The organism is Aquabacterium sp. (assembly GCF_016234775.1).
Taxonomy (GTDB): domain Bacteria; phylum Pseudomonadota; class Gammaproteobacteria; order Burkholderiales; family Burkholderiaceae_C; genus Aquabacterium.
Genome location: NZ_JACRAH010000008.1, coordinates 57672 through 115342, shown reverse-complemented (window position 1 = coordinate 115342; position 57671 = coordinate 57672). Strand labels below are relative to the sequence as shown.

Sequence of the window (57671 nt, the reverse complement as noted above, 5' to 3'; positions counted from 1 at the left end):
AAATACGCCCCCACACCACCTACATCGGCCCAGACGGCTTGCTGCGCAAGGTCAAGACCGTCACCATGACCATCACTGGTGACCTCAACGTTGAGTGGAAAGCCGTGAAGCTCTCCCGCAAATCCAGTCTACCGACTTGGGGTATAGAGCGAATAGCCTACTTCGCAGATTGGGCGATAGGGGTGCACGACACTCTTTCGGAAGACTTAGAACCATACCTTCGCCCAAGTTCCTGTCCAAGATGAGGCTGCGCACAAGTCAGCTCGCGCGCAACAGTACTCCGATTCGATCAGTCTCAATCGTGCGCGGCTACAGGCTGAACGTGCCGGTATCGAAAGCTATCGGATCACGCGGCATCTCTTCGCGTTGGCGGCGAAACCAGAGTCGAGTGCTTGAGTGATAGAACGCCGGGCAATCACGGTGCAGAGGCTGGTCGCGACAAACTTGCCCCCTGCGAAGGCCCCGAAACGTCCCATCCACACTGCTCCCGCAGCCAATCCTTTTCGCGAACATCCAACCGGCTCACGTCGGTCATACTGACTGGACGAAGCTCGTTTTTACTTGAACTTGACGAAGCGATGTCACGCTGCGATTGAGATTCCAGCGGACTAATCCGTGGCCACGACAGTACCTCAGAGGGAGGCAAAGGTATTGCTTTCGGCAACTCAGGTGTTGGCCACCCTCCAGAGGTCGTGAACGCCGTAACCCCAAAGCGAAATGGGGTCCCGATTTTTGACAGCAATATGGCTGGGCAAACTACCCCCAACTTGTTCACGTCGTCAGCGACACAGATTGGCCCGACAGACGAGGAAGCATTTGCAATTTGACATCCTCTCTTGGTCAAAACAAGTTTGACAGGAACAGCCCCAATGCCCAACTTGCGGATGGAGGCAATCGCTACGCCAGAATAGTTTTGCGTAAGGGTGATCATCAGCATTGCACCAATCAACGTCATCAAGATCAACTTCTTAGCTTGATCTGCCACAGGCGTCGATCTTGCAAAGTCAAGGTTTATGGCCGTTGAGATCACAAGCCAAGACATCAATGCCGGCACTGTTTGAGCAAGGCTTGCGCCAAACGGGATCATCGCGATGAAGACCATCGTGCCAATCGCCATGAAAAGCGCCCAAGCGTAACTGTAGAACGCGAAGGTACAGATGTCCCTCACACGTGGCATACCTCTTCGTAGGCCATCGGTCACGGCAGGCAACTCCCCTACTCTCACCAATTGCAATGCTCTTAGGTCACCAAGAAGAACACACAAGCCAACAGCAAGGGGCTGAATGGTTGCGGCGTCGATCAACTCAACGCCGATCAACGACTGCACAACCAAGCCAATGTTTATCGTTACCCCCGGTATGGCCGCAAGGACCAAACTATCTTGAGAGCGAAGCCATGCATTCTCACGGCCTGCGTTGAGGTACATAAATCCAGCCACGACAGCGCTACCACCAAACACCAGAAATATGGAGATTCCAAGCAGTGCAACCGCCGTCAAGATTGATGTAGATGAAGCGAGATTTGCGTCAGGCAATTGCCCAATGTGCAAGAAGTAGATAAGCAACTGCAGCCCACCTATGCAAAGCACAGCCAAGCTCAATGTTCTAAAGGGATGCTCTGCAAAGAACTTTTGCCACCAAGGACTCTTTTTTGCTGCCCCCCGGAATACCCGCCTTCCTGCACTTCTCATCGACGTTCCCAATTCATTTGCTAAAGATATTGCCAGCCCAACTTGGTCACTGGCCATGCATATGCGCTTTACACCATGTGACTAACGCTTTGCCACGATGTCGCCTTTGAGGTTCTTGTACCTGAGTTTGATCTGGGCTATCAGTCATTAGAGCCTGGCATTGTCGGCTTCCATGGCTGTCAGACGTCGATCCTCTGCACCCTCCATCTCGACAGACATGCTTGGTCGTCCATGCGCTCGCCTCCGATACCAATGCAAACGGGATCCATTGGACTTAGTACCCCGCTACCACTTATGTGAATTTGACCTGCGCCCTCCCAGCCGTACCAGTTGAATGGAAGTGAAGTCCGTAAAACTGGAGAATGGAGCCAGGATGACGTCTCCAGAGTTTGCACCTGAAGTTCGTTACCGTGACCGGTCAGTTAATTCGCAACGGCCTTATGAGGCGCGGCAAGTAAATCCCGCCAGCCTAGCCAAGCTCGTCGACAGCGTTGAGGTTGCCATCAACGAACGCCCGCGCCCTCAGCCAGCAGGGCTCAGCCCAGTACCTCCGCCAGCCTTGCATCCAAATCCAGATGCAACTCTGAAAGCTTTTCAAGCCGCTCGTCAGCAAGCTTGTCAGTGGCCTTGTGCCGTTTCAAGGCCTCATCGCGATGGGCCATAAGGACAAGGAGCTCGTGCTGATGGAGTTGCACGAGTGAGGTCAGGATCTTATCGATGGCAGCGTGCCCGGTATCGAGTCGCATGTGCGTGAGCAGATCCAGGGTCAACCCAGCATTCAACATGAGGTCCCCGGTCACCCAGCTGTTCACGGCGAACAGCGACGTTGGCAGTCCTTTGGCGTTGAAGCCAATCGTCAACAGGTGCCGCGTGGGCGGATCGATGGCTGGCCGTTTGCCGCTCAGTTCGATGAAAGCCGCTTCAGCACATGACCGCAGTCGGCGCCCCCAAAGCGGACGGCGGGCGAACAAATGGATGTGGCCGTGCTCGACCGCGCCAGGGCGATCCTCAGGGCTGTGCGAGTGATAGAACCACTGGTAGCCCACTGGATCCCTGGCGTCGTCCTCCGGGTAGTGTGCCCATTGCCTGGGGGGCTGCCCATGCAAGAGGTCGCCCAGCAGGTGTGCGCCTCGCTGGGCCAGGTCCTCATAGACCTGTAAGAGGCTCAGTGCGGCCGCCCTGACTGAATCAGGTTGTGCGGGGCGGCGCTGCGCCTGCTTCGCCATCAGTTCTTGGCGCCGCACTTCGGTGCACATTTGGGCGAGCATTTCGGGGCGCACTTGGAGGATTTCTTGGCGTGGTGTGCCTTGGGGTGGCACTTCGCACCACACTTGGCGCCGCACTTGGCCATTTCGCTGGGGGAGCACTTGGTCTGGCGAGCGGCCTCGGCAGCGGCGGCTGGCAAGGCCAGGGTAGCGGCGGTCAGGGCGGCCAGAGAGGCGAGCTTCAAAGACGTCTTCATGTTGATTTCTCCGTGGTAAGCAATGGGTTCGAGGAAGACCCTCCGGCGTAAGAGCGCACCACCTGCGGTTTGGGTTCGCGGGCTGCGAAAAAAATGTGTCTGAATGCTCCGGCAGCGCGACTGGAGCGCCCAGACAGCACGCGCCTCGGCTGGAACTCAAAAAAGTTCTGGCTGCGCGAATCGTTTCGCATCGACACCGCCTCTTAGTGACAAACCACTGAGAAATGAGCGCACATGTCACGCCTGGTCAAAGGCCACCTCATCACCCCGATTGAACTCACCAACCTGCATGGTGAGCCCGTTCATGTTCCCGCTCCCTCAGGACTGATCGTGCACCTGCAATTTCGGCGCTTTGCCGGCTGCCCCATCTGCAACCTGCACCTGCGAGAAATGGCTGCCCGCCATGACGACATACTTCGGGCGGGGATCAGGGAGGTCGTCTTTTTCCATTCCAGTGCCAGCGCCATGCAGCCCTACCAGGGCGATCTGCCCTTCGACTGCATTGCCGATCCGGACAAAACCTTCTACCGCCAGTTTGGCGTGGAGACCTCCTTGATCGGGATGCTCGATCCACGCAACCTGCTGGCCGCCGTGAAAGGCATGTCCGCGCCGTTCCCCTCGCATTTGTCCGCAGGTGGCGAGGCCGGGCACTCGGGCATGCCAGCGGACTTCCTCATTGCCCCCACCGGGCACATCGTGGCCTGCCACTACGGGCGTTACGCCGACGATCAATGGTCGGTGGATACCTTGCTCAACTTCGCTTCTTCCTAACGCTGAAAGGCATCTCCTCATGACACGCTTTCCACGCTTCACTCCGCTGCTCACCTCGTTCCTCGCTCTGTGCGCCAGCGCGGCCATGGCAGCAGACCCCAGGCCCTTCAACCAGCCTTCATTCGATCAACTGACACGCGAAGGCAAGCCTGTCATCGTTGACGTGGCTGCACCGTGGTGCCCGACCTGCCGCGCGCAAAAGCCCATCATCGACAAGTTGTCACAGCAGGCGGCATACAAGGACGTGACCGTCTTGACCGTGGACTTTGACGAGGACAAGTCCACACTGAAGGCCCTCAAGGTGAGCAGCCAAAGTACGCTCATCGCATTCAAGTCCGGCAAGGAAGTGGCTCGCACAGTGGGTGACACCAGCCCGGCCGGCATCGAAGCCTTGTTCAAGACGGTGACGCCGTGATGATGTTCGGGATAGGCACCTACGGCTTCGGCCTGCTGGCAGGCTTGCTGTCCACGCTGTCGCCTTGCGTCTTGCCCATCCTGCCCATCCTGCTGGGCTCGGCCACGGCGGCACACCCCAAGGCGCCTTGGGCACTGGCCGCAGGCCTGGCCTTGTCGTATGCCGTCATTGGCACCACCATCGCTTGGGCTGGCGCCTCGCTGGGCATCGACGCCAGCACATTCAGGGTAGTGGGCGCTGCGTTGCTGGTCATTCTGGGCCTGGTGCTCATGTCCTCAACCTTGCAGCAGCGCTTCGCCTCGGCCACGTCCGGCATCGGCGACGCCGGCAACAACCTGGTGGGGCGTTTGAACCTGGATGGGCTGTGGGGCCAGTTCGTCATTGGCCTGGCGCTGGGCGTGGTCTGGAGCCCCTGCGTTGGCCCGACCTTGGGCGCGGCCATCGTGATGGCCAGCCAGGGCACGCAGTTGCTGCAGGTGGCACTGTTGATGGGGATCTTCGGCCTGGGAGCTGCGCTGCCGGTCATCGCACTGGCCTGGCTGTCGCGGACCACCATGATGAAAGCCCGAGGCAAGCTCATGCAGGCTGGCAAATCCGGCAAAGCCCTCATGGGGCTGGTGATGGTCGCCATCGCCGCGCTCATCCTGACCGGTGCAGACAAGCCACTGGAGGCGTGGCTGTTGAACGCATCCCCCATTTGGCTCACCAACCTGACCACGCGTTTTTGAGGTCCGATCCGTGCCAACACCGACCATTGACAAGAAATGTGGCGCCAGCGCGAACCGTTTGACCTGTGTGGCACCTCTTAGTGGATGAGGGTAGCCCTCGAACCCGCAACCACCAAGGAGCTTGATATGTTTTACGTGAAGAATGTACCCAACTGGGAACGTGCCATCCGCCTGATCATGGGCGTTCTGGCGCTGGTCTATGCCGCATCGCACTGGGGCGGCTCCAGCGGGGCCGTTGGCGCAGGCGTGGTCGGTGCGATGATGGCGATGACCGGGCTGATCGGTTTCTGCCCAATGTGCGCCATGGTGGGACGCAAGCTCGACAAAGGACACTGACATGGCTGTTTCAGCCGATGCAACGCGCTTGATCCTGGATGCCCAAACGGGTGACCCGGCTGCGATCTCGCGACTGCTGGCTGTGTGCCAGGCTGATGCCAGGCGGTACGCACGGCGGCATTGTCACGCCAGCGATGTGGACGACGCCGTGCAGGAATCGCTGCTGACCATCTCGCGCAAGGTCAAGGGGCTGAAGGCTGCTGCGGCATTCTCGTCATGGTTGTTCGTGGTTATCAAGCGCGAGTGCCGCCGGCTGGAGCGCATGATGTTCAAGCATGAGCCACTGGAGGACGAGGTCCTGGAGCAGCAACTGGCTGCGCGCAGTGATGATGCTTTGAGAGTGGATCTGGCCAACGCGCTGGAGTCGCTGCCCGCGCATTACCTGGAGGTGATCCTGCTGCGAGACTTCGAGGAGCTGACCATCGCAGAGATCGCCGAGCGCCTGAATGAGCAGACGGGCGCCGTCAAAAGCAGACTGCACCGTGCGCGTGAGCTGGTGCGCGAGTACTTGACTGATGCCGACCCCGTTTGATTTCATCGCATCCTTGCCATCTGACATGATTAAATGACTGGCACTGATTTGTCAGTTACCGCATCGGAAGCACGCATGTTGAAGCTGTTGTGGCAAGGGCTTTTGAACCCGCAAATACGGTTGAACTCAGCGCGCATCAGCCTGGTGGTGGGCTCGATCCTCAATCTCATCAACCAAGGGCCCGCATTTTGGGCAAGCCAGCGCATTTCCTGGGCCCATCTGGCTTTGAACTACCTGGTGCCATTTTTGGTCGCCACCTACAGTGCGGCCAAGAACGCCGCAAGCCGTTGAAGGATCCGGCTTGCGGCAGAGGCTTACTTCAAGGCGTACGCAGCGAAGCGCTCATCCAGTGACGTGGCGAACGCGTGGTTGGAGAAGTTGCTAAGGGTTTTGACGCCTGCGGCCAGGATGATGTAGAGCGCTTGATGCGCCGAGAATCCCGCGTTCATGAAAGCCTCAACCGTTTTTTCATGCGGACGCCCATGTGTGCTGACCAGTTCGCTGGCCATGGCATACAAGGCAGCCAGGCGCAGATCAGGAATCGGTGCTTGCGCGCGAATGGCCGCCAGCACCTCTGCAGGCACGCCGGACACCTTGTCGGCCATCATGCTGTGCGCAGCCGAGCAGTAGCCGCAACCGTTGGTCTGACTGATGGCCAGGAACACCACCTCTTGCTCGGCAGGCCGAAAACCGGACTCCTTGCGGAACAGACCGTAGCCGTGCAGGTAGGTACTCAACACCGCGGGCACGTTCACCATGTTGGCGTACATATTGGGGATAAAGCCTACTTGCTTGAGGGCTTGTTCCAGCAGGGGCTTTTGCGCATCGTTGGCGGTGTTGACATCAATGGCGTGAAGTGTGGGCAGATAGGAAGAGGTCATGGTGCTCCTGTGATGAGGTGGATGGGTGTTCCGACCTGGGTATGGAAGCGGAACAACACCAATGTAGGCGCCCACGCGATACGATTGGTGATCAAATAAATCGCTTTAATGATCAATCGTCTCAAGATGGAAGACCAGCTTTCACATCTCCTGCAGCGCTTCTCCTTGAGTGCCGGCGTGTTTCATGTCGGGCAGATCTGCGGAATCCATCACTTTGAACAAGACGCCACGCACGGCCATGTGCACCTGATCAGACGTGGGCCTGCGCAACTGATCGAAGCCTCCGGCATCTCAACGACCATTGAAGAGCCCACGCTGATCTTCATGCCGCGACCAGACGTGCACCGCCTGATCACGGACGAGCGGCAGGGTGCCGACGTCGTCTGCGCCAACATCCTGTTTGGCCTGGGCGGATGCAACCCGATCACCACATCACTGCCCAGCGTGGTTCAAATCAAGCTGGTAGAGCTACCGGGTGCCGAGGCTCTGCTGTCCTTGGTGGATGAGGAGGCCTTTACGCCGCAGTCTGGGCGGCAGGCAGCACTCGATCGTCTGTGTGAAGTACTGATGATTCGTCTGCTCCGGCATTGCCTGGCCCACGGCCTGACTCAGCGTGGCGCTTTGGCTGGCCTGGCGGACCCAAAATTGTGCAAGGCGCTGCATGCCATGCATTCGCAACCAGCCCGATCTTGGTTACTCAGCGATCTGGCCGCCGAGGCAGGCATGTCTCGCGCCAGGTTTGCTGCGCGGTTTCGTGAAGTCACGGGGCAGACGCCTGCGGACTACTTGGCCGCATGGCGGGTCCTGGTCGCGCAAGATCTGCTGCGCGGTGGACGGGCCTTGAAGAACGTGGCACTCGACGTGGGGTATGGGAGCGTCAGCGCCTTCTCGCGCGTGTTCGCACGTCATGTGGGGCACACGCCGACGGTTTGGCAACGCCAGGGTAAGACGACATAGCGTGGCGCTTTCTGTGTAACTGCGTGGTAAGAGCTGAGAAACGAACAATACCCACGGCCTCATGATGGCAAATTGACCGTCAGTATGAGTTCGGGTTCGTCCTCCGAGAGCGGTGCAGGTGGCCAACGGACCTATACGACCGCTGAATCGCAACACACTGACGGCTTCGAACGCGGCTGACCACGGTGGCAAGGCGCTGAACTTCTCCCCGTGCCACCGTGGAAGTCGGAAAATTCCAACTTATGCGAACGAAACCACCAAAAGTTCCAACTTATGTGAATCACGCGTTCCAGACATCTTGAATCAAACGCTCGCAAGCCCTTGATTCACGATCGGGGGCGGTTCCAACTTATCTGAACTTCTACACCTGGCAGGCTTGAACGGCGCCCTCATCGCCCCCGCCCATGAATCGAACCATGCTGGCCGACAAATGCCCAGCATGCTCAAGACTCACATAAACGCCCGCGCTGTCAACCCATATGAGTTCGGCGTTGGGCAACTCACAGCGGAGCCGCTCGGCCAAACGCGCCGGAAAGTGCCGGGATTGCTTCGACCACAACAGCAAAGCAGGTTGCCCAAAATGCCGTAGCGCCCGTCCTGCTTGCAGGGTATGGTCGTTTGACAGCGTGCGAAGAAACTTGCACACGTCGCGACGGACGCCGGCGTGTGTGCGGGCCGGCCTGAGCCAGCGCTCGATCAGCTTGCCGTCCAGCGGCTTGTCAGTGAGGTCACCAAACGCGATGGGCAAGCGCCTGAGCGGTGGCACGACATGCATCAACTGCGTCATCAACCATGTCAGCATCGGGCTGTAGCCCAGCCATTTCAAGTAGGAAAATGCGGGCGGCGGAAAGACCTCGTAGGCATCACAGGTCGTCAGCACCAATCGGGCGATGCGCTCAGGGAACTGCGCGCACACCATCTGCGCCAAGGCGCCGCCCGTGTCATTGCCAACCAGAATCACATCGTGCAGATCCAGAGCAACGATGAAATCCGCAATCAGCCGGACCATCCCGGGCACCGACAGATCCGCCTGCGGATGCATGGGCAAGGCATGCGCACCCAAAGGCCAATCGGGCAAGATGCAACGCCATGATGGCCCAAGCTCGGCGACGAGAGGTTGCCAGAGCTGGCCATCAACCATCAGGCCATGAACAAAGACAACAGGCTGGCCCTGACCCTGGTCGAGATAACGCAACGAACCTTGCGGCAGTTGAAGCACTTTTTGTTGAAGCATGGCGTCCGTCCTGTCTGGGGCAATGAATCTGCGCATGATCTGTAGATGCGCCACACCAGACAATTACCTGCGAGGTCATTGAAACGTGCTGCGTCGCGCGGGGATACTGTGCGGCCATGACTTGTGTAGATCGCCCATCCCTTTTGCCGCCTGACCCACCCTCTTTTGGCGCCCTGCTGCGGACCTGGCGCACCCGACGCAAGTGCTCGCAACTGGATGTGGCGCTGGATGCGGGTATTTCACAGCGGCACTTGAGCTTTCTCGAATCCGGACGCGCACGGCCCAGCCGCGACATGGTGCTGCTGCTGGGCACGGCGTTGGACGTGCCGCTGCGCGAGCGCAACCTGTTGTTGCACGCCGCGGGATTCGCGCCCATTTATCAACAGCGCACGCTACAAGACGAAGACATGAAGGCCGTGCGCGAGGTGCTGGCACTCACGCTCCAGCATCATGAGCCGTACCCCGCCATGGTGGTCAACCGACAATGGGACATGTTGATGTGCAATGCCCCTGCCGAGCGCTTTGTGGCCTTGCTGGGCCCCCCGGAGGAGGTCTGGCAACGCGTTGATGGCAGCGGCAGGCGCAACGTCATGCGCATGACGTTCCATCCGCAGGGCATCCAGCCACGAATCAGGAACTGGCCACAGCTCGCCTCCTTGCTGCTGAACAGACTTCATCACGAAGCAGCCGCTGACCCCACGCACCAGGCCTTGCACCAACTGCTGGACGAGATCGTTCAATTTCCAGGCGTGAATGCGCAATGGCGAAAACAAGCGTGGTTGAACGGCATGCCTCCCCCCGTTTTCCCGATGGAATATGCTCTGGGTGAACGCACGCTCAAGGTGTTCTCCATGGTTTCCACATTTGGCACGGCCCTGGATGCCACGGCCGAAGAATTGCGCGTGGAAACCTTCTTTCCGGCCGATGACTTCGCACGAAGCTTCTTCCTGGCGCTGGCCGCCTGAGCAAGCAGGCTGCTTATCGGCGCACCAGGTGCACAGCCAGTTCGTGCCCGCTAGGCAGATTCGGATGCGGGACCTTGGCATACGGCGGCCGCAGCCAGACCCAGCTCGCCTCGGGCAACAGGGCCCGCATGGCATTGATGTCACAGTGGTAAGGCGGGCCTTGGATCAGGCCCTCTTCCGTTGCGCCGGTGCGCACCATCTGCATGAACAGCGCAAACAGGCTGCCGCCAGGCCGCACCCACGAGGCCAGTTGCCGGCCATAGCTCACCCAATGTTCGGGGTGGAGTGCGCACATGCAGGTCTGCTCGTACACCGCATCAAAGGGCTGTGCGGGTGCGTAGCTGAGCACATCGGCCTGCACGATCTCGGCCTTCACGCCTTCCTGCTCACAGCGCGCTCGCGCTTGCTCGACGGCCGCCTGGGTGTAATCCAGCCCGACCACGTCAAAACCGCTGCGGGCCAGCTCTACCACTTCCCAACCACGGCCACAACCGGGCACCACGATGCGACAAGGCTGCAGCACGCCGCTGTCGAGCCAGGTCAGCAGTTGCGGGCTGGCGCCACCGCGGTCCCAGCCGGTTTCCATTTTCTCGAAACGCTCTTGCCAGAATTCGGTGGTGGGGCCTGCCATGTGGATGCCTCTTCTGCCTCGATCAGGCCTTCTTGACGAACTCGGTCTTGAGTTGCATCGGGCCGAAACCATCGATCTTGCAATCGATGTCGTGATCGCCATCGATCAGGCGGATGTTCTTGACCTTGGTGCCCACCTTCACCACGGAAGACGAGCCCTTGATCTTCAGGTCCTTGATGAGGGTGACGGTGTCGCCGTCTTGCAGCACGTTGCCGTGTGCATCCTTCCAGACACGCGCCTCAGCAGCGGCTTCCACAGGCTCGCTGGCGCTCCACTCGTGGGCGCAATCGGGGCAGATGAAAATGTCGCCATCCTGGTAGGTGTACTCGGATTGGCATTGGGGGCAGGATGGCAAGGTGCTCATGGGGAATGACGCTTCTACAGAAGACAGCGAGTCTACCCCCCGGACTCACGCGCGCCGTTGACCTGCACGCATCCCGTCACGCCCATCAGGGCGAGACCACAATCTTGGTCATGTAGCGCCGGCCCTGGGTATCCAGAGCGATCATCCACAGCGCATACTCAGTCGCATCATTGGGCACACTGGAAAACGCCGGGATCACCAGTTGATTGGCTGACAAGGGCTGGATCGTGAAGACCTGCTTGCTCGGCGAGTTAGTCGCTGGCCTGCTGATGACTGTCCGAACCTCCATCACACGCATGCTCGGATTGGCTGCTGCCCAAGTGGCCCAGCTGAGCGTCATGCCACCGGTGATATCGGCCTGCAACAGTGAGCCACCCACATAGAAGCTGTCCGGCCGCGGATAGACAGCCTGGTTCGCCGAAGAAGGCAAATCCGCCATCAAGATTCCGGAGGTCGTTTCTTGCCCGCCCACGTTGGTAGCCGTCATCTGAAAACGGGTGCCAGGTCGCGCGTCCGTCACACCCAACAGGCTTGTGCCTGTGGTCGGCAGAACCTGATCCAGCACCAGATCACCCGTTTCATAACCGACATTCGAGTTGGCATTCAGACACAGTGGCACGTAGGTCGCGGCTTCACAAGCATAGAAGTGCGCAACGCTACCGCTTGGCGCGATCACGTCTGCGAACACGGGTGTCACTGAATCCAGCCCTTTGACAATCGCCTGGATGCCCTGGCGAAGCGGGGCGCCAGTAGACGTCACTTCGGTGCCTTGCCCATTGAGGTATAGCCATGTTGCCGGATGAATGGCCCAAGGCGTTGAGCGGCCATTGCCGGTCAAGGCCCAACTGCTTGTTGAGCTGATGTAGTTGGCCACACCTTCAAATACCCCGTGAACAGTGCCACCGCTGTCTCGCACCAAGGCGGCCACTTTGATCTTGGTGCACAGCGCCGTGATGGGGTAATCCAGGCAGCCCTGGATCATGAACGACGAGAGTTGATAGTTGCTTGCGCCGTACGCGGCCAGTTGCCCCGCCACAGCCAGTGCGTTGCCACCATCATAGGTACCAAAACTGGCGGAAAAGACCGGTTTGTTGACGGCGGGACTGCCCTTGACATAGTCCAAGGACGCCAGGTTCATCGCCGTGTTGATGGGCGTCAAGTTGGCATTGAGCACGCTGCGAATCAGGTCCAGATCCGAAATCGTCCGCATCAGTGAGGCGGTGCTCGTGGTGGTCTTGACCGTGGTCGTGATGTCGCTGGTCGCCGAGACCGACGGGGTGGACGTGTTCAGTCGCGCATTGGCCGACGTCAGGTTAACGATGACTTCAGGGCTGCCCATACGAGAACTGGGCGAAGCCGCACAGGTGTTGCTCGGGTCACATGGTGGCAACAAACGATTGCCCATCAACATTAACTCTGTGATGGGATTCGTGCTGTTGTCCTGGCGAAACTGAATACTCAGGCTCTCGATGACCGCATCCAGCCCCCTCTTGTTCGCACTGAAAGTCGAATCGCTGAAAAAGCTGCTCAAGGGCGTGCTGTTCAGGTCCACCGTGTTGAGGTTGGACTGGATGATCGTCTTGATGAACGTGCTGGCCGCCGTGTAGGCCGCACTGTTGCCCAAGAGACCCCACTGGGCTGTGCGTGCGGTGGCACTGCCCGTCGTCGAGGCCTTGCCGGCCAGGAAGGAGGGCCCGGGATCACGTCCCATCAACAGGGCGACCACGGCGTTGGTCACGGGATTGATATGGGCATACATCTGTGTACCCGCTCCTGAAACCACGGTCTGCAGCACCGTGTGCAACAACACGGGCACGCCGGCCATGTCCACGCCCACAACCTGGACGAGCAAGGGCAGCGCCGGCGACGTACAGGTCAAGGTCAGGGTGTACTTGCCATCAGACAACGCCGTCGTGCCAGAGCCGCAGTCCGCGCCATTTGAATCCAGCACGGATACGGTCGCCCCAATCAGCGGCGCACCGATCGCGGCCACGCCGGTCAGTGTCACTGGCGCACTGGACGAACCACCGCCGCCGCCTCCGCCACCACCGCCGCCGCCGCTACCGCCTGAAGTTGTCGAACTGGCCCCACCACCACCTCCACCGCAGGCGGTCAAAACAACCGCCATGGCCACACCCCACACCCAGGCCTTGAGCGGCGAGCGCTTGGGGATCAATGGTGTTTGCATGGCACAACCTCGACAGAGAAATGGACGCACCCTTGGCAAGGGTCCGTGTCATTGTCTGGATTGCGCCTCCTGCAGAAGGCTGGATAAAGCGGGGCTTCAGCCGCCTGATGCCACCTTCGCCATGACCTTGGCGATCTCCTGATGGGACTGCGCCATGCCACTGCCCGGCACGGCCTCCTGGTGTTGCGAATTGATCTGCGCAAAGTGTGCCGCCACTTGCTCTGGCGCATCGGCGCCTGCTCCGATCAGCACGCCATCGGTCAAGGTCACGTGCGAGGCGGCAAACACCCCTGCACCGGCACACAAGATGGCCCGTGTGGGTGCCTGCTCGCTGGCCAGGAACAGCAGCCCCGGCGTGACGCTCTCAGGCGTCAGCAGCTTGAGCACTTCGGGCGGCATGATGTCCTCCGTCATGCGGGTGGCCGCGGTGGGCGCCAGGCAATTGGCGCGCACGTTGTACTTCTCGCCTTCCAGCGCCAGGGTCTGCATCAGGCCGACCAAGGCCATCTTGGCCGCGCCGTAATTGGCCTGACCGAAGTTGCCGAACAGGCCGGACGACGAGGTGGTGAAGATGATGCGGCCGTAGCCCTGCGCCTTCATGATCTCCCACACGGCCTTCGTGCCGTAAACAGCACCCATCAGGTGCACATCCACCAGCAAGCGGAAGTCATCGAGCGTCATCTTCGAAAAACTCTTGTCGCGCAGGATGCCGGCGTTGTTGACCAGGATGTCCACCCTACCCCAGGCGGCCATGGCCTGATCGACCATGGCCTGCACGGCTGCGGGGTCCGTCACCGAACCGGTATTGGCCAGGGCCTCGCCACCAGCCGCACGGATCTCGGCCACCACCTTGTCGGCCGCCGATTCACCTGCCACGCCCGGGACCGAGCCATCCCGCGCCGCACCCAGATCATTGACCAACACCTTGGCGCCACGGGCGGCCAGTTGCAGGGCATGGCTACGCCCCAGGCCACCGCCTGCGCCCGTCACGATGGCCACGCGCCCGTCGAATCGAATGTCTGCACTCATGTTTATCTCAGCTTGGGTTGAACAACACAGCCGACATCATGCGGGATCTGAAATCTCCGTGAAAACCCTGAAACGCAAGGCGTGAGGATTTCGCGATCGCTTCCTGTCGTGTCGCCGCGAATGCCTTGCTGTCGTGTTGACGTATACGTCAATCGGCACACCAGCCCGTAAACTCGTATCAAACAGTTACCGACGAGACATCCCCACATGAGCGACTTCAAGAACAACGCCCCTGGTGACATCGTTCCCCGCGAAAAGCTCGACTTCAAGCTGGACGAAAAGACCCCGCGCTGGTGGTTTGGCGGCAAGGCCTTCCAGACCCGCCTGTTTGACGGCATGCAGGCGGCCTTCCCCGATGGCGAGCGCTACTTCATCACCAGCGTGCGCGCCTTCCGCAAGCAGATCAACGATCCGAAGATGGCCGAGGACGTGAAGAACTTCATCCGCCAGGAAGGCCAGCACGGCATCGCGCACACGCACTACAACGACCTGCTGCGCAAGCAGGGTGTGGACGTGGACAAGATCCTGGTGGACGCCAAGGCCCTGTTCGACAAGTACAACCGCGTCTACTCGGCTGAATACAACCTGGCCCTGACCGCCGCCTTCGAGCACTTCACGGCCATGATGGCCCAGATGCTGTTCGAGACCAAGGACGTGATGGCCCCCGCTGACGAGAACGTGCGCGCCATGTGGGCCTGGCACGCCATCGAAGAGATGGAGCACAAGGCCGTCGCCTTCGACGTCATGCAGCAAGTGGCCAAGGTGGGCTACTTCAAGCGCTGCGCCGCCATGACCCACGCGCTGTACAAGGTCGTGGTCGACAGCATGCGCCTGACCAACCTGCTGCTTAAAGGCGATGGCTTCTCGTTTGGCCAGCGCATGGTGATGTGCGTCAAGGGTGCGTGGTGGCTGTATGGCCCCGGCGGCCTGTTTGCCCGCAACACGCTCAAGCTGATGGCGTACTACAAGCCCGGCTTCCATCCGTGGCAGCACAAGGTCATCCACAGCTACCCTGTGTGGGTGCAGACCTTTGAATCGACGGGTGACCCGATGCGTGCCGGTGCCGCACTCTTCCAGGCTGCGCACTGACAGCCGTCCACACTCGTTGAGACACAGCCGGCGACAGAGAGGCCGGCTGTGCATTCCTCAACGCCCTGATGCCTGCATCTAGGGCGAACCCCGTCTTGCTGCGCGAGCCTCAACGGCGCGAAGATGAAGCACACGGACGGGGACCCCATGGCTGTCTCGGTATTTGACCTGTTCAAGGTGGGCATCGGCCCATCGAGCTCGCACACGGTGGGCCCGATGCGGGCTGCCAAACTCTTTGCCCAGCGCCTGCAGGCTCACGCTCAGCTGGATGCCACACGCAGGGTCTGCATCGATCTCTACGGCTCGCTGGGCGCCACCGGGTATGGGCATGGCAGCGACAAGGCCGTGCTGCTGGGGCTGATGGGCCATGATCCTGACACCGTGCCCATTGATGACGTGACCTCGCTGATCGACGCGGTGCGCCATCAACATGAACTGACCTTGCTGGGAGCGCACCGCCTGCCCTTCCATGAGGCACAAGACCTGCGCTTCATCCCGAATCAATCCCTGCCCTTTCACCCCAACGGCCTGCGCTTCACGGCACTGGACGCCCAAGGCCAGACGCTGCAGCAAGCCGTGTATTACTCGGTGGGCGGCGGCTTCGTGCTCAGCCAGGAGGCTGCGGACGACGCAGGCAGGCAGGCCCGGATCGCGCCGGACATCGACGTGCTGCCCTTGCCTTTCCACAGTGGCGCCGACATCCTGGCGCTCACCGCGCAGCACGGCATCAGCGTGGCCGAACTCATGCGCCGCAACGAACGCCACTGGCGTGACGATGAGCAGATCACTGCCGGGCTGATGCGCATCTGGCACGCCATGCAGTCCTGCGTCCAACGCGGCTGCGAGCTTGGGGGCGTGCTGCCGGGCGGTTTTCAGGTGACACGCCGTGCACCCGGCCTGCATGCCCGCCTCCAGTCTGCCGGAGCCGCGCTGGACCCCTTGCACGTGATGGACTGGGTCAACCTGTTCGCCCTGGCTGTCAACGAAGAAAACGCAGCAGGTGGCCGCGTGGTAACCGCCCCCACCAACGGCGCAGCGGGCATCGTGCCGGCGGTGCTGCACTACTACTGGCGCTTCGTGCCGGGCGCCAGCGCGCAAGGCGTGATGGACTTTCTGCTGACTGCTGGCGCCATCGGCCTGCTCTACAAGGAAAACGCTTCCATCTCGGGCGCCGAAGTGGGCTGCCAGGGCGAGGTGGGCGTGGCCTGCTCCATGGCCGCCGCGGGCCTGTGTGCCGTACTTGGCGGCTCGGCGGCTCAGATCGAAAACGCGGCGGAAATCGGCATGGAACACCACCTGGGCCTGACCTGCGACCCGGTCGGTGGCCTGGTGCAGATCCCCTGCATCGAGCGCAATGCGATTGCCGCCGTGAAGGCCATCAATGCCGCGCGCCTGGCACTGCACGGTGACGGCTCACACCGCGTCAGCCTCGACAAGGTCATCCAGACCATGCGCGAGACTGGCGCCGACATGAAAGACAAATACAAGGAAACTGCACGCGGAGGGCTGGCTGTGAACATCGTGGCGTGCTGATGCAGCACACAATCGCCTTTACATTCGGCGTGTCGATGTGACCTTGGTCGCCGAAAACAGGTCACAGGCTATCTACAATTCGGACACACGCGTGATCCAGATACACCAACAACAATGAGCGATTCGGAACTTTTTGTAGCCCACGTACCGGGCATTCAATACGGTGTGCTGGACAACTTGATGGGCTACGCCGTGCGGCGCGTGCAGATCAAGATGTACGAAAAGTTCATCCTGGCGCTGGAACCCTGGGGCATCACGCCGCCCCGGTTTTCTGCCATGGTCATCGTGTCGCTCAACCCGGGCTTGAAGCTCACCCAGTTGGCCAAGATCATGGGCATTGCCCGATCCGGCGCTGTCATCCTGGTGGATGCACTGGAAGAGTTGGGCTACATGCAGCGCCTGCCTTCGACCGAAGACCGCCGTGCCTTCAGTCTGGCCCTGACCGACAAAGGCAAGGCGGACCTGATCAAGATCACCGCCGCTGTTCAAAAGCAGGACGAGGAAGTGGTGCAGGGCCTGAACGCCCCAGAACAGGCTGAACTGCACAGGTTACTGCTCAAGCTGTGCGGTATCGGTGACAGTTAATGTGGCCGGCCCTGCTCAACGGGCAGGTCGGGGCTCGCTCACGACGCGGACAGGAACGCCCAAGTGGGTTGCGCGTGCGCTACGCGCAACTCAAACATCAGTCTCGGCTCAGCAAGTGCTGACGGCGCAAGGCCAGGCCACCCTGCAGGCATTGCAGTTGCCGCGCATCCTTCATGCGTTGCCCTTGGGCTGAGCCGGAGCGGTACCCGTCGCCCCCCATCAGCTGAACACCCTGAACCGTCAACTCACACGCCTGTGCACCGACTTGCAAGGCGGCGAACTGCGCCGCGTCTGCGGGCAAGGCGCCTGACATCGCTGCCTGCAACGCCCCCTGCATCACGCTCAGGCGCTCCTGCATGGCAGACAGGAGTCGTCGCACTTCCCCCCATCCAAGCAAGTTGCCGCCACCTTGCTGTCTCGATGAGGCATGGGCAAGCGCTTGCTGCAGACTCGCCCGTGAGACGCCGCACAACATGGCCATCGCGGCTGGCGCCAACAGACCGGACAGCCGACGGAACAGAGCAGGCGTGAGCGCCCCCTTGATGATTTCACACGGCACACCACCCAGCTCAACGTCGTTGATGCTGCAGCTGGACAAGCCCAGGGTCAGCAGGCGCTCACCGCGGATGACGGCCGGATGCGTCAGGTCCACCACAGCAAGATGCATGAGTTGATCACGCCCCTGAACAGGCAGCACGGCCCAGCGCGCATACCCACCCAGCATCAGCATGTCGACCTGACCACGCAGATAGCCTTGCGCATCCACAGCCGGCCAGAGTTGATCATGCAGACCATGGAAAGCGGGCCACGCCAGCCATTCGCCAGCCAATTCACGCCTCAACTGAAGCTGATCGGCGCCACCATCACTGTGGCGCAAGGCCAGATGCGCTGCAGCACTGCCATACACGGCAGCCGCCATGCTGGCATCCACGGCCGACAAGGCTTCCAGCACCTGATACAAAGCATCCAGCGAAGAGGCTTGCGTGCCAACGCTCGACTCGCCGCAGACATTCGCCCAGCCCAGGCCGTGCATGTGATCCAGAGCCGATTGGAACGACAAGCCGGGCAATTGTTCCCGCGCAAACTGATCTGCCACACGCCACCAATCGCTCTGAGGCGCCGACAACCAGTTCATGGCCGGATCCGGCAAGGCAAGGGCTTCGTCCTCGCGCATAAAGACGCGCACACCTTGATCGGGCCGCAAGCGGCACTTGAACAGGTTGACACGATTGATCTGATCGGTGCCTTCGTGGATCTGCAGCAGCTTGGCATCACGCAAGCGCTTCTCTATGCCGATCTCGTGACGCAGGCCATCAGCCCCTGTCAACTCCAGTGCCAGCCCTGCATTGCTCATGGCCAGATCGGCACTGGCAAACTTGGCCAGCGAGGCCAGGCCAGAGATCAGGTTCTGCCACTCCTTGGGTTGCGCGTCCAGAAAGCGCTTCTGGAACCACTGCGTGGCATCAGGCGACTGCAGGACACGGCGCGCCGCAAAGCGCCAGACGCTGGCCGGCGCCAATTGATCCGCCCAGTACAAAGGCCTGAAAAACATCATGCGGAACAGGCCACCCAGACCATTGGCCAGTGCCGACTCCAGGTAGGCCTGACGCGCCAGGATGGCGTTCTTGTTCATCTCGGCCAGCGTGGTCTGAGCCCACTGCTGCTCGATCAAACGGCCACCCGGCAGCACCTTGCGCGCGGCGTAATCGCGCGCAGCTTCATAAGACCCACGGGCCACGCCAGCCGCAAACGCGCCGACGCCGGAACGGGTACAGGCCGAGATGTAATCCAGCAGAGTCTGGGCCACCTCACGGTACGGCCGCTTGAGGCCCTTGGCGCGCTGACGATCAATGGCCACGCAATCAGCAGGCACATGAACGTCTTCAAAGATGAGTTCGGAGGCCACACAGGCCCGCTGCCCCATCTTGTCCATCATCTCGCCCACACGCACACCAGGCATATCGGTGCGCACCGCCAGCACGACCATGGTGTCTGCCGCCTGGGTCAGATCCTCGTAGGCCACCACCATGTGCCAGGTCGACACATGGCCGTTGGAGATGTAGTTCTTGCGGCCGCGCAGGATGTAGCTGCCATCAGGCTGCGCCACAGCTTGCGTGACGAGATTCGCCTGAGCGAGCAACTGGGTGTCGGTGGTGTCGGTGCCGGCCAGGGGCTCATTGAGCGCCAGGCTCATGAGACAAGGCTCGCCGCGACGCTCACCGGCGCACACCTCGGCAGAAATCTTCGCGGCCAGCCTGAGGTTCCAGGATGCCATCAAGGCGCCCTGGCCCATGTAGTGCACGCCGATCACGGCGGACACACCCGCACAGGCCGAGGCGACCTCCTCCAGGAAGGCGTAGAGCGACAGGTAATTCCAGCCCTTGCCGCCAAACAGCACGGGCAGCCACAGTGTGAACAAGCCCCACTCGCCGGCCTGGCGGATCAGCTCACGTGGGATGTAGGCCGGATCGTCCATGGCCTGGCGATCGATCTGCAGGGCCCAGGGCCGCACCACTTCGGCGTTGAAGCGCTGCGCCAGCTCCAGCGCATCCACCACGTCCTGACGGACGGCAGACGGCAGATCGCTGACGGCAGCCAGCGCCGCAGACCAGTCCGCCACCGAATTGCGCAGGCGCTCGGCGTCAACGCTGGGGCTTCGTTCCTTGATGGAGGGCAGGTAGGCGCCGTCCGGATGGGTCATCGTGTCACTTGCTCAAGATCGCCAGGATGGTGCGCACGATCAGCTTGATATCGGTCCACACCGAGGCTTGATCCACATAGCTCGCCGCGAGGGCCAGCTTGTGGGGCATCACCTCGTGAATATAGGCGTATTCGGGGTCCGCCGCACGCTCCAGCACATGGCTTTCGTCACGGTATTCGATGGAGGCGATATCGGTGATGCCTGGTCGCACGGAGAGGATCTTCTCGCGCAGGTCGGTCGGATAGTGCGCCACATAGCGCGGCACTTCAGGGCGCGGGCCAACCAGGCTCATGGCGCCCTCCCACACGTCAATCAGCTGCGCCAGTTCGTCGAGCTTGGTGCTGCGCAGGAAGCCGCCGACACGGGTGATGCGGCTGTCTGCCCCCACCGTGATCTGCAGGCCCTGTCCAGCAGGTTCATGCCGCATGGTGCGGAACTTGTGGATGCGAAACGGTTTGCCGTAGCGCCCCACGCGCTCCTGCCTGAAGAACACCGGCCCGGGCGAATCCAGCTTGACCGCCAACGCGATGAGCAGCAGCACCGGCGCCAGCATCAGCAGGCCCAGTGTGGACAGGATCCAGTCGAACAGTCGCTTGCTCATCTGCCGTGTCAATTCGCTTGCCTTGTTTGTCAGGCCTTGCCGAAAGCCTTGCGCACAGCCTTGATCACGCGCTCGACATCGTCGTCCGTCATCTTCGTGTACAGCGGCAGCGTCACCATGCGTTCGTAGGCCTTCTGGCTGTGCGAGAACTGCTCGGGCTTGAGGTCGTAGCGGTCCTTCCAGTAGGGGTGCAGGTGCAGCGGAATGTAGTGCACGCTCACGCCGATGCCGTCGGCAAACAGGCTGTCGATCAGTTGATCGCGGTTGATGGTGGCTTCATCGCTCAAGCGCACCACATACAGGTGCCACGAGTGCAAATCCCCAGCGTGCCGTGGGCGCGGTGGCAGGATCAGGGGCAGATCAGCCAGGGCCTCATCAAAGCGGGAAGCGATCTGTTCGCGGCGGACCTGGAAACCGCTGACACGCTGCAACTGGTGCAGGCCCAGAGCCGCCGCGATGTCCGTCAGGTTGTACTTGAAGCCAGGGGCCACGATCTCGTAATACCAGCTGGGCACCTTGGCCGTGAAGCGGTCAAAGGCATCGCGGTTGATACCGTGCAGGCGCATGACCTTGGCACGCGCAGCAAGCTGGGGATCACGGGTGACCAGCATGCCGCCTTCGCCCGTGGTCATGGTCTTGTTGGCGTAGAAGCTGAACACCACGGCATCACTTTGCAGGGTGCCGATCAGTTGCTGCTTGTAGGTGGTGGGCAGCGCATGGGCCGCGTCTTCCACGATCTTCAAGTTGTGCTTCTTCGCGATGGCGAAGATGGCATCCATGTCCACCGACAGGCCCGCGTAGTGCACCGGCATGATGGCCTTGGTACGCGGCGTGATCATGGCCTCGATGGCTGCGGGATCGATGTTGAGCGTGGCCGGATCGATGTCAACCAGCTTGACGTCGGCGCCCAGGTAGCGCACCACTTCGGCGGTGGCCGTGAAGGTGTGCGTGGTGGTGATAACCTCGTCACCAGGGCCGATACCCAGGGCTTCCAGCGCCAGGTGCAGGCCCGCGGTGGCCGAGTTCACGGCGATGGACTGCAGGGTGTCATCACCTGAATCCCCAACGAGGTAGGCCGTGAAGGCTTGCTCGAACTTGCGGGCCTTGGGGCCAGTGGTGACCCAGCCGGAGCGCAGGGTGTCCACCACTTCTGCGATCTCTTCCTCGCCGATTTCAGGCAAGGCGAAGGGCAGGAAGGGCAAGGCGTTGTCGGAAGAAGAGGAGGAACTCATGGATGTTTCTCTCGGAAATTCAAGGGTGCACTCATCGCGCAGCGGCCTTGCCGCGTGTCAGGCGACCAAAGGCGGGATCGGGCCGACCACGCACGATGGCATCCCACCAGCCACGCAGCGAGCCCAGGCCGTAACCAAAGTGGTAGGCGGCGATCACATCAGGCAGATGCCGCATCAGTTCGCGCCCTTGCTGGCGGGCGATGCTGAAGCTGATGGCATACACGGCCAGGCCGTACAAAATGGATTGCAGGATCAAGGTGCTGGCGCAGGCCATCGTGCCCCAGCTGATGGCCGTGCGCAAGGCGCCCGACGGCAGGCTGAACACAGCCAGGCTGCCCATCGCCGTCAACAACAGCAGCAAGCACATCACGCCAACGAACAAGCCCGGAATCAGGTGGCGCAGGGCCGCAGCCTGCCCGTGCTTTTTCATCACGAAGGGCTTCCAGTAACCGTACTGGCGGTACTGGCGGAACACGTCCATCTTGCTGGCACGCGGGAAGTAGGTGGAGCGGATGCTGGCCGATTGCCAGATGCGCCCGCCGCCTTTGTGGATGCGCAGATTGTGTTCGTCATCCTGGTTGCGCACCAGGGTTTCGTCGAAGCCACCGAAGCGCTCAAAAGTCTGGCGCGGCCAGGAGCCCAGGTAGACCGTATCGACCTCGCCCTCGTAGGCCAGATCACGCGACAAGGCGCCACCGGCCACCAGGCGGGACTGGAAGGCCGCCGCAATGGCGCGTTGCACGGTGCCTTGCGGCCCCTCCACGCCTTGCGCCTTCCAGGGCCCCCCCACATTGTCAGCACCGGTGCGCTGCCAGGTGGCCAGGCATTGCGCGATGTAGTCATCGGCATAAACCGTGTGCACATCCAGGCGCACGATGAACTCGCCACGCGCTTGCTCGATGCAACGGTTCAGGCCGCACGACACGATACGACCGGGGTTGTCCAGCATCACGAAGCGAGTGTCCTGGGCGCACAAAGCGGCCAGGCGCTCGCGTGTGCCGTCGTCGCTCAGGCCATCGGCGATCAGCACTTCCAGCGCCCAGCCTTCCGGCACGGCCTGTGCGGCCACGCTGCGGCAGAAAGCCTCGATGTGGTCCTGCTCGTTGCGGCAGGGCACGATGACCGAGACGATGCGTGCTTGATCGCTCATGGGCACCCGGTTCAACGCGCCGAGGCGCGATGGCGCTTGATGCGCGGCACGGTGGGGTGCAGCAGCTTCTGATACAGGCGCCACATGGCGTCCATCTGACCGCGGCGAGAGGCATCACGTTCGATGCGCGCGCGGTTGTGCAGACCCATCTGCGCAGCCTGCATCGGATGGTCGTATGCGGTAACCAGTGCCTGCGTGACGGCGTCCACATCGCGCACGGGTACGATCCAGCCGCCCTTGTCGTCGATCCACTGCCGATTGGCCGGCAAGTCGGACGCGATGATGGGTAGGCCACAAGCCATGGATTCGAGCACGGACACCGAGGTGGCATCACTGGTGGGCACGGACACGCTCACCTTGCTGCGCTGGATGGCGTTGACCATCTCGACATCCCCTACACGACCATGAAAGCGCACCTGCTGCAGCAGGCGCAGTTCCTGCACGCGGGCTTCGAGCGTGGCCTGCATGGGGCCACCGCCCAGCAGATGCAGGCGGGCGTGTGATTGGGGGCGCAGCATCAGGAAGCGCGAGAAGGCTTCCAGGATGAGGTCGATGTTGTAGTTGGCTTCCCAGGTGCGCAGGCTGATGACATCGAAGTCCTCGCCTGGGTCGCCCGGCACGAACTTGTCGGTATCGGCGCCCCACAGGATCTGATGGCACGGTGCAGAGGGGTGATAGCGCGCGATCTCGTCGAGCATGTCCATCGAATCTGCCGTGATGAGGTCGGCGTGCCGCAGGGACCAGCCCACCACAGCGCGCATCAGGCGGCTCTCTCGTGGCGTGACCAGAATATCGCTGCCCCAGGCCGTGAGCACGGTGGGCACTTTCAGTCCACACATCGCTGCCCACAAGCCGTAAGACGTGACGTAATGGCCATGCACCAGCGTGGGCTTGAAACGCTTGCCCACCTCACGCGAGACCTGGCGCACCTTGAGCAAGGCCTTGAACCAGGTCAGCTTGTCGTTACCGGGCTCGATGGCGATGACTTCGCGGGCACCCGGCACATCGGCAGGCTGGCGGGTGATGACGATGGCTTCGGCGCCGCGCTCGACGGCTGCCGCGACCCAACGGCGCGTGTGCACGCTGGATGCATCGGCAAAAAACAGGATGCGCACGGCGGCGTCATCTGGACGACGGCTCATGCGGGCTCCTGACCAGCTTGCTGTTCCTGCTGCGCACCGAGTGCACGACGCAGGTTGTCCTTGCCGGCCCAGTGCGCGTACAGCGCCTGCAGTTCCGGATGGCGCTGCAGCATGGCGCGGTCCAGCTCACGGGTATCGCCCATGACGACTGCTGGCTTGCCGTGCGCTTGCGGGCCCACGATGGCGAAATCTGGCACCACGCCGGACACAAAGCTGTAGCCCTGCACGATCACGCCCTTGCCGATTTTCGCGCCCGGCGCGATCACGCTGTGCGGGCCGATGAAGCTGTAGGCACCGATGTGGGTGGCTTTGCGCACATAGCCCAAGGGGTTGGGATCGTTGATGTAGCGACGCCCCATCACGCGCACAGCCTTGTGGCTGGAGTGGCTGAGGACGGAGGCGTAATTGGTGACCTGCGTGCCCTCTTCGATCACCAGGCCATTGGAGCCATCGATGCGGTTGAAGTGCCCAATGAAGACGTGGTCACCCAGCTTCAGCCCTTCCAGGCCTTCGAAACAGGTGTGGGTGCTGACGCGGGTGTGAGGACACCAGCTGCCGTCTGCGTTCGCCCAGCCATACAGGATGCGCGGGCCGGTAAAGGCCGAGAGCAGGCGCGCAGCTGGATGCTTGAGTCTCTGGATCAAGGCGGACATGAACGGAAAGCGGAAAACCTCAGGGGCCCACGGGGGCTGAACTGGGTATTGTCCCTGATCCTGCTGGTGCGGCCGGTCGCTGGGTTAAGGGAAAGGGCTGGGAGCCCCGTGAACCGGTGGTGGTTGAGGGGGCAAGTCGTCTGATTTGGTGCTGGTGGCGCTTTGTCGTAAGAGCGCGGGGCGAGGGCTGGGAGGGCGTCCGTCAGGGCTTCATGTTGGTGGTCCCGCTTACAGCGGGACTGCCCTGCGATGCTCGCGCCAAGGTGGGGCCGGAGAACTCGCTACGCGGCCTCACGGCCGCTGCGCTCAAACAGCTCCAGCAAGTCAGATGAACGAAGCACGCTGCGCGTGCCCACCTTGGCACTGCGCTTCTCGGCACCAACAAGGCGCCCCGCCAGATGCCCACCCAGCCCTTTTTTCGCCTCGCTTGTGGCGTGCCACGACCCCTTTCCGTGCCACGCCACCGCCTCGTCCCCGGCCTGCGCTGCCGCGAAAAAACGCGCCAAACAGACGAACGCCTCACTCAACCCGCGTCAAGGAAGGCTGCCAAAGCGCCCTGACCGGCAGCCCCGCGTGCTTGAGAAACACCCCATAAGCCGCCATGATGGCCACGATGTAGCCCGTGCTGGACGCCACCCCTGCCCCCAGCGGCCCCCACATCGGCACCAGGAACCAGCCCACACAGAAACTGATCGTCAGGGACATCCCCGCGATCGCGCCTGACAGCTGCGGCCTCCCCAGGTGATTCGTATAAAACGCCGACAGACTGGACGCCGCCGCATACGCCGCCACACCTGGCAACAAGGCCGCCAGCGGCAACAAGGAGGCCTCGTACGCAGGCCCCATGACCCAGGGCAACCCCCACCAGGCCAGGCCCAGCAGCACCGGCGCCGCCAGCAAGGTGGACAAAACGTTGATGCGCACCGCCTGCACCGTCATGGCCGCCGCGACCTTCACGTCCGGATGCCCGATGCGCGAATAGACCGACACCGTCACCGACGAGGACAGCAGCCACAGCAGTTCCGCCGCCGTCACCGCCACCGAGTACACCCCGGTCGTACTCAAGCCATCAAACCGCTCGACCAGGAAAAGCGACACCCGGTAGTTCAGCAGCCCGATCACATTGGTGATGCCGATGGTGGCCACAAACGGCCATTGCGCCATCCAGCCTGGCGGCTTTTGCAAAAAGGCCGCCAGCCGCGAGCCGGCAAAGCCGTCTTCCAGCCGCTCATCCCGCTGGCGGGCATGGCGCAAGGCATAAAACGCCGTGACCACCGCGACGATGGATTTGCCCGTCACCCAGGCCGTCAGCACCAGCAACACCGTAGACCGACTACCCTGCCCGCCCTGCGTGATCCACCAGGCGCCACCCAAGCCCACCAACACAGAAGCCGGCGCCGACACCTGCGCCACATTGATCGGCCACATGCGCCCTTCGCCCAGCCACAGCCCCGTCGCCGTGGGTACCAGCAGCAAAAAGGGTGCCGCCATCGCGAGCAGCCACAGGTAGGTGTAAGGCATGGCCCGGGCCCACCAGGACACGGCCACCAGCACCAGCGAAGCCAGCAAACCAAACGCCACGGCGGCCCGCAACACCCCTTGCAACATCGGCAAGGCCTGGCCATGCTGGCCATCGGCCAGGTCTTGCTGCTGTTGCGACATCTGCCGCGCCAGCCACAGGCCCAAGCCGGTGAACAAGGTGAGCAAGGCCGACTCCACCGCCACAAACAGCGCAAACGCCCCTTGTACCTGTGGCCCATGGCGCGCCACCACCACCGTGATGGCCAGCCCCAGGCCCACCATCATCAGCTTGGCGATCAGGTTGCCCAGCGCCGCCCTGGGCAGCGCGCTGAGGGCCTGCCGAAGCGCCGCAAGGCGCCCGCGAGGCACTTCGGCCCCGGTCGAGCCCCCCTGAACGGCTGGTGGACGGGAATCTTGAACGGACATGTTCGCCATTGTCGCCCAGGGTTTCATACAATCTAGGGTTTGGCCTGAATCGCGCCTGCGGCGACCAGCCGCCCCGCTAACCCTGATCCCCCGTCATGACCACGCACCAACACCCCACGCAAGAGCCCGTTCCCGCAGAGCTGATGGTCGACACCAACAAACTGGTGGCCGAACGCCGCGAGAAGCTGGCCGCCATCCGTGCCCAGGGCGTGGCCTTCCCCAACGATTTCAAGCCCGCTGACCGCGCTGCAAGCCTGCATGCCGCCCACGACGGCACCGAATCCGAGCCTCTGGAAGCGCAAGCCATCACGGTCAGCGTGGGCGGACGCCTGATGCTCAAGCGCGTCATGGGCAAGGCCTGCTTCGGCACGCTGCAAGACGCCACGGGCCGCATCCAGGTCTACGTGACCCTGGACGCCGTGGGCGCCGAAGCCCTGCAGGCCTTCAAGCACTGGGACCTGGGTGACATCCTGGGCGCCGAGGGCACGCTGTTCAAGACCAAGACAGGCGAGCTGTCCATCAAGGTCACCAGCATCCGCCTGCTGACCAAGGCCCTGCGCCCGCTGCCCGACAAGTTCCACGGCATGACCGACCAGGAACAGAAGTACCGCCAGCGCTACGTTGACCTGATCGTCGACGAGCACTCGCGTTCGCGCTTCATCGCTCGCTCCAAGGCCGTGGCCTCGATCCGCAGCTTCATGGTGGACAACGGCTTCCTGGAAGTCGAAACGCCGATGATGCACCCCATCCCCGGCGGCGCGAATGCCAAGCCGTTCACCACGCACCACAACGCGCTGGACCAGGAAATGTTCCTGCGCATCGCGCCCGAGCTGTACCTCAAGCGCCTGGTCGTGGGTGGCTTCGAGCGCGTGTTCGAGATCAACCGCAACTTCCGCAACGAAGGCGTGTCCGTGCGGCACAACCCCGAGTTCACGATGATGGAGTTCTACGCGGCCTACTGGAACCACCGCGATCTGATGGACTTCACCGAATCCATCCTGCGCCACGCGGCCCACGCCGCTGTTGGCACCGCCAAGCTCACCTATGGCGGCAAAGAAGTGGACCTGGAATCGCCCTTCGCCCGCCTGACCGTGCGCGAATCGCTGATCCAGATCGCTGGCCTGACGCCGGAAGAAGCCGACAGCAGCGACATCCTGCACGCCAAGCTCAAGGCCCTGGGCGAAGAGCCCCCCACACGCTGGAGCCTGGCCGAACTGCAATTCGGCATGTTCGAAGCGGCCGTGGAAGAAAAGCTGTGGCAGCCCACCTTCATCATCGACTACCCCGTCGAGGTGTCGCCACTGGCCCGCGCATCGGATGCCGACCCCAGCATCACCGAGCGCTTCGAGCTGTTCATCACCGGCCGCGAGTACGGCAACGGCTTCAGCGAATTGAACGACCCTGAAGAACAGGCCGCCCGCTTTGCCGCTCAGGCCAACGCCAAGGATGCCGGCGACGAAGAAGCCATGTACTTCGACGCCGACTACATCCGCGCCCTGGAATACGGCCTGCCCCCCACGGGTGGCTGCGGCATCGGCATCGACCGCCTGATGATGTTGCTGACTGACGCGCCCAACATCCGTGACGTGATCCTGTTCCCCGCACTGCGTCGCGAAGCATGATCAAACAAAACTGACTTCACGCTGCACATTCAAGCCCGACTCCGACGAGTCGGGCTTTTTTTGCAACTGACCCATACGCGCCCAACCCATTTTCACGTTGCAAAAAGTTTCAGCTAGAGCTAACTTGGCTGAGCTAGACTGCCTGACGGTCATTTACCACCAGGCATTCGACCCATTCAAATCAAAAAACAGGGATGTTATTTAGCGGCCGTTGATTCCAACGTGCTGCTGGCAGCGCCGTGACTGATTGAATGGCGAGTTCCCACAGTGGTTTGACCGCACATGGGCATGCTCAATGGCGTTTTTGCTTGGCGGCCCATTCATCATCAGTCATAAATAGCGAGGACCACACGATGGCCAAAAACCGTCTCACCCCATTTCATGCAACGCTCTCCCAGGTGGCATTGGCCGCCCTGACCGTCTCGGTATTGAGTACAGGCTCTGCCTCGGCACAATCCGCACTTGACTATGCCGGTCAATGGAAACTCGACGACTGCGCATCCTCCGCGGTCTTGGCTGACGCCTCCGGCAACAACAACGACGCCATCCGCGGCGCATTTGTTCAGTGCGCAACCGGGTGGGATGGCCAGGCCAGTGGCGCCGTCAACTTCACCAGCGCAACCACGCTGGAAGACACCGCCAATCACAGCCTGATGTTTGGCAGCCCTGCCGCCCACAAGATCACGAATCAATTTGCGTTCTCTATGCGCATCAAGCCCAGCAGCACGGGCGCTGGCGCACTGCTCACCAAGAAGTGGAGCAACCCAAATGGCGTGATCAACCGGACCTTCCAGTTTCATATCGAGCCCAATACCTCTGGCAACGTTTTCCCTTCTATCCGGATCTGGTTCAAACTTGCAGACGGCAGCATTTCATCTCATGGCCTGGGACTCGCTGCCAGCATCCCCACCAACCAGTGGACGCAACTCGGGGCTTCTTATGACCCCGTCAACGGCCTGCAAGCCTTCATGAACGGCAAGAAACTGACTTCGCCCAAGTTCGTGCTGCCCGCTGGCGCCACCTTGCTGGAAGCACCCTCTGGCACGAGTTCCAATATGTTCGTTGGCGGCAAGGCGACCAGCCAGACAGCAGGTCAAAGCTTCCTTGGCGCTGTTGACGACGTCTGGTTCTCCACCGGCAGTTGCACGGACCTGCAGAGCACCCGCGCAGCAGACAAAAGCAAAGAACTGATGATCAACGCTGTATCGGTCGTGGACGATGCGCGCGCCAGCGGCATGGGGCCATGGTCGTTCGGCGGGCTGGTGTCACAGATGGTGCCTGCCGATGTGAACAATCCACAAGCGGCCATTGATGCCGCCGCCGATATGGTCGAAACCATGTTCAGAACGTGGGATCGTTCGACACTGATCAACAAGACAAGCGGTTCCACACCAGTTGTGGTCAACGGGCAGACTCTGGAACAACGTTCAGCCATCATGAGCCAGGTGCTCAGCAAGTGGCCCAAAACCGCCAATGGCAAGCTTGACCTGTCCAAGTCTCCACTGCGCCTGACCGCCATTGTCAACCGACTGGACCTGCGTGATCTCAGCAAGGGTAGTGCAGGCGAAGGCCGCTTCGTATTCAATGTGCTGAACGGTACCATCCCACAGGCCTTCACCGTGATTCTGGAATACAAGCTGCCAGCCACCACGGAAGCTGACATCCGAAAGTGGGGCAATGACTGGCACAAACTGAGCGCTTCAACCAACTACAACGCTGACCTGCAGGCTGTCACGGATCGCTTTACCAAACGCGGTGCGCTGCCCGGCGCGCCAAATGGCAGCGCCCTCAATCAGTTGCGCACGAACGAAATCGCGTTGGGCAACCCCTGGGAGTTGCGACAGTTCCAGTTGACATCAGGGACCAACGGGACACGGTTGACGCCGGCGCCAGTGGCCCAAACCCCGGCTGCCAGCCTCAATAACAACAACACCGTGGCAACGCTGGGCAACTATTTGAGCGCCAATACCCAGGCCATTTTGCAAGAGCGTCACACCGTGCCATTGAGCCTGGGCACGCCCACCGCCCCATTCCGGGGAGGCGCCGCCCCCATCACCGACAACTTCATGGTTTGGAAGGCGCCCAACATGACTGTCCCAACCGGAGTCAACGCAGGTGATGTGCGCCACAAGTTTGCACTGAACACCTGCAGCGGCTGCCACCAGGCCGAGACCGGGACCAACAGCTTCCTGCACATTGGCACGCGCTCGATCGGTGCGGCAGCGCCGCTGTCTGGCTTCCTGACAGGAACGACCATCTCTGACCCTGACAATGGCGTGCAACGCACCTTCAACGACCTGCAACGTCGCCAGCAGGATATGGTTGTCGTACTGAAGTGCCCGGTACCCGCTGGCACCACAACACTCAGTGCGTCATCCCTGCGAGTGGCGCCCATGTCCACATCGACGACGACCACTGCCACACCCACATCCACCCTCTCAAAGGGTATTGGCCGCGTTCATTGATGCCAGTCGGGTAGGTGTCCAACGGGCTTGTTCCCCGCGGACAACCACCACAACACCTGATCAATCAGGACAAGCCCGCCCGCCCAGGCGGGCTTTTTCATGTCCGGCAGGCTTTGGCCACATCCGCTAGCATCACAGCCTCCCCCACTTCCTCATGGCCGCCATGTCGAACGCCCACACTGCCCACGCCACCAGCCCCGACGCCCCCGTCGAAACGCGCCAAGGCGTGTGCAATCTGTGCGAAGCCATCTGCGGCCTGACCTTCCAGGTTCAGGGCAAGCGGATCATCTCGGTCAAAGGCAACGATGCGGATCCGCTCTCGCGCGGTCACATCTGCCCCAAAGCCGTGGCCCTGAAGGATCTGCACGAAGACCCGGACCGCCTGCGCCAGCCCGTCAAGCGCATCATTGAAAACGGACAGACGCGCTGGCAGACCATCACCTGGGACGAAGCCTTTGAGCTCGTCGTGGAAGGCCTGGCCCGCGTGCGCGAGCAACACGGCAGCAACGCCGTGGCCGTCTACCAAGGCAACCCCAGCGTGCACAACTGGGGCAACATCACCCACGGCCCGATGTTCTTCGGGCAACTGAAAACACGCAGCCGTTTTTCAGCCACCTCGGTGGACCAACTGCCGCATCACCTGGTGTCGCACTGGCTGTATGGCCACCAACTGGCCATCCCGATTCCGGACGTGGACCACACCCGCTTCATGCTGATTCTGGGTGGCAACCCGCTGGCCTCCAACGGCAGCCTGATGACCGTGCCCGATGTGCGCGCCCGCTTCAAGGCCCTGCGCCAACGTGGCGGCAAGCTCGTCGTGATCGACCCCCGCCGCACCGAAACCGCCGCCGTGGCCGACGAGCACCACTTCATCGACCCGGGCACCGATGCGGCCTGGCTGCTGTCCGTCATCCACACGCTGTTTGACGAAGAGCTGGTCAGCCCCAAGCACCTCGAACCTTTGCTGGACAACATCAAGGCCGTGCGCGATGCCGTGGCACCGTTCCGGCCCGAAACAATGGCTGCGCACACTGGCATCGATGCCGCCACCACCCGCCGCCTGGCGCTTGAACTGGCCCAGGCCGATGGCGCTGTCGTCTATGGCCGCATGGGCTTGTCCACCCAGGCGCATGGCGTGGTCTGCCAATGGGCCATCCAGGTGATCAACCTGCTGACCGGCAACGTGGACCGAGAAGGCGGCGCCCTGCTGACCAGCCCCGCCATAGACCTGATCCAGACCAGGCTGATGAGCGCCGGCCATTTCGACGTGTGGCGCAGCCGTGTGCGCGGCGCACCCGAGTTCGGCGGCGAGCTGCCCGTGTCCGTGATGGCCGAAGAGATGCTGACGCCGGGCAAGGGCCAGATGCGCGCCCTGATCACCTCCTGCGGCAACCCGGTGCTGTCCACCCCGAACGGACGCCAGCTTGACCAGGCCCTGAGCAAGCTGGATTTCATGGTCTCCATCGACTTCTACCTGAACGAGACCACACGCCACGCCCACGTGATCCTGCCGCCCACCTGCGGCGTCGAGCACGACCATTACGACCTGGTCTTCCTGCACCTGGCCGTGCGCAACATCGCCCGCTACAGCGAGGCGGTGGTGGCGCCGGCCGATGGCGCCCTGCACGACTGGCAGATCTACACCGAGCTGGCGCGCCGCTATGCCCGCCGCATCTGGTCGGTGGAGCGCGCCAGCACCCGCCAGCGCCTGACCGGCATGCTCACACGCGGCATCATGGGCCGCCTGCCCCCCAGGCGCCTGCTGGCCATCGGCCTGAACCGCGCCAAAAAAGGCCTGAGCTTCAAGCAATTGCTGGCCAACCCGCAAGGCGTCGACCTGGGGCCGCTGCGGCCATCGCTGGTGGCGGGCCTGCAAAAGCGTGGCCGCCGCATCGACCTGCTGCCTCTGGCCATCCGCCAGGAGTTGCCGAACCTGATGTTGACCTTCCCCGCTGTTGCCACCTCCCCGGCCCCGTCTGGCGAGCGCCCCACGCTCAAGCTGATCGGCCGCCGCGATGTGCGCAGCAACAACTCGTGGATGCACAACAGCGAGCGCCTGGTGTCTGGCAAACCGCGCTGCACACTGTGGATCCATCCGCGTGACGCCGCCGCCCAGCATCTACAGGATGGCCAGACGGTGACGGTGGCGTCCCGCGTAGGCCAGGTGCGCGTGCCGGTGCACGTCACCGAAGACATCCGCCCCGGCGTTGTCAGCCTGCCGCACGGCTGGGGCCATGACCGCGCCGGCACGGACATGAAGGTGGCGCAAGCCCATGCGGGCGCCAGCATCAACGACATCACGGATGACCGGCTGACCGAACGCATCAGTGCCAATGCGGCCTTCAGTGCCGTGCCGGTGTGGATCGAGGCGGCTTGATGAAGGCTGCACGGTCGCTTGACATCAAGCATCCAGGCGATAAGCCAGCAAGCGCCGGTATAGCGCGGCCGTCACGTCTGAGTGGGTCACCATGCCCACCACCCGCCGCGCGCCGTCAACCACCGGCATGTGATGCAGGCCATGGAGGGACAACTGTTGCACCAGGTCCGACAACGGCGTCTGGGGTGACACGCATATCACCGATGGGGTCATGATCTGCCCCACCACCTCGGCCTTGCTTGAATAGTCACCAGGCGTGCGCCTCAACAAGCCTTGCAACGTCACAGCCAATCCCGCCGCCGTGACGTCATCGAGTTGCCGCAGGTAATCAGCCACGGACAGTATGCCCACCAGGCGCCCGAACTTGTCCACCACAGGCAGGGTCTTGATCTTGTGGCGCCGCAGCAGGCTCCAGGCCTCATCCAGATCCGTCGCGAACGCCACGGTCACCACATCCTTGGACATGATGTCGCAGCAGGTCTGCCCCATATGCCGATCAAACGCATGAGCCGAAGCCTCGTTGTACAGCTGAACCAGGTCATTACTCTTGACGTCGACAAAGCTACCCAGCTTGCGCACAGCATGGGCCAAATCGGCATGGTTCAAACCCGATCGATTCAAAGGCACCTCGTCAGTGGTCTGATGCCGATTGAGCAAAGGGCTTTCAGCACGATGCGGATAGCGCCGACGCAAGACCACATTGTTGATGATCAGTGCGGCCGCCAGCAGGCACAGCACATTGGCGGTGATCAGTGCCAGCAAATGAGGCAGATTGACCTGCACGCCGTGATATTCATGCACGAGCATCAGTGCCAGGGCGCCGCCGGGTGGATGAATGCAGTTGAAACGGGCCATCAGCCAAACGGTCAAGCCCACCGCCAGCGCTGCCGAAGCAAAGGGATGCGCCACCAAACTCATGCCGACCAAGGCCGATGCGGTGGCACTGACATACGCCCCCAGAACAGGCCAAGGCTGAGCCAGAGGGCTTTGCGACAAGGCGAACAAGACCACTACGCTGGCCCCGACGGGGGCCATCAACCAATAGGCTGATGCCGGAATCAGAACCAAACTCCACGCACAAACTGCGATGGCCAGCGAGGCACCGAACGCGGAGCGCAAACGCTCTGCACGCGACATGGATGGCGTATCGGCCAACAGTAGATGGCGAACGCGCTCGGGCAATTTCCAATGCATCGCCCCATTGTTGGGCAAACCTGTCACCCTTGGCATGGCGACAACCCGAGTCCGGCGCAGCCTTGTGCCTGATCCGCTACGATGGCGCCCACGCCACCTCGCCCACCACCATGTCATCGCACGCCTCACACGAAATAGCCGCCACGGCCGCACGCATCGTGGTGGAAGAGGGTATGGAATACGGCCCCGCCAAACGCCGCGCAGCCAAACAGCTGGGCCTCACAGGCCGTGGCGACCTGCCGGACAACACCCAGGTGGAAGACGCCGTCTTCGAATACCTGACACTGTTCTGCGCCGAGACCCAGCCTGAAGAGCTGCTTGCCCTGCGTGAACTGGCGGCGGTGTGGATGGCGCGCCTGGCCGAGTTTCGCCCCCATCTGTGCGGCGCCGTCTGGCGCGGCACCGCCACCCGCCTCAATGACATCCACCTGCAGCTCTACTGCGACGACAGCAAATCCGCCGAAATCGCCCTGCTCAACCAGGGCATCGATTACGACGTGGGCAGCGCGCCCGGCCCGCGCGGGCAGCCCGTGGACCGCCTGAGCCTGAGCATCCCATGCCGTGCGCTCAACGAAGCCATCGGCCTGCACCTGACCATCCTGGACGCCGACGACCTGCGTGGCGCGCTCAAACCCGATGCACGTGGCCGCACCGAACGGGGCGATCTGGCCGCGCTGCGCAAATTGCTGGATGCCGCTGAGGCCAGCTGATCGCACCGAAGCCCCCACACCGGCCCTCTTGCCCATCTGTCGCACACCTGTCGCCCAAGCTCATGCCCTTCAAGAAGACCCCTGCCCTCATGCCTGCACCCCAAGCCCATGATCAAAAGGGCGTAGCTGGACGCCGTGCGATCCTGATACTGGCCGGCCTGAGCGCCACGGCAGGCGGCGTCTGGTTTGGCCTCAAGCGCCAAGGCCAGCCTGTAGTCGGCGGCCAGGCGAGCGCCTCAGCGACACCATCCCAGGCCAGCGCATCGACCGCCAGCGCGGCAGAAACCAGCGCCAGCGCCCCGCTGATCCAGGCCGACAAGCTCACCGCCGCCTTCTGGCAGCAGCAGTTCGACACGCCCAAGGGCGGTCACTTGAGCCTGGCCAAGGCCAAAGGCAAGCCTTTGCTGATCAACTTCTGGGCGACGTGGTGCCCGCCATGCGTCAAGGAGATGCCCGAACTGGACCGATTCCACCGTGAATTCACCCCGAAAGGCTGGTCGGTGATCGGCCTGGCGATCGACGGACCAACCCCGGTGCAAGAATTTCTGGCCAAAGTCGCGGTAGGATTCGACCTCGGGCTGGCCGGATTCGGCGGCACCGAACTCGCCCAGGCACTGGGCAACGAGTCGGGCGGATTGCCGTTTTCGGTGATGATCGACGCCCAAGGCAAGGTACGGCACCGCAAGATGGGCGCCACGCACTTTGAGGAACTGGCCACCTGGGCCCGCCAGATCGGCTGACATCAGGCGCGAACTTGAGCCAGGCCAAGCAAACCGGACAGATTTCAATGAAATAGCGGATTTGCATCCATTTGCGTCTAAAATCCGCCTACTTTCATTTTCTTGGCTTAGCTTGCACGAGCGATGTCACCATCTCTCAAGCCGGCTCACCAAAGACGCATGCAGATTCTTGTCCTCCATGGCCCCAATCTGAACCTGCTCGGCACCCGCGAGCCTCAGGTCTACGGCGCCACCACCCTGGAGCAGATCAACACCGGTTTGGTTGACTACGCCGCCCTGCGCGGCGCCAAGCTGTCGGCCTTCCAGAGCAACCATGAAGGGGCGCTGATCGACCGCGTGCATGCCGCACGCACCGATGGCACCCAGTTCATCGTCATCAACCCCGGGGCCTACACCCATACCAGTGTGGCCCTGCGTGATGCGCTGGCCGGCGTGGCCGTGCCCTTCATTGAAGTGCATCTGTCCAACATCCACAAGCGGGAGCCCTTCCGCCACCACAGCTATTTCTCCGACATCGCCGAAGGCGTGATCGTGGGGCTGGGCGCATCGGGCTACCGACTGGCACTGGAAGCCGCCCTGGACAAACTGGGCGCGCCACCAGCAGCCAACTCTCGCGGCTGAACTGGCCAACATCCCGGCCCGTCACCATCCGCCCAACTTCTGAGCGTCACCCGCTCTCAACGCATTCCTGGAGAACCACAACATGGACCTGCGCAAACTCAAGACCCTGATCGACCTCGTGTCCGAGTCCAACGTTTCCGAACTCGAAATCACGGAAGCTGACGGCAAAGTCCGCATCGTCAAGGCCGGTGCCGCCCCCATGGTCATGGCCGCCCCCATGGTTCAACAAATGGCCCCTGCAGCAGCTGCCCCTGCCGCCGCACCCGCAGCGCCTGTTGTCGAAGCTGCGCCAGAAGAAACCGGCCATGTGGTGAAGTCGCCCATGGTGGGCACCTTCTACCGCGCGTCCAGCCCTGGCGCCAAGGCCTTCGCCGAAGTCGGCGACGTGGTCAAGGCCGGCCAACCCGTCTGCATCATCGAAGCCATGAAGATCATGAACGAGATCGAGTCGGACCAGGACGGCACCATCACCAAGATCCTGGTCGAGAACGGCCAGCCAGTTGAATACGGCCAGCCTTTGTTCATCGTTGAATAAAGGGGTCTTGCCATGTTCAAGAAGATCCTGATCGCGAATCGCGGGGAAATCGCCCTGCGCATTCAACGAGCGTGCCGTGAAATGGGCATCCAGTCGGTGGTGGTCTACTCCGAAGCCGACCGCGACGCCAAGTACGTCAAGCTGGCCGACGAAGCCGTGTGCATCGGCCCGGCCCCTTCCGCGCAAAGCTACCTGCACATGCCGGCCATCATCTCGGCTGCCGAAGTGACCGACGCTGAGGCCATCCACCCCGGCTACGGCTTCCTGTCCGAGAACGCCGACTTCGCCGAGCGTGTGGAGCAATCCGGCTTCACCTTCATCGGCCCGACGCCCGAATCCATCCGCATCATGGGCGACAAGGTCTCGGCCAAGCAAGCCATGATCAAGTCCGGCGTGCCATGCGTGCCAGGCTCCGAAGGCGCCCTGCCCGACGACCCCAAGGAAATCATCCGCATCGCCCGCACCGTGGGCTACCCGGTCATCATCAAGGCCGCAGGCGGCGGCGGTGGCCGTGGCATGCGCGTGGTGCACACCGAAGCGGCCCTGATCCATGCCGTGCAGACCACGAAGGCGGAAGCAGGCGCTGCTTTCGGTAATCCCGAGGTCTACATGGAGAAGTTCCTGGAGCACCCTCGTCACATCGAGATCCAGATCCTCGCCGACCAGCACAAGAACGCCGTGTGGCTGGGTGAGCGCGACTGCTCCATGCAGCGCCGCCACCAGAAGATCATCGAAGAAGCGCCGGCACCGGGCATCCCACGCCGCGCCATCGAAAAGGTGGGCGAGCGCTGCGCCGCCGCCTGCAAGAAGATCGGCTACCGCGGTGCGGGTACCTTCGAGTTCGTGTACGAGATCGGCGAGTTCTACTTCATCGTGCTGAACACCCGCGTGCAGGTGGAGCACCCGGTCACCGAGATGACCAGCGGCATCGACATCGTGCAGATGCAGATCCGTGTGGCGGCCAATGAAAAGCTGCCCTTCACGCAACGCCAGGTTGAACTGCGTGGGCATGCCGTCGAGTGCCGCATCAATGCGGAAGACCCGGTCAAGTTCATCCCCTCGCCCGGCCGCATCACCACCTGGCACGCCCCCGGCGGCCCCGGCGTGCGCGTGGATTCGCACATCTACACGAACTACTTCGTGCCCCCGAACTACGACTCAATGATCGGCAAGATCATCGTGCACGGCGACACCCGCGAGCAGGCCCTGGCCCGCATGCGCACCGCCCTGTCGGAGACCGTGGTCGAAGGCATCCAGACCAACATCCCGCTGCACCGCGAGCTGATGGTGGACGCCAAGTTCGTTGAAGGCGGCACCGACATCCATTACCTTGAGAGCTGGATGGCCGCGCGCAAGCGCTGAGCCCGACCAGGCCACTGACATGCCCTTGTTTGAACTCACCCTGCTGGCCAAAGAGGCCGAAGTCGAAAACCTGAGCGACGCGCTCATGGAGATCGACGCCTTGTCCGTCTCCGTGGAAGACGCGGATGCCGACACGGAACACGAAGAAGCCCTGTGGGGTGAGCCCGGCATGCCGGTGGCCCGCGAAGCCTGGCAACGCTCGACCATCAAGAGCCTGTTCCCCAGCGAAGCCGAAGCCCTGGAAGCCGCCACCCTGATCCTCGCGCAGGACTGGGCCGACGACATCCATGTGCAAGGCATTCAGCCGGTGGACGAGCAGGACTGGGTGCGCCTGACGCAATCCCAGTTCCAACCCGTGCCCATCACCGACAGCTTCTACATCGTGCCCACCTGGCATGAGGTACCCGCTGCCGCGAAAACCGTGATGCGCCTGGACCCCGGCTTGGCCTTCGGTACCGGCACGCACCCAACCACCCGCATGTGCCTGAAGTGGATCGCGCAAAACGCGTCCGCCTACGCGGCGCAGCGCGTGCTGGACTACGGTTGCGGCTCGGGCATCCTGGCCATTGGCGCCGCGCTGCATGGCTCTGGCGTGGTAGACGCGGTCGACATCGACCCGGCTGCGGTCGAATCCACCAACGCCAATGCCGAAGCCAATCTGGCGCACCTGAAATCCGCCGACGGCAAGCTGCCCATCAACGCCGGCCTGCCGGATCTGGTGGGCGAGGCCAAAGCCACCTACCCCGTCGTGCTGGCCAACATCCTGGCCACACCCCTGAAGATGCTGGCCCCGCTGCTGGCTGGCCATGTGGCGCCGGGCGGCCATCTGGTGCTTGCCGGCATCCTGGCGCGCCAGGAGCAGGAATTGAAGGATGCCTATGCCGAAGTGGGCCTTCAGTTGCAGGTCGCCAACGAAGAAGAGGGCTGGATTCTGATGACGGCGCAGAAAGCGGCCTGATTCGTGACAAATCAATGGCATAAATAGGGCCCTATGAGCCTGGCCACCCGATGCACCCACTGCGGCACGATCTTCAAGGTCGTCCAAGACCAATTGAAGGTCTCGGAAGGCTGGGTGCGTTGCGGCCGTTGCAACGAGGTTTTCAACGCCCTGCCGGCGCTGTTTGACCTCGAAAAAGAACCTCCCCCCCCTCGTCCGGCCCATGCAGCAGGGCCTGCTGTGGCCCCTCAGGCACCCCCTTCGGAATCTGCCCACGCGCCGACTCCTTCCGCGCCCCCCCCCGAACCCCAGGTCGACTGGGCCCCGCCCGAGCCTGCGTCCTACACGGACAGAGGGGACACGGGTGCGTCCAGCGAACTGGCTGCGCAGGGCCTGCTGTCTCAGGAAGAACTGAACCTGGGCATCGACTCCCAGCCCCCTGGCGCCTGGGCCCGAACACAGCCAGCTGACTTCGCACCATCCGCGCTGCCCGGCGAAGCGCCCCTGCAGGCTCAACCGCCCAGGCACACACTGGACGAAGACGACCTCGCGCTGGACCCTACGCCCATTGAAGGGACCACCGACTTCGAGCTCGACACGGCCATCGCCGTGGACGACAACACCCCGCTGGAAGTCGTGCTGGCCGCCACCTCGGGTGGGCGCATCCCGATGCCGGCACCGCAGTCTGCAGTGCCCGAGCCGGCTTACGTCGCGCACCCCGCGCCCGCCCACCAGCCTTGGATGGACGAACCGCCCGACGACGTACCCAGCACCGACGAGGCCGACGCCCTTGACTCGCGCTACCTGATGCCCACCGAGCGTGAGCGACGGGCCCCGCGCCGCCGCGGCTCCGGCCCCGAGTTTGCCGACGCGCAGTTCCCCAGCGACGCCATGATCGACGCCGAGGAAGACTGGGCTTCTGATTTCGGGCCGTCGGCGCTGGATGCCGATGCAGCTACGCCTGCACCGCCCCCGGCTCCTGCTGCACGCCTGCCCCATGTGCCGCAGCCTGTGTCCACCGCCGCCCTGCGTGTCACGGAATTGGCTCAGCCCGCCCCGCTGGCTGCCTCGGCGGCGAACGCATCGCAAGACGACATCCCCACCCTGCCCTCGCGCTTCGCCTCGGATTTCGAGCCTGAGCAGGCCATGCTGCCCCCCAGCGAGCGGCCCGGCCAACCCGGCACACGAGGCCGAGGCAAGGCCGACCAGACACCCGAGTTCCTCAAGCGTGCGCAACGCAAGGCCTTCTGGCGCCACCCGGCCATGCGCGCAACGCTGTCGCTCACGGCGCTCACGCTGGTCGTGGCCCTGAGCCTGCAACTCATGCACCAGTTCCGCGACCTGATCGCCGCCTGGCACCCCGCCAGCCGCCCCTTGCTCGCCCAGTGGTGCGAACTGGCTGACTGCAAGCTCACGCCGCCATTGCGCCTGGAAGCCCTGCAAGTCGACAACCTGGAACTCATGCGCACCAGCTCCGAAGGCCCCGACAGCTACCGCCTGACGGTGGTCGTGCGCAACCAGGCCGGCATCGACCTGGCCTGGCCGCATGTGGACCTCACCCTGACCGACGACAACGGTGCCGTGATCGCGCGCCGCGTGTTCTCCCCCAACGACGCGCAATGGCTGGACACGGCTGACCCCAAGGCCCACGCAGCGGATGCAGCCAAAGCGGCCAGCATGGCTGCCAGCGTCCCCACAGCGGCCCCGAGCCAACGCAGCACCACGCTGCAATGGCGCATCAAGGCCACTGACCTTCACCCAGCCGGCTACACGGCTGAACTGTTTTACCCCTGATTGCGATCACTTTCCGAGGATCACCATGTCTGTTCTGATCTGCGGCTCTCTGGCCTTTGACACCATCACGACCTTCCCCGGCCGATTTGCCCAGCAGATCCTGCCCGAGCAGGTGCACATCCTCAACGTATCCTTCCTGGTGCCCACCTTGCGCAAGGAATTCGGCGGCTGCGCGGGCAATATCGCCTACAGCCTCAAGCAACTGGGCGGCGAACCCTTGATCATGGCCGCCCTGGGCAAGGATGGCGCCCTGTACCGCAACCACCTGGATCAAATGGGCGTGAGCCTGAAGTTTGTCCACACCGTGGACAACGACTACACCGCCCAGGCCATCATCATCACCGACCAGGACAACAACCAGATCACCGCCTTCCACCCCGGCGCCATGGGCCAGGCCCACATCCAGCGCATCGAGGCGGATGCCGGCATCAAGCTGGCCATCGTGGCACCCGATGGTCGTGACGCCATGATCCAGCACGCCGAGCAACTCAAGGCTGCCAACATCCCCTTCATCTTCGATCCGGGTCAAGGCCTGCCCATGTTCGACGGCGAAAACCTCAAGCGCTTCATCTCGCAAGCCACCTGGGTGGCCGTGAACGACTACGAAGCCAAGATGCTGGCCGACCGCACCGGCACCAGCCTGGCCGACCTGTCCAAGTCGCACCTCAAGGGCCTGATCGAGACCCTGGGCGCCGATGGCTGCAACGTCTACGTGCAGGGCGAAAAGACCCACGTGCCCGGCGTCAAGGCCGCCGCCGTGGTGGACCCGACCGGTTGTGGCGATGCCTTCCGTGGCGGCCTGTTGTATGGCCTGGTCAACGGCTGGGATCTGGTCAAGTCGGTAACCCTGGCCAACCAGATCGGCGCCATCAAGATCGCCGCAGCCGGCCCGCAGAACTACACGCTGGACCGCGCCGCGCTGGGCGTGTAAGCCCGCCCGCGTCACACCCTGTCACACAGCCGACCCGCAGGGTGTCGGCGCCGGGCCCCGCCGCTGCGTTGGACACCAAGCCGCCTGAGCCATTCAGGTGGCGTCCAACAAGAACATATCAAGCAGCGGAGCCCCCTTGTTTCATCCAGCTACCAAGCCCCCGAAGGCCTCAACACGCCCAACATCCGGCCAAGCTTTCCGTTCCACATTAACGGGCAGCGCCTGTCGCACCTTGGTGAGCGGCATCGTGCTGCTGGCCTCGCTGCAAGCCACACCCGCACGCGCTGGCTGGTTCGGCAGCCCGACAAGCGCCGGCAAGGACGGTCTCACACTGGCCACCTGGAACCTGGCGTGGCTGATGACGCCACGTACACATGAAGACCTCGCCCCCCGCTGCTTGAGCAAACAGCCAGCCAGCGACGAACGCGCCTTCCCCTGCACACCCGGCAAACCTCAGCCACCCACACGCACCCAGGCGGATTTCGACGCCCTGGCACGCACCGCCACGCAATTGCGCGACGAGCAGCAAGCCGATGTGGTGGCCTTGCAGGAGGTGGACGGGCCGGATGCCGCCCGCATGGTGTTCACCAAAGGCTGGAAGCTCGACTGCTTCGTCAACCGCGCGCACCCGCAAAAGGTGGGCTTTGCCATCCGCGAAGGCCTGCCCTACAAATGCAATGGTGATCTGACGGCGCTGGACGTCGATGGCAGCACGCGTGCGGGCGCCGACCTCACGCTCCATCCAGGCACAGCCCATGAAGTGCGCCTGCTGGCCGTGCACCTCAAGAGCGGCTGCTTCGATGGCCGCATGGACCGCCATTTCTCGCCCTGCGAGCGCCTGCGCCAGCAAGCTCCCATCGTGGAAGCCTGGATCGACCAGCGCGTGCGTGAAGGCAAGCCCTTCGCCTTGCTGGGCGACTTCAACCGTCGCCTGGACAAGGACCAACACTACCCCGCCGGCCCGGACGAATCCGCCCCCATCAACCTGATGCAGGCCTGGAGCGACAACAACCCGCCCGGCGCCGTGCTGCTGCGCGCCACACAAGGCGAGGCCTACGTGCCCTGCGACGCCAGCGACCACCACAAGGCCTACATCGACGACATCCTGATCGACCAGAAACTGGCCGGCCAAAACAGAAACAGGCGCTTTGCGCGCCTGTCGTTCAACCCGCAGGACCGCGGCCGGGAACTCTCCGACCATTGCCCTGTGGTGTGGGCCCTCAAGCCCTGAGCAGCATCAAAGCCTGAGTGATCAGGCCTTGCCTTGCGTGGCCACGGCAGCTGCAGCGGCCGCAGCAGCTTCGGCGTCACCCAAGTAGTAGTGCTTGATCGGCTTGAGGTTCTCGTCGAGCTCGTACACCAGGGGGATGCCATTGGGGATGTTCAGGCCCACGATGTCGGCGTCACCGATGTTGTCCAGGTACTTGACCAGGGCACGGATCGAATTGCCGTGGGCCGCGATCACCACGCGCTTGCCGGACTTGATGGCCGGAGCGATCTCGTCGTTCCAGTAAGGCAGCACGCGGGCCACGGTGTCCTTGAGGCACTCGGTCAGCGGGATCTGGTCGGCAGGCAGGCCGGCGTAGCGCAGGTCCTGGCGTTGGCCCATGGGGTCATTGGCGGCCAGAGCGGGCGGCGGGGTGTCATAGCTGCGGCGCCACACCAGCACCTGCTCGTCACCATGCTTCTGCGCGGTCTCGGCCTTGTTCAGGCCTTGCAGGCCGCCGTAGTGGCGCTCGTTGAGGCGCCAGCTCTTGACCACGGGCAACCAGATGCGGTCCATCTCGTCGAGGCAGTAGTTCAGCGTATGGATGGCACGCTTGAGCACCGAGGTGTAGGCCACGTCGAACTCGTAGCCTTCGGCCTTGAGCAACTGACCGGCCGACATCGCCTGCGACACGCCGGTGGGCGTCAGGTCGACGTCGACCCAGCCGGTGAAGCGGTTTTCCAGGTTCCAGGTCGATTCGCCGTGGCGAATCAGCACGAGCTTGTACATGTGATCGATCCCAATCTGGTGAGAATGTGATGCCGGCCTGTGCGACCGACTGAACCTGCGATTTTATAATCCCCGTCTGCCCCGGCCCACCCTGGTTCGAGGGACACCCCCGCCCCCAGCAGGACAACCTGCTCACAAAGAGAGTTTTTTGCATGACTTCCACAAGCTACATCGCCGACAACTGGTACTGGATGGTCGCAGCGGGTGCATCCGGCGCGCTGCTGCTGTGGCTGCAGATCAAGGAGGGCGGCACGGCTGGTGGCTTGAGCCCCGCCATGGCCGTGCAACTGATCAACAAGGAAAAGGCCCAGATCATCGACGTGTGCGAGCCGGCCGAATTCGCCGCAGCGCACGTGGCTGGCGCCAAGAACGTTCCACTGGGCGAAATCGGCAACGGCAAGGGCCTGCCCAGCAATAAGAAACTGCCTCTGGTGGTGGTGTGCGCAGCAGGTGTGCGTTCGGCCAAGGCCGTGACGCAACTCAAGGCCCTGGGCTACGAGAACGTGCAATCACTGGCGGGCGGCCTGAAGGCCTGGCGCGAAGCCAACCTGCCCATCGAGAAGAACTGAGCGTGACTTGTCACCGCTAGTCCCCATAGAACAGGCGGACATCCCGAAGCGGTGACAATATCGACGTTGTCACTCATACCCCCAGCGGTTCCCAGCTGTCGTCCGATCATGCAAGCAGTCAAGATGTACACCACCCAGGTCTGCCCTTTCTGCATCCGGGCCAAGAGCCTGCTCAAGCAGCGCGGGGTCGAGCACATCGAAGAAATCCGCATAGATCTGGATCCAGGGCAGCGCGACCACATGATGGCCATCACCGGCCGTCGCACCGTGCCGCAGATCTTCATTGGCGACACCCATGTTGGGGGCTGCGACGACCTGATGGACCTGGACAAGCGCGGCGGCCTGTTGCCGCTGTTGGGCGCCGCTTGAGCCTGGCGTGTGCCGACAATTGGCGCACCTTTCCGGATCGAATCATTCGGCATATGAATATGCCCCTGCAATCACGGGGCACTGACCGGGCGCAAACCCTGAGCACTGTGTGACAGTGAGGTCATCGGGCTGGTTCATAATCCAGCCCGATTGTCTTTCTGGCTTGGACTTTTCGCGCACCCATGCGCCCGGCCTGCAACATCACATCAACCTAGGAAATCTGTCATGACCGACCAAGCCGCACAACCGTCTTTCTCCATCCAGCGCATCTACCTGAAGGACCTGTCGCTGGAGCTGCCGAACGCACCCGCCATCCTGCTGGAACAAGGTCAACCTCAAGTTGATGTGCAACTGAACCTGCACGCCGAACCCGTGACCGACGGCCTGTACGAAGTGGCCGTGACCGCCACCGTGACCGCCAAGGTCAACGACAAGGTGTTGTTCCTGGTGGAAGCCAAGCAAGCCGGTCTGTTCGAAATCAAGAACGTGCCTCAAGAACAAATGCAGCCGATCATCGCGATCGCCTGCCCGCAGATCGTGTACCCCTACCTGCGCGCCACCGTGGCCGACGTGCTCAACCGCACCGGCTTCCCACCCGTGCACCTGACCGAAGTGAACTTCCAGGCCATGTATGAATCGCAGCTGCAACAAGCCGCTGCCAACGGTCAAGCTCCCCAAGCCTGAATTGGCCGGCACCGACGTCACGACTGGGCTCGCCACGCGCAACCTCACGGTTCTGGGCGCGGGGGCCTGGGGCACGGCGCTGGCGATCAGCGCGGCCCGTCACAACCCGCAGGTGATGCTGTGGGCAAGGGACGCCGCGCAGGTCGAAGGCATGCGCTCAAGCCGCTGCAATACCCGCTACCTGCCCGACGCGAGCTTTCCTGAAGCGCTGCAGCTCAGCCACGACCTGAACGAGGCCGTGGCGCACGCGCGCGCCAATGGCGGGCTGATCATCATCGGCACGCCCATGGCGGCCTTGGGGCACATGCTGCAAAGCCTGCCTGATGACGTGGCCACCTTGTGGCTGTGCAAGGGTTTCGAAAAAGGCACTGGGCGACTGGGGCATGAGATCGCTCAGGCGCTGCGCCCGCATGCGCGCAGCGGCATCCTGTCTGGCCCCAGCTTTGCCAATGAGGTGGCACAGGGCCAACCCACGGCGCTGGTGGCTGCCAGCACGGATCAGGCCCTGGCCGAACAGGCCGTGGCCGCCTTCCACAGCGACAGCCTGCGCGTGTACACGTCGACTGATCCGGTCGGGGTGGAAGTGGGTGGCGCCGTCAAGAACGTGCTGGCGATTGCGACCGGCATCGTGGACGGCATGAACCTGGGGCTCAATGCCCGTGCGGCGCTGATCACGCGCGGCCTGGCGGAGATGACACGCCTGGGTGTGGCGCTGGGTGCGCGACCGGACACCTTCATGGGACTGTCCGGTCTGGGTGATCTGGTGCTGACGGCCACGGGCAACCTGTCGCGCAACCGCACGGTGGGCTTGCAACTGGCCACGGGCAAGAAGCTGGATCAGATCCTGCTCGACCTGGGGCATGTGGCTGAGGGCGTTTACAGCGCGGCCACGGTGTGGCAGCGGGCGCAGACGCTGGGCGTGGCCATGCCGATCACGGAAGCCGTGGTAGCGGTGCTGGATGGGCGTTTGACGCCTGCCGAGGCCGTCGGGGCGCTGATGCGGCGTGAGGCCAAGGCTGAAGGCTGAAGGCTGAAGGCTGAAGGCTGTTTGTCTGGTTGCCTGCGTGGATGGTTGCGCTTTGTCGGTGCAGCGCGAGGCGGGGGCTGAGCCGGTATCTGGCCGGGCTTCATGTTGGCGGTCCCGCTTTGCAAGCGGGACGCCCTTGCGATGCTCGCGAGGAAGTGGCGCCGGAGAACTCCCTGCGTGGTCTGACGACCACTCCGGTCAAACAGCTCCGGCGAGCTAGAGTACGAAGCACGCTGCGCGTGCCCACTTCCCCGCTGCGCTTCTCAGCGCCAACAAGGCGCCCCGCCAGATACCGGCTCAGCCCTTTTCCGCCTCGCTGTCCGCATGCTTAGGCGGCAACCTTGGCAGGCCACCAGCGGGGCGAAAAAAGGCTGAGGGGGCATGCGGCTGGGCGCCTTGTTGGCGTCGAAGGCGCGCAGGGAGGCTCAGGTTTGCCCCTTGTCGCAGACAAGGGGATGGCGAGCATGTTTGAGGCCGCAGGCCGAGTTGCGCAGCCACCTGAGCTGGACGAGCACCGTAGAGCAGTCCCGCGAGGCGGGACCGCCAACATGAAGCCCGGACGCATGCCCCCCTCAGCCGCGCCCCGCGCTGCAAAGACAAAGCGCTCAACCTACGCAAGAACCCACCTGGCGCCTAAACAAAAAAGCGCCAGGCGCCACTCAAGCCCCGCCCACGTACCCGTTCTGCCGCCAGGCCTCGAACACCGCCACCGCCACCGCATTGCTCAGATTCAAGCTGCGCTGATCCGCCCGCATCGGCAGGCGCACGCGCTGTGCGGTATCAAAGGTTTCTCGCAAGGCCGGATCCAGCCCCCGCGTTTCGCACCCGAACACGAACCAGTCCCCCGGCTGCCACTGCACCTCGTTGAACGGCCTGCTGCCTCGCGTGGTGAACGCAAACATCCGCGTTGGATCAGGCTGCATCGCCTCGATGAAAGCCGCCCAATTGGCGTGACGCCGCACATCCGCGTACTCGTGATAGTCCAGCCCGGCGCGGCGCAACAGCTTGTCATCCATCGAAAAGCCCAAAGGCTCGATCAGATGCAGCTCGCAGCCCGTATTGGCAGCCAGTCGGATCACATTGCCCGTGTTGGGCGGAATTTCGGGTTCAACCAGGACGATGCGGAACATGGGGGCGCATTATCCCCCCAGCGCCACGGGCCTCAAGGGCCTCACGCCCCGGTGGTCTGCTTGAAGGCCATCACGGCCTGATTGCGCAGGGTGCGCAGCAGCGAGAGTTCCTTTTCGTTGACCTGCAGGCTGTTGGCCTTGCCCTTGTCGGCGTAGATCATGCCCAGCACGATGTCCGGCTGACCTTTGCGCTTCATCACCAGCGGCAGCAACAAGAAGGTCGGTGCCTGCACCTGATCGCGGAACCACGTGGGCAGGCGCCCCACGATGGTCGGTGCGGCCGCGTCGGCAATCAGCATGTCCGCATTCTTCAGGCACACAATGGAAAACAGATCCGGCGCGGCACCCGCTGGCAGCACCAGCGGAATCCGAAAAGCCGACTTGACAACGTCCACCTGCTCGCCAATGCCCATGCGCCCCAGCAAGGCGCCGGTCTTGGCATCGCGCAGGCAGAAGATGACACGGCGGCAGTTCAAGGCGCGCAGCATGGTCTCCAGGATCATGTGCAGCACATCGTTGAGCTTGAAGGACTCCAGCAAGGTGTTGGTGATGTCCTGGATGCCATTGGTCAGCACATTGGCCACCTCCTGCTCCGGCAGGGGCATCTCGACGGCCAGCGCGCCGTCTGCCGAGGTCAACTCCAGTCCCAGATCCTGGGCGCTGGGGCCGCCCGCCTGTGCGGCGTTGGGCGCATCCACGTAGTAATGATCGAGCAGCTTGTCCGCGGGGGACTGGGCCGGCACGCTCATGTTCAGCGCGTGGGTCAACTCCGTCAGGCGCTTGCGGGCACGACTGGCCGCGTCCTGCAAGGCATGGGGCGACAAGTCCAGCGCCTTGGCGTAAGTGGTTGACAGATCGGTCAGCAGATCACCCAGTTGCCCGGGCTCCACCTCCAGCATGCCGTCGGCCGCGGCATTGGCCAAGCTGGCCAGCCACCAAACCCGCTCCGGACGCGCCGCCAGGGACTGCTTTGGCACCGCCCCTGAAGGCGTCGCCATGCAGGCACGCAGGCCATCAGGCAGGCCCCACATCTTGCCCACCTTGTCGGCCAGCTTGTCCAGCGGCACGCCCAACACCTTCTGCGCAGCCTGGACCTCCGTCACGGGCGGCTCGCCATCCTTGCCCGCCATGATCAGGCGGATCTGCTCGGCGTCATCAGGCAGGTAGTAGGACACCAGCATCCGCCCCAGATTGCGAAACAGGGCGCCCAGGTAGGCATCTTCCGCCTCCTTGGAGGTGCGGCTCAACTCGCTCGCCAAGGTACCTGCCATGACCGTGCGCAGGAACTCCACCTTCAACTGCTGCGCGTGCGTCTTGTCCTGCATGTGATCCAGCAGCATCAGCGACAGGGCCATGTTGCGCACGCCCCCGGCCCCAATCAGGGCCACGGCGCGCGAGACCGTGCTGATGGGATCCGTGCCGGCACGGCGGAAGTGCGCCGTGTTCACCACGCGCAGCAACTTCTGCGTGAGCGCCACATCCTGCAGCACCTCGTCGCACAGCGACTGCATGCTGTCCGTCTCGGAGTTGGACAGGGCCTGCACCCTGGAAACCGAGGTCGACAGGGCTGGGAAATCGCTCTTGAAGCGCATGCGGCGCAGCAAATACTCGAGCGTCAACTCGGCTTCGTCAACGTCGGAAACGGGCGCGGATGCAGGCGTGGTGCTTGAGTCGGGCATGGTGGCTCTTGTCCTCTTCCCCCATTGGGCCTCAAATCCCGCCCATTGAAAATGGGATTCGCCCGGCTTTCTGGCGCCAGTTCATCACCAATGCGCCCCATAAAGGAGCAAATCAACCGCACAGAAGATACCGAAGTGATACCGACAAGCGCCCACCAGGTTCCTAGACTGCTCTTCAGTCTCCCTCAAACCATCCATTCAGGAGCGCAGATCCATGAGCTTTCACATTGCCATCATCGGCGGCGGCGTCTCGGGCCTGTCCGCGGCCTACTACCTCCAGCAGCAGGCCTTGAGCAGCGGGCAGGCCCTTGACATCACCGTCTACGAACGCAAGCCCCAGTTCGGCGGCAACGCCGATACCGTGGTCGTCAAGCTGGGCACCCTGCAAAACGGCCAGGGCCAGCCCGAGCGCCCTTTCATCCGATGGGCGGATCTGGGGGTCAACGACGTCAATCTGGCGACCTACGTCAAGCTGGCCGCCCTGATGAGGGACATCGGCTACCTGCAGCACATGAAGCCCCTGCAGGACACGACCAGCTACTTCACCCCAGATGGCAACGCGTACCTCACCGACGACGCCGCGCTGTACAACGGCGTGTCGGACGCCCGCTTCAACCTGGCCGCAGCCGATGGCGGCGACCTGAGCAAATTGATCACCGTGGTGCACCAGCATGCGATCGACCTGGTGGCACCGCCCGCAGGCGGCCCGCCCCCCGTGCCGGTGAGCTACACGGTCGCGCACTATTTCGACAGCTGCATCACCAACCCGGAGGGCATGCTTGCCGCCACGGCGCGCCATCTCAAGATCCAGATCAACTGGGGCGACCCGGCCATCCCGACCCGCATCACCCGCATCCGCGACGAGATTTACTACCCTCGCATCTCCGCGATGTACTTCACGGACAACGAGACCGGCCCCGGCGGCATGCCCTTGCAATCGCCCTTCCAGTACTATCGCGTGCAGGAAGGCGGCGTGACGCCCGATCGGCGCTACTTCGAATACGGCTCACAACACTGGCTGCAGGCGCTGGCCCGCTGGATGGAGCAGCACAGCACGGACAAGGTGAAGGTGCAGCACCACATGGGTGCGGCGGTGAAGGTCACGATCTCGCCAGCCAGCGCCGTGGTGACACCGGCAGGCAGCGCACCCCGGCACTTCGACCTCGTGCTGATGGCCCTGCATGCCGACGATGCCCTGGCCGCACTCGACTTCAACGGCATCCCGCCGGATACCGCTCGCACCATCCAGTCCACCTTGCACCAGGTGCGCTACACGCGCAGCTATGGTGTCTGCCACACTGATGACCGGCTGCTGCCGCGCAACCGCAACGTCTGGCGCACCTACAACGTGCTGGTCCATCCGCAGTCTCAACAGGCCCAGCCCTACCGCATGAGCTACGTGGAGAACTTCCACCAGAACGACCCGCTCAACCAGGACCTGGACCACATCGGCCTGCCCATGTTCTTTACATCGCTGCTGCCGGATCTCAAGCAGGTTCAGCCCAATGCGGTACTGACGCGACTCAACGGGGATGAGGTGCCTCAGCACCTGCGCGATGCCCTGCCGCATCTGGCTCACAGCCAGGCCCCCTCCAGCCATCCACACACGGGCTACAGCCACGAACTGGGTACGACGCACGCCAGCCAGGCGGGCAAGGCCTGGGCGATGTTCAAACACAATGTGCTCAACAGCCATTGCATCGATGCACAGGCACGCATGCAGGCTTTCAACCAGGACAACGCCCAGCAACCGCTGATGCCGCTGTTCTTTGGCGGTGGCTGGACCAACGGCGCGGGCCTGCACGAGCAATGCCTGACGCAGTCCCAGTTGCTGACCCAATGGGCCGCGCGCTACATCAGTCGCCATCAGGCGGGCTGAAGCAGCACAAGATCAGCGCACGATCAACGCAACAGCACCCTGGGCAACTTGAGCAGCACGTGCAGGATCTGCTGCTCACGCAAGGCCATCCACGCGGGATGGTCAGGGTGCGGCAAGGCATCCGATTCCTGGCATTGCAGCATGAAGGCATGCAACAGGCTCACCCAGGGTGTGGGCTCCTGCCCGGTGCGCTGCAGCCAGGCCTCACCCAGGCGCCGCGCCACCTCGTGATGCCCGTTCAACGTGCACACCTCCATCGCACTGGCATGGAAGCGGTACACGTTGTGGGCCACGCAGCCACGCTCGATCTGCGCCTGACCTCGCTCGATCATGGCCAGGGCGCGATCATCCTGGCTGTGCAGCAAGGCCCAGGTCCCCATGACCCATGGGCCGATGAAGGCGTGCAGCTTGAGCCGCTCGACGCTGTCCAGCGCATATTGAATGACGCGCTGAGCCTGCGACTCATCGCCAGCCGCATACAAGGCCCGGGCCTGCGCTTCCTGCAGGAAGGGTTCGAAACGCATGGCGCCCATCGCGCGGCTGATCATCAGCCCCTCGTTGACGTGGAACAGGGCCTCCTGGGGACGGCCTGCGCCCAGTTCGACCCAGCTCGCCGTCAGGCGTGACACCACCTCGGCCCGACGATTGCCCACACGCCGAGCCAGCGCGGCAGACGCCGCCGCCTCGGTCAAGGCCTGCGGCGTATGGCACAGATAGATCTGCGTGGTAGCCAGCATGAAGCGGTTTGAGGCCTCGATGTCTCGCAGGCTGTGCGCGTCACACAGGCGCAGGCAACGGACGAAGTGGTCGTTCGCCGTGTGCATCAGGCCTTCTGCATAGTAGGAATCGCCCAGACCACTGAGCGCCTGGGCTTGCAGGCGCGCCGCACCGGCCTGCTGTGCATGCGCCATCGCCAGGCCATGGTGCATGCGGCTGCGCTGTACATCGCCACGCGGGAAATACAGGTTGCCCTTGAGGTAATGCAGTGCCGCCAGTTGCGCCAGCGCGCCTGCCGCTTCGGCCTCCGGCAGGGCCTCGTCGATCAAGGCTTCTTCGGCAGTCAGTTCTTCCAGCACATTGAGCACGCCAGCCAGGGCCACTTTGGCTTTCAGACGCGCCACCACATCCGGTGCATGCACAACGGCCTGCTCATACGCACCGCGGGCTTGCGGCATGCTCCCCATCTTGGCGTGTACATCACCCAGCACCATGGCGTGTGCATACGCATCGCGCGGCGCATAGTCAACGTCACCGTACATCAGCAACAGCGACAAGGCGGCCTCATGATCGAAATCTTCATGACGTTGCCGTGCGGCAGACAACAGCGCTGCTGGCGCCTGGGCCTGCCTGGCCAGATGCAAGTGTTGGGCATACAAGCTCGCATCACGAGACTCGAAATGCTGCGCCACCTGCACATGCATGGCCTCTCTCTGCCTGAAGGGCAACACCTCGTAGATCCCCTGGCGAATCAAGGCATGCAGGAAATCGAAGCGATCGCCATCCAGGTGGCGCAGCAGGCAATGCTGTACCAGGGCATCCAGCTCGTACCCTGGCGTGGGCATCAGGGCATGGATGTCATCGGTGTTGAAAGGCTGGCCCAGCACCGCAGCCAGGCGCAAGGCATGGCGATCCTGTGGCGACACTTCATCCAGGCGAACCTGCAGCAGATGCTGGAAGTTGTCTGGCAACTGCTCATGCCGATCCGCCATCAGCAGCTGCGTCAGAAACAGAGGATGACCTTGTGCGCGCTGCATGCACTGCGTGCGCCATGCCTCATCCACATGGCCGAACTGGTGCAGCAGGTCCTTGACTTCGGCCGGCCGCAACGGTGCCAGGCTCAAGGAGGTGACGGCCACATCCGGGATCATGCGCTGCAGATCCGCCAGGCGCTGAGGTTCCTCCACACGCCCGGACAACACCCACAGCACCTGTGACTCGTGGCAGGCCGCCATCACCCTGGCGAGCGTCTCGATGGTACTGGCCGAAGCCCAGTGGGCGTCTTCCACCACGATGAGCATGGGGCGTTGCAACGCCATGCGCGAGATGATCCGCACCAGCAACTGAACCAGCAACTGGCTACGCGTAGCATGCCCCATCGCCTGCAGGACCATGCGCTCCTCGGCACTCAAGCTCATGGCCAGCATTTCCTTGCACACCAGCATCTGATCCGCGGACAAACCGACATGCGCCACACGCTGGCTAACCAGCTGATCCCAGAAAGGCGTGACCTCATGCAGGTCCAGCAGCGACTTGAGCAAGGAGCCACACACCTCGCGATGACGGTCACCACCGAAGTCCTGGATCTCCACCAGCACAGCGCACAAAAAGTGTTGCTGCGCCATGTCGATCATTTCAGCCAGCAAGCGGGACTTGCCCATGCCCGCCATGCCTTGCACCAGCATCACCTGGCTTTGCTGATCGGACAGTACACTGTTGAGCAAGCTGCCATGCAGGCGCAGCTCGTGCTGCCGCCCCGCCAGCGCAAACTGGCGCCGTACCTGACGATGCGCCGCGCCCATTCGCCCCAGCTCGACGTGGCTGACTGCCTCGACCTGATGCAACGCGCGTACCTGCCCGAACATGGAGCAATGCACATAGATGGCAGGTGCCTGCCTGCGTACCCAGGTCTGCATGCAGTCATGCGGCCACTCCAGCACCGGATCCATCCACTTGCCGCCCGATATCAGCACATGGCGGTCGCGCCAGCGAGATGCCGCCGACAGGCAACGCGCCAGATCACCTCTTTGTGTCTTGGGCAGACCAAACACCGCCAGCACGGCATCCAGACTCGGCGGCGGCATCAGCATGGCGCCATCGTCTTGCAAGCTGGCTTCGATCACGGGGCGCTCGCGATCAGACACAGGCCACACACACAACAACTGAACGAGCCGACCATCCAGCTGGCTGACATCCGATTCGCGCCGCAGCTCGCCCACGTCAAACAGGGGCGTGACGTCCTCATCTGGCGCGCCAGGCAACAACAAGGACTGGAGAGGCAAGCCATGAAACTCTGCCAGGTGCCTCGCCGTTCTCAGCAACAAGCTCTTGCCTGTTTCAGCGCGCTTCACGGAAGCGATGGAGACGCACAACTGCCGCTCGAAGCACGCCAGCGCAAACGCCTCCTGACTCAACCCAAGCTCGTGCCTTATGGCTTTGAGTACCTCAGCATCCAGGCGGACCCTTCCCGCGGAAGGTGGCACCGGGGGCTGCGCATCATTCATAACCGGCTTGTGTGATTTGTGATGACCAAAGTACCCCGCCTTCGATCACGTCGAGGCAAGACCCGTGTACTGCGGGCAGAAGTGTAGAAGAGACCGTCCAGACCATCACTGAACGAAAGTCACTCCGACTGAATACCCTGCTCGGAAATCGATGCTGACAAACAAACCGGCCCGTTCACGGGCAAACATTGCTGCCTATGAACGGGCCCTTTGTAGATGGCGCCTGAAGCGCGCCAAGTCAGATCAGTATGTTGCCGCCGCCATACGTGCACCAGAGCCTGGCGGCGTACACGTGTAAGTCACTTCCTGACCTGGCGTCAAAGCCAGCGCGCGCATACCCGCTTCGCTGCGCTTTTGACCATCGCCAGACAAGAAACTGGCGCTGCTCGTGTCATAGACATAGCCACGACGCACACCCGCCTCGACCACTTGAGCGATCAAATCACACTCCGTGACGTTACCGCCCAACTCCTTTGATACGAATGGGGCGCGGGCGCGCGCCAACAACAGCGCGATACGTGAACCAACTGCCGTGGCGTTACCCGCGGTCAAGGTCACTTGCTGCCCCACGATGGGTGCCAGATCGCTGTCCATGGCGTGCATGAAATCAGACACGTCGCGGCGCGTGGCATCCGGATTGAACAAGGGGAAGCCTGAATTCAGTGTCGGGCTGAACACGCGTACGGTGAAGAAATGCGCCAAGGTATCGGCCGAGCCATCGTGCACAAAGCCGAAGCCACGCACCTGGTCACCCTGGAAGCCGGTTCCGGCAGCTGTAGAGAAGGGAACCGCTGGCGAACCAAAACGCCCCACCTTCTGGTACATATTGCGCAACTGCGGCACCTTCACAATTTGCGAGATCCCCTCGAAGCTCTGCATGTGCCCCGTGCCGTACATGCCCTGGGCCGGGTCCACCGTGTGGCAACCATTGCAGTTGTTGTTGCTGGTCACGGACTTGCCACCGATCACCAGCTTGAAGCCATCGGATGGGCGATCACCAAAGTAGAAGTCCTTGCCGCGTTTCTGCGCTGCGGTGAGCGAGTTGTCCAGGTTGCGGATGGGGTTGGGCGGCAATTGCACTTGCAGCATGAAATCCGAAAACGTCTGCATATCGGCTTCACTCATGGGGGCAGCGTTGCCCAGCAGGCCAGCAAAAGCCACCGCGAAGTTCTTGAACGACAGGTTCGCATCGGTGGCGTGAACGCCAAAGATGCCGTTGGAGCGATCACCACGCCAGTGCATCGCACCTGAATTGCGCATGCCCTTGAGGGTCTGCGTGACCATAGGCCCCTTCATGGGATGGAAGTCCTTGGGGTCATCGCTGCCGTTGATCGGGTTCTTGACGTTGAAAATAAACTTGGCCCCTTGGAACTCGAGACCTTGGGTGAACTTGCCTGGAATCGGGCTCTTGGTCACCACATCATCAGGATTGCCCAGATCCCAGGCCAGATCGTCCACGTCTCCAAAGATATGGCAACTGGCGCACGACGCCTCGCCATTGGCGGACGAGCGACGTGCGTCGTACAGCATGGGTCGCCCGGCCACGACGGCCGCTGGCTCAGGGTTAGGCAGCGCCACCTGGAACACTTCAGCGCGGGTAGCGAGGTTGATCACCTTCACGGCGTTATCAAAACGCGTCATCACATACATGCGACCGCGTGTTTCATCCAGCACGATGCCACTGGGGCCACCGCCCGTGACATTGATGTATCTGGCGCTGGCCTGCTTCGGATTGAAGGTGTCGCTTTCGATCTCCGCCGTATTGAAGACACCGATGCGGCTGGAGCCGTAGGCCGTCACATACAGCGTCTGGCCATCCTTGGTCACGGCCATCTCCAGCGGCATGGACAAGCTGTGGTCCTTTGCACTGGTATCAAAGCCCGGGTCATTGACCAACTTCGTGTAGTCGATGTGCTTGTTGAGATGGCGCGGCATGACCACTGCATTGGCGATCACCGTCACGCGAGACAGCGCAATCTTGCCTTGCACGGTCGAACCGCCGAACTTACCCGGCCCTTCAAAGCGGGTCATGTTGTTGGCTTCGGTGTTGGTCACATATAGCTTGCCACTCACCGGGTTGACCACCATGTTGAACAAGGTCGTGCCGACGTGCCTGTAGGCCGTCTTCTCTGTCAACAAGTTGGCATCCACCGCGAACACATCCTTGTCGGGCAGACTGAACTCGACAGCCGCATCCCAGTTGCGACCCTTCACGTCTTCCCAATGGCCGGTGGTGCGATTGAACTTGACCAGCAAACCCGTCTTGGGTGCGGGCTTGCCTTCCGCGTTGGTCTGAGGGCCCAGGCGGCCACCTGGCATGGTCTTGCCCTTCACGTCACACGGTGTATTGAGCTCCCAGCTGTTGCACACCAGTTCCTCGTTAAGCGAGGAGGTCTCGTTGCCCGACTTGAAGGCCGCCACGTAGACCGTGCTTCGGTCCGGGCTGACGGCCAGCGCACGCGGCGTGTCCGCGAAGAAGCTCATGATCTTGCGAGGGACGCCCCCAGCCGTGTTGCCCATGGTGCCCGGGTTGAACACCCACACATCCGCACGGCCCACACCAGGCGTGGTCAACTTGGGATCACCTGCGCCAGGCACCAGAGACAGCGTTGGGTCCAGGCGTTGCTGCCCCCGATGCGCCGTGGTGACGAAGGCCTTGGCGGGCGAGCCGGCGAACACGATGTCACGCGGCTCGTCGCCCACCAGCAAGGTGCGCACGACACGCGGTGCGCCCTCCAGGCTCACGATGCTGACACTGTCAGACAGGTGATTGACGACCCAGACCTCGTTGTCATTGCGCAGCGCCAGTGCCACCGGCTCCATACCAACCGGCACGCGTGCAAACAGCTGCAGGCCGCTGCTGGTAACGTTGAAAACCTCCAGGGTGTTGTTCGGTGTGTTCAGCGCAAACAGGCGCGAACCGTCCGACGACAGGGCCAGAGGGCGCACCTGGCCGCTTTCGAAGGCCATGAACGAGGGTGACGCTGCTTGCGCCATCTGAGGCGTCAGCACG

51 protein-coding genes (2 of these 51 cut by a window edge) are annotated in these 57671 nt (G+C 62.7%); 29 read left to right on the top strand and 22 right to left on the bottom strand.

Going from position 1 to position 57671, the window contains the following annotated elements; genetic code table 11:
* Positions 1 to 245, top strand: partial view of a hypothetical protein gene (locus HY836_RS03675; protein ID WP_290673693.1) — the 3' portion only. Its footprint begins 13 nt before the window's first position; 245 of the gene's 258 nt are visible here — the last part of the coding sequence; the start codon falls outside the window, past its left edge; the stop codon is at positions 243 to 245.
* 170 nt (positions 246 to 415) lie between these two features.
* On the opposite strand, the gene HY836_RS03670 is transcribed toward HY836_RS03675, so the two are convergent.
* From HY836_RS03670 to HY836_RS03660, 3 genes are all read right to left on the bottom strand, one after another.
* Entirely contained in the window at positions 416 to 1747 is a 1332-nt protein-coding gene (locus HY836_RS03670; RefSeq protein ID WP_290673691.1) for a hypothetical protein, read from the bottom strand.
* Between the two features lie 479 nt (positions 1748 to 2226).
* The gene (locus HY836_RS03665) at positions 2227 to 2934 is read right to left on the bottom strand and encodes a hypothetical protein (RefSeq protein ID WP_290673689.1); all 708 of its coding nucleotides are present in this window, start codon (positions 2932 to 2934) and stop codon (positions 2227 to 2229) included.
* Positions 2916 to 3152, bottom strand: coding sequence for a hypothetical protein (locus HY836_RS03660; protein WP_290673687.1), 237 nt, complete (start codon positions 3150 to 3152; stop codon positions 2916 to 2918). The genes HY836_RS03665 and HY836_RS03660 overlap by 19 nt, the downstream gene beginning before the upstream one ends.
* Positions 3153 to 3386: 234 nt before the next feature.
* On the opposite strand from HY836_RS03660, the gene HY836_RS03655 reads away from it, so the two are divergent.
* The 6 genes from HY836_RS03655 (at position 3387) to nrtS (ending at position 6225) form a co-directional block, all read left to right on the top strand.
* Complete coding sequence (locus HY836_RS03655) at positions 3387 to 3923, top strand: peroxiredoxin-like family protein (RefSeq protein WP_290673684.1); 537 nt, start codon at positions 3387 to 3389, stop codon at positions 3921 to 3923.
* Positions 3924 to 3942: 19 nt separating this feature from the next.
* Positions 3943 to 4338, top strand: a complete 396-nt coding sequence (locus HY836_RS03650) for a thioredoxin family protein (RefSeq protein ID WP_290673682.1) — start codon at positions 3943 to 3945, stop codon at positions 4336 to 4338.
* Complete coding sequence (locus tag HY836_RS03645) at positions 4338 to 5066, top strand: cytochrome c biogenesis CcdA family protein (RefSeq protein ID WP_290673680.1); 729 nt, start codon at positions 4338 to 4340, stop codon at positions 5064 to 5066. The genes HY836_RS03650 and HY836_RS03645 overlap by 1 nt, the downstream gene beginning before the upstream one ends.
* A 126-nt stretch (positions 5067 to 5192) precedes the next feature.
* Entirely contained in the window at positions 5193 to 5402 is a 210-nt protein-coding gene (locus HY836_RS03640) for a DUF2892 domain-containing protein (protein ID WP_290673678.1), read from the top strand.
* A gap of 1 nt (position 5403) precedes the next feature.
* Positions 5404 to 5934 carry a sigma-70 family RNA polymerase sigma factor gene (locus HY836_RS03635; RefSeq protein ID WP_290673676.1) on the top strand — a complete coding sequence of 177 codons (531 nt, stop codon included), beginning with the start codon at positions 5404 to 5406 and terminating at the stop codon, positions 5932 to 5934.
* Positions 5935 to 6009: 75 nt separating this feature from the next.
* Positions 6010 to 6225: a nitrate/nitrite transporter NrtS gene (nrtS, locus tag HY836_RS03630; RefSeq protein ID WP_290673674.1), complete on the top strand. Its 216-nt coding sequence runs from the start codon at positions 6010 to 6012 to the stop codon at positions 6223 to 6225.
* Positions 6226 to 6248: 23 nt separating this feature from the next.
* On the opposite strand, the gene HY836_RS03625 is transcribed toward nrtS, so the two are convergent.
* Positions 6249 to 6815: a carboxymuconolactone decarboxylase family protein gene (locus HY836_RS03625; protein ID WP_290673672.1), complete on the bottom strand. Its 567-nt coding sequence runs from the start codon at positions 6813 to 6815 to the stop codon at positions 6249 to 6251.
* Positions 6816 to 6941: 126 nt separating this feature from the next.
* On the opposite strand from HY836_RS03625, the gene HY836_RS03620 reads away from it, so the two are divergent.
* On the top strand, positions 6942 to 7772 hold the full coding sequence (locus HY836_RS03620; protein ID WP_290673670.1) for an AraC family transcriptional regulator: 831 nt from the start codon (positions 6942 to 6944) through the stop codon (positions 7770 to 7772).
* A 361-nt stretch (positions 7773 to 8133) separates the two neighbouring features.
* Here HY836_RS03620 and HY836_RS03615 read toward each other — a convergent pair whose 3' ends face one another.
* Positions 8134 to 9006: an alpha/beta hydrolase gene (locus HY836_RS03615; protein WP_290673668.1), complete on the bottom strand. Its 873-nt coding sequence runs from the start codon at positions 9004 to 9006 to the stop codon at positions 8134 to 8136.
* Positions 9007 to 9122: 116 nt separating this feature from the next.
* Between HY836_RS03615 and HY836_RS03610 the strand changes: the two genes are divergently transcribed.
* The gene (locus tag HY836_RS03610) at positions 9123 to 9971 is read left to right on the top strand and encodes a helix-turn-helix transcriptional regulator (RefSeq protein ID WP_290673666.1); all 849 of its coding nucleotides are present in this window, start codon (positions 9123 to 9125) and stop codon (positions 9969 to 9971) included.
* Between the two features lie 13 nt (positions 9972 to 9984).
* Here the strand turns inward: HY836_RS03610 and HY836_RS03605 are convergent, their stop codons facing one another.
* The 4 genes from HY836_RS03605 to HY836_RS03590 form a co-directional block, all read right to left on the bottom strand.
* Complete coding sequence (locus HY836_RS03605) at positions 9985 to 10602, bottom strand: methyltransferase domain-containing protein (protein WP_290673664.1); 618 nt, start codon at positions 10600 to 10602, stop codon at positions 9985 to 9987.
* A 22-nt stretch (positions 10603 to 10624) separates the two neighbouring features.
* Positions 10625 to 10966, bottom strand: coding sequence for a zinc ribbon domain-containing protein YjdM (locus HY836_RS03600; RefSeq protein ID WP_290673662.1), 342 nt, complete (start codon positions 10964 to 10966; stop codon positions 10625 to 10627).
* Between the two features lie 85 nt (positions 10967 to 11051).
* Positions 11052 to 13154, bottom strand: a complete 2103-nt coding sequence (locus tag HY836_RS03595; protein ID WP_290673659.1) for a hypothetical protein — start codon at positions 13152 to 13154, stop codon at positions 11052 to 11054.
* Between the two features lie 96 nt (positions 13155 to 13250).
* Positions 13251 to 14183 (bottom strand): SDR family NAD(P)-dependent oxidoreductase, encoded by a 933-nt coding sequence (locus HY836_RS03590; RefSeq protein ID WP_290673657.1) that lies wholly within the window; start codon positions 14181 to 14183, stop codon positions 13251 to 13253.
* 207 nt (positions 14184 to 14390) lie between these two features.
* On the opposite strand from HY836_RS03590, the gene HY836_RS03585 reads away from it, so the two are divergent.
* The 3 genes from HY836_RS03585 (at position 14391) to HY836_RS03575 (ending at position 17390) form a co-directional block, all read left to right on the top strand.
* Entirely contained in the window at positions 14391 to 15272 is an 882-nt protein-coding gene (locus HY836_RS03585) for a metal-dependent hydrolase (RefSeq protein ID WP_290673655.1), read from the top strand.
* A 147-nt stretch (positions 15273 to 15419) separates the two neighbouring features.
* Positions 15420 to 16805 (top strand): L-serine ammonia-lyase, encoded by a 1386-nt coding sequence (locus HY836_RS03580; RefSeq protein WP_290673653.1) that lies wholly within the window; start codon positions 15420 to 15422, stop codon positions 16803 to 16805.
* A 114-nt stretch (positions 16806 to 16919) separates the two neighbouring features.
* Positions 16920 to 17390, top strand: coding sequence for a MarR family winged helix-turn-helix transcriptional regulator (locus tag HY836_RS03575; protein ID WP_290673651.1), 471 nt, complete (start codon positions 16920 to 16922; stop codon positions 17388 to 17390).
* 97 nt (positions 17391 to 17487) lie between these two features.
* On the opposite strand, the gene HY836_RS03570 is transcribed toward HY836_RS03575, so the two are convergent.
* The 7 genes from HY836_RS03570 to HY836_RS03540 all read right to left on the bottom strand — a co-directional run bounded on the left by HY836_RS03570 (position 17488) and on the right by HY836_RS03540 (position 26816).
* The gene (locus tag HY836_RS03570; protein ID WP_290673649.1) at positions 17488 to 20091 is read right to left on the bottom strand and encodes an acyl-CoA dehydrogenase family protein; all 2604 of its coding nucleotides are present in this window, start codon (positions 20089 to 20091) and stop codon (positions 17488 to 17490) included.
* 4 nt (positions 20092 to 20095) lie between these two features.
* Positions 20096 to 20692 carry a sugar transferase gene (locus tag HY836_RS03565; protein WP_290673647.1) on the bottom strand — a complete coding sequence of 199 codons (597 nt, stop codon included), beginning with the start codon at positions 20690 to 20692 and terminating at the stop codon, positions 20096 to 20098.
* Between the two features lie 29 nt (positions 20693 to 20721).
* Positions 20722 to 21924, bottom strand: a complete 1203-nt coding sequence (locus HY836_RS03560; protein ID WP_290673645.1) for a DegT/DnrJ/EryC1/StrS aminotransferase family protein — start codon at positions 21922 to 21924, stop codon at positions 20722 to 20724.
* Between the two features lie 31 nt (positions 21925 to 21955).
* The gene (locus HY836_RS03555; protein ID WP_290673643.1) at positions 21956 to 23074 is read right to left on the bottom strand and encodes a glycosyltransferase family 2 protein; all 1119 of its coding nucleotides are present in this window, start codon (positions 23072 to 23074) and stop codon (positions 21956 to 21958) included.
* 11 nt (positions 23075 to 23085) lie between these two features.
* On the bottom strand, positions 23086 to 24216 hold the full coding sequence (locus HY836_RS03550) for a glycosyltransferase (protein ID WP_290673641.1): 1131 nt from the start codon (positions 24214 to 24216) through the stop codon (positions 23086 to 23088).
* On the bottom strand, positions 24213 to 24869 hold the full coding sequence (locus HY836_RS03545) for an acyltransferase (protein ID WP_290673639.1): 657 nt from the start codon (positions 24867 to 24869) through the stop codon (positions 24213 to 24215). Before HY836_RS03545 ends, HY836_RS03550 begins: the two co-directional genes overlap by 4 nt.
* A 519-nt stretch (positions 24870 to 25388) precedes the next feature.
* Positions 25389 to 26816 carry a teichoic acid transporter gene (locus tag HY836_RS03540; protein WP_290673637.1) on the bottom strand — a complete coding sequence of 476 codons (1428 nt, stop codon included), beginning with the start codon at positions 26814 to 26816 and terminating at the stop codon, positions 25389 to 25391.
* A gap of 95 nt (positions 26817 to 26911) precedes the next feature.
* Here HY836_RS03540 and lysS point away from each other — a divergent pair, with 95 nt between their 5' ends.
* From lysS to HY836_RS03525, 3 genes are all read left to right on the top strand, one after another.
* The gene (gene lysS, locus HY836_RS03535) at positions 26912 to 28438 is read left to right on the top strand and encodes a lysine--tRNA ligase (protein ID WP_290673635.1); all 1527 of its coding nucleotides are present in this window, start codon (positions 26912 to 26914) and stop codon (positions 28436 to 28438) included.
* A gap of 353 nt (positions 28439 to 28791) precedes the next feature.
* Positions 28792 to 30903: a LamG-like jellyroll fold domain-containing protein gene (locus tag HY836_RS03530; RefSeq protein ID WP_290673633.1), complete on the top strand. Its 2112-nt coding sequence runs from the start codon at positions 28792 to 28794 to the stop codon at positions 30901 to 30903.
* Positions 30904 to 31066: 163 nt separating this feature from the next.
* The gene (locus tag HY836_RS03525; protein ID WP_290673631.1) at positions 31067 to 33280 is read left to right on the top strand and encodes a molybdopterin-dependent oxidoreductase; all 2214 of its coding nucleotides are present in this window, start codon (positions 31067 to 31069) and stop codon (positions 33278 to 33280) included.
* Between the two features lie 24 nt (positions 33281 to 33304).
* Here HY836_RS03525 and HY836_RS03520 read toward each other — a convergent pair whose 3' ends face one another.
* Positions 33305 to 34474 carry a CBS domain-containing protein gene (locus tag HY836_RS03520; RefSeq protein ID WP_290673629.1) on the bottom strand — a complete coding sequence of 390 codons (1170 nt, stop codon included), beginning with the start codon at positions 34472 to 34474 and terminating at the stop codon, positions 33305 to 33307.
* A 110-nt stretch (positions 34475 to 34584) separates the two neighbouring features.
* Here HY836_RS03520 and HY836_RS03515 point away from each other — a divergent pair, with 110 nt between their 5' ends.
* From HY836_RS03515 to HY836_RS03475, 9 genes are all read left to right on the top strand, one after another.
* A complete protein-coding gene (locus HY836_RS03515) occupies positions 34585 to 35184 on the top strand; it encodes a hypothetical protein (RefSeq protein ID WP_290673703.1) in 600 nt (199 codons plus the stop codon).
* A 62-nt stretch (positions 35185 to 35246) separates the two neighbouring features.
* A complete protein-coding gene (locus HY836_RS03510; RefSeq protein ID WP_290673627.1) occupies positions 35247 to 35924 on the top strand; it encodes a TlpA disulfide reductase family protein in 678 nt (225 codons plus the stop codon).
* Between the two features lie 159 nt (positions 35925 to 36083).
* Complete coding sequence (aroQ, locus tag HY836_RS03505; RefSeq protein ID WP_290673625.1) at positions 36084 to 36545, top strand: type II 3-dehydroquinate dehydratase; 462 nt, start codon at positions 36084 to 36086, stop codon at positions 36543 to 36545.
* 82 nt (positions 36546 to 36627) lie between these two features.
* Complete coding sequence (accB, locus tag HY836_RS03500; protein ID WP_290673623.1) at positions 36628 to 37080, top strand: acetyl-CoA carboxylase biotin carboxyl carrier protein; 453 nt, start codon at positions 36628 to 36630, stop codon at positions 37078 to 37080.
* Positions 37081 to 37092: 12 nt separating this feature from the next.
* A complete protein-coding gene (gene accC / locus HY836_RS03495; protein WP_290673621.1) occupies positions 37093 to 38442 on the top strand; it encodes an acetyl-CoA carboxylase biotin carboxylase subunit in 1350 nt (449 codons plus the stop codon).
* A 25-nt stretch (positions 38443 to 38467) separates the two neighbouring features.
* The gene (gene prmA, locus HY836_RS03490; RefSeq protein ID WP_290673701.1) at positions 38468 to 39400 is read left to right on the top strand and encodes a 50S ribosomal protein L11 methyltransferase; all 933 of its coding nucleotides are present in this window, start codon (positions 38468 to 38470) and stop codon (positions 39398 to 39400) included.
* A gap of 33 nt (positions 39401 to 39433) precedes the next feature.
* Positions 39434 to 41173, top strand: coding sequence for a zinc-ribbon and DUF3426 domain-containing protein (locus HY836_RS03485; RefSeq protein ID WP_290673619.1), 1740 nt, complete (start codon positions 39434 to 39436; stop codon positions 41171 to 41173).
* 25 nt (positions 41174 to 41198) lie between these two features.
* Complete coding sequence (locus HY836_RS03480; RefSeq protein ID WP_290673618.1) at positions 41199 to 42104, top strand: carbohydrate kinase family protein; 906 nt, start codon at positions 41199 to 41201, stop codon at positions 42102 to 42104.
* Between the two features lie 235 nt (positions 42105 to 42339).
* Positions 42340 to 43335 (top strand): endonuclease/exonuclease/phosphatase family protein, encoded by a 996-nt coding sequence (locus HY836_RS03475; RefSeq protein WP_290673615.1) that lies wholly within the window; start codon positions 42340 to 42342, stop codon positions 43333 to 43335.
* 21 nt (positions 43336 to 43356) lie between these two features.
* Here the strand turns inward: HY836_RS03475 and gpmA are convergent, their stop codons facing one another.
* The gene (gene gpmA / locus HY836_RS03470; protein ID WP_290673613.1) at positions 43357 to 44100 is read right to left on the bottom strand and encodes a 2,3-diphosphoglycerate-dependent phosphoglycerate mutase; all 744 of its coding nucleotides are present in this window, start codon (positions 44098 to 44100) and stop codon (positions 43357 to 43359) included.
* A gap of 152 nt (positions 44101 to 44252) precedes the next feature.
* On the opposite strand from gpmA, the gene HY836_RS03465 reads away from it, so the two are divergent.
* From HY836_RS03465 to HY836_RS03450, 4 genes are all read left to right on the top strand, one after another.
* Positions 44253 to 44669, top strand: coding sequence for a rhodanese-like domain-containing protein (locus tag HY836_RS03465; RefSeq protein WP_290673611.1), 417 nt, complete (start codon positions 44253 to 44255; stop codon positions 44667 to 44669).
* Between the two features lie 108 nt (positions 44670 to 44777).
* Positions 44778 to 45038: a glutaredoxin 3 gene (gene grxC, locus HY836_RS03460; RefSeq protein ID WP_290673609.1), complete on the top strand. Its 261-nt coding sequence runs from the start codon at positions 44778 to 44780 to the stop codon at positions 45036 to 45038.
* Between the two features lie 225 nt (positions 45039 to 45263).
* Positions 45264 to 45722, top strand: a complete 459-nt coding sequence (gene secB, locus HY836_RS03455; protein ID WP_290673607.1) for a protein-export chaperone SecB — start codon at positions 45264 to 45266, stop codon at positions 45720 to 45722.
* Positions 45670 to 46749 carry an NAD(P)H-dependent glycerol-3-phosphate dehydrogenase gene (locus tag HY836_RS03450; RefSeq protein ID WP_290673605.1) on the top strand — a complete coding sequence of 360 codons (1080 nt, stop codon included), beginning with the start codon at positions 45670 to 45672 and terminating at the stop codon, positions 46747 to 46749. The genes secB and HY836_RS03450 overlap by 53 nt, the downstream gene beginning before the upstream one ends.
* A gap of 659 nt (positions 46750 to 47408) precedes the next feature.
* On the opposite strand, the gene trmL is transcribed toward HY836_RS03450, so the two are convergent.
* Positions 47409 to 47879, bottom strand: a complete 471-nt coding sequence (gene trmL / locus HY836_RS03445; protein ID WP_290673603.1) for a tRNA (uridine(34)/cytosine(34)/5-carboxymethylaminomethyluridine(34)-2'-O)-methyltransferase TrmL — start codon at positions 47877 to 47879, stop codon at positions 47409 to 47411.
* A gap of 41 nt (positions 47880 to 47920) precedes the next feature.
* Positions 47921 to 49558 carry an HDOD domain-containing protein gene (locus HY836_RS03440; protein WP_290673600.1) on the bottom strand — a complete coding sequence of 546 codons (1638 nt, stop codon included), beginning with the start codon at positions 49556 to 49558 and terminating at the stop codon, positions 47921 to 47923.
* A 214-nt stretch (positions 49559 to 49772) separates the two neighbouring features.
* Between HY836_RS03440 and HY836_RS03435 the strand changes: the two genes are divergently transcribed.
* The gene (locus tag HY836_RS03435) at positions 49773 to 51437 is read left to right on the top strand and encodes an FAD-dependent oxidoreductase (RefSeq protein ID WP_290673598.1); all 1665 of its coding nucleotides are present in this window, start codon (positions 49773 to 49775) and stop codon (positions 51435 to 51437) included.
* A 23-nt stretch (positions 51438 to 51460) separates the two neighbouring features.
* Here HY836_RS03435 and HY836_RS03430 read toward each other — a convergent pair whose 3' ends face one another.
* Positions 51461 to 54568, bottom strand: a complete 3108-nt coding sequence (locus HY836_RS03430; RefSeq protein WP_290673596.1) for an AAA family ATPase — start codon at positions 54566 to 54568, stop codon at positions 51461 to 51463.
* A 333-nt stretch (positions 54569 to 54901) separates the two neighbouring features.
* On the bottom strand, positions 54902 to 57671 hold the 3' portion of the coding sequence (locus tag HY836_RS03425) for a hypothetical protein (protein ID WP_290673594.1). 86 nt of this gene lie beyond the right edge of the window; the window shows 2770 of its 2856 coding nt (coding positions 87-2856); its start codon lies beyond the right edge, outside the window — the gene reads right to left on this strand; it ends in the stop codon at positions 54902 to 54904.

Bases quoted from the DNA above. Each gene is read 5' to 3' on its own strand.
- HY836_RS03450 (WP_290673605.1), top strand. From the start codon at position 45,670: ATGAATCGCAGCTGCAACAAGCCGCTGCCAACGGTCAAGCTCCCCAAG.
- HY836_RS03540 (WP_290673637.1), bottom strand. From the start codon at position 26,816: ATGTCCGTTCAAGATTCCCGTCCACCAGCCGTTCAGGGGGGCTCGACC.
- HY836_RS03510 (WP_290673627.1), top strand. From the start codon at position 35,247: ATGCCCTTCAAGAAGACCCCTGCCCTCATGCCTGCACCCCAAGCCCAT.
- HY836_RS03605 (WP_290673664.1), bottom strand. From the start codon at position 10,602: ATGGCAGGCCCCACCACCGAATTCTGGCAAGAGCGTTTCGAGAAAATG.
- HY836_RS03515 (WP_290673703.1), top strand. From the start codon at position 34,585: ATGTCATCGCACGCCTCACACGAAATAGCCGCCACGGCCGCACGCATC.
- HY836_RS03600 (WP_290673662.1), bottom strand. From the start codon at position 10,966: ATGAGCACCTTGCCATCCTGCCCCCAATGCCAATCCGAGTACACCTAC.
- HY836_RS03650 (WP_290673682.1), top strand. From the start codon at position 3,943: ATGACACGCTTTCCACGCTTCACTCCGCTGCTCACCTCGTTCCTCGCT.
- aroQ (WP_290673625.1), top strand. From the start codon at position 36,084: ATGCAGATTCTTGTCCTCCATGGCCCCAATCTGAACCTGCTCGGCACC.
- HY836_RS03545 (WP_290673639.1), bottom strand. From the start codon at position 24,869: ATGTCCGCCTTGATCCAGAGACTCAAGCATCCAGCTGCGCGCCTGCTC.
- HY836_RS03485 (WP_290673619.1), top strand. From the start codon at position 39,434: ATGAGCCTGGCCACCCGATGCACCCACTGCGGCACGATCTTCAAGGTC.
- accB (WP_290673623.1), top strand. From the start codon at position 36,628: ATGGACCTGCGCAAACTCAAGACCCTGATCGACCTCGTGTCCGAGTCC.
- accC (WP_290673621.1), top strand. From the start codon at position 37,093: ATGTTCAAGAAGATCCTGATCGCGAATCGCGGGGAAATCGCCCTGCGC.
- lysS (WP_290673635.1), top strand. From the start codon at position 26,912: ATGACCACGCACCAACACCCCACGCAAGAGCCCGTTCCCGCAGAGCTG.
- HY836_RS03625 (WP_290673672.1), bottom strand. From the start codon at position 6,815: ATGACCTCTTCCTATCTGCCCACACTTCACGCCATTGATGTCAACACC.
- HY836_RS03570 (WP_290673649.1), bottom strand. From the start codon at position 20,091: ATGACCCATCCGGACGGCGCCTACCTGCCCTCCATCAAGGAACGAAGC.
- HY836_RS03660 (WP_290673687.1), bottom strand. From the start codon at position 3,152: ATGAAGACGTCTTTGAAGCTCGCCTCTCTGGCCGCCCTGACCGCCGCT.
- HY836_RS03530 (WP_290673633.1), top strand. From the start codon at position 28,792: ATGGCCAAAAACCGTCTCACCCCATTTCATGCAACGCTCTCCCAGGTG.
- HY836_RS03615 (WP_290673668.1), bottom strand. From the start codon at position 9,006: ATGCTTCAACAAAAAGTGCTTCAACTGCCGCAAGGTTCGTTGCGTTAT.
- HY836_RS03520 (WP_290673629.1), bottom strand. From the start codon at position 34,474: ATGCATTGGAAATTGCCCGAGCGCGTTCGCCATCTACTGTTGGCCGAT.
- HY836_RS03645 (WP_290673680.1), top strand. From the start codon at position 4,338: ATGATGTTCGGGATAGGCACCTACGGCTTCGGCCTGCTGGCAGGCTTG.
- HY836_RS03590 (WP_290673657.1), bottom strand. From the start codon at position 14,183: ATGAGTGCAGACATTCGATTCGACGGGCGCGTGGCCATCGTGACGGGC.
- HY836_RS03585 (WP_290673655.1), top strand. From the start codon at position 14,391: ATGAGCGACTTCAAGAACAACGCCCCTGGTGACATCGTTCCCCGCGAA.
- HY836_RS03670 (WP_290673691.1), bottom strand. From the start codon at position 1,747: ATGGCCAGTGACCAAGTTGGGCTGGCAATATCTTTAGCAAATGAATTG.
- HY836_RS03435 (WP_290673598.1), top strand. From the start codon at position 49,773: ATGAGCTTTCACATTGCCATCATCGGCGGCGGCGTCTCGGGCCTGTCC.
- HY836_RS03575 (WP_290673651.1), top strand. From the start codon at position 16,920: ATGAGCGATTCGGAACTTTTTGTAGCCCACGTACCGGGCATTCAATAC.
- HY836_RS03555 (WP_290673643.1), bottom strand. From the start codon at position 23,074: ATGAGCGATCAAGCACGCATCGTCTCGGTCATCGTGCCCTGCCGCAAC.
- HY836_RS03525 (WP_290673631.1), top strand. From the start codon at position 31,067: ATGTCGAACGCCCACACTGCCCACGCCACCAGCCCCGACGCCCCCGTC.
- grxC (WP_290673609.1), top strand. From the start codon at position 44,778: ATGCAAGCAGTCAAGATGTACACCACCCAGGTCTGCCCTTTCTGCATC.
- nrtS (WP_290673674.1), top strand. From the start codon at position 6,010: ATGTTGAAGCTGTTGTGGCAAGGGCTTTTGAACCCGCAAATACGGTTG.
- HY836_RS03440 (WP_290673600.1), bottom strand. From the start codon at position 49,558: ATGCCCGACTCAAGCACCACGCCTGCATCCGCGCCCGTTTCCGACGTT.
- HY836_RS03640 (WP_290673678.1), top strand. From the start codon at position 5,193: ATGTTTTACGTGAAGAATGTACCCAACTGGGAACGTGCCATCCGCCTG.
- HY836_RS03550 (WP_290673641.1), bottom strand. From the start codon at position 24,216: ATGAGCCGTCGTCCAGATGACGCCGCCGTGCGCATCCTGTTTTTTGCC.
- HY836_RS03620 (WP_290673670.1), top strand. From the start codon at position 6,942: ATGGAAGACCAGCTTTCACATCTCCTGCAGCGCTTCTCCTTGAGTGCC.
- gpmA (WP_290673613.1), bottom strand. From the start codon at position 44,100: ATGTACAAGCTCGTGCTGATTCGCCACGGCGAATCGACCTGGAACCTG.
- HY836_RS03480 (WP_290673618.1), top strand. From the start codon at position 41,199: ATGTCTGTTCTGATCTGCGGCTCTCTGGCCTTTGACACCATCACGACC.
- HY836_RS03595 (WP_290673659.1), bottom strand. From the start codon at position 13,154: ATGCAAACACCATTGATCCCCAAGCGCTCGCCGCTCAAGGCCTGGGTG.
- trmL (WP_290673603.1), bottom strand. From the start codon at position 47,879: ATGTTCCGCATCGTCCTGGTTGAACCCGAAATTCCGCCCAACACGGGC.
- HY836_RS03655 (WP_290673684.1), top strand. From the start codon at position 3,387: ATGTCACGCCTGGTCAAAGGCCACCTCATCACCCCGATTGAACTCACC.
- HY836_RS03580 (WP_290673653.1), top strand. From the start codon at position 15,420: ATGGCTGTCTCGGTATTTGACCTGTTCAAGGTGGGCATCGGCCCATCG.
- HY836_RS03565 (WP_290673647.1), bottom strand. From the start codon at position 20,692: ATGAGCAAGCGACTGTTCGACTGGATCCTGTCCACACTGGGCCTGCTG.
- HY836_RS03635 (WP_290673676.1), top strand. From the start codon at position 5,404: ATGGCTGTTTCAGCCGATGCAACGCGCTTGATCCTGGATGCCCAAACG.
- HY836_RS03560 (WP_290673645.1), bottom strand. From the start codon at position 21,924: ATGAGTTCCTCCTCTTCTTCCGACAACGCCTTGCCCTTCCTGCCCTTC.
- HY836_RS03610 (WP_290673666.1), top strand. From the start codon at position 9,123: ATGACTTGTGTAGATCGCCCATCCCTTTTGCCGCCTGACCCACCCTCT.
- secB (WP_290673607.1), top strand. From the start codon at position 45,264: ATGACCGACCAAGCCGCACAACCGTCTTTCTCCATCCAGCGCATCTAC.
- HY836_RS03465 (WP_290673611.1), top strand. From the start codon at position 44,253: ATGACTTCCACAAGCTACATCGCCGACAACTGGTACTGGATGGTCGCA.